Annotated in this window: 54 protein-coding genes and 1 pseudogene (1 of these 55 cut by a window edge); 14 read left to right on the forward strand and 41 right to left on the reverse strand. The window is 65.7% G+C overall.

Going from position 1 to position 56,023, the window contains the following annotated elements; all coding sequences use genetic code 11:
- Positions 1-649 (forward strand): annotated as a pseudogene (locus Q4E25_RS07530) (hypothetical protein); the annotation flags it as partial.
- 59 nt (positions 650-708) lie between these two features.
- On the opposite strand, the gene Q4E25_RS07535 reads toward Q4E25_RS07530, so the two are convergent.
- Entirely contained in the window at positions 709-2,478 is a 1,770-nt protein-coding gene (locus Q4E25_RS07535; RefSeq protein WP_303155997.1) for a proline--tRNA ligase, read from the reverse strand.
- 32 nt (positions 2,479-2,510) lie between these two features.
- Between Q4E25_RS07535 and yaaA the strand changes: the two genes are divergently transcribed.
- Positions 2,511-3,242 (forward strand): peroxide stress protein YaaA, encoded by a 732-nt coding sequence (gene yaaA / locus Q4E25_RS07540; RefSeq protein WP_303156000.1) that lies wholly within the window; start codon positions 2,511-2,513, stop codon positions 3,240-3,242.
- 11 nt (positions 3,243-3,253) lie between these two features.
- On the opposite strand, the gene Q4E25_RS07545 is transcribed toward yaaA, so the two are convergent.
- Complete coding sequence (locus tag Q4E25_RS07545; RefSeq protein WP_303156003.1) at positions 3,254-4,564, reverse strand: DUF4921 family protein; 1,311 nt, start codon at positions 4,562-4,564, stop codon at positions 3,254-3,256.
- A gap of 52 nt (positions 4,565-4,616) precedes the next feature.
- Here Q4E25_RS07545 and Q4E25_RS07550 point away from each other — a divergent pair, with 52 nt between their 5' ends.
- Together Q4E25_RS07550 and Q4E25_RS07555 are read left to right on the forward strand one after the other, a co-directional pair.
- Positions 4,617-5,453 (forward strand): PhzF family phenazine biosynthesis protein, encoded by an 837-nt coding sequence (locus Q4E25_RS07550; protein ID WP_303156006.1) that lies wholly within the window; start codon positions 4,617-4,619, stop codon positions 5,451-5,453.
- Between the two features lie 2 nt (positions 5,454-5,455).
- The gene (locus tag Q4E25_RS07555; protein ID WP_303156008.1) at positions 5,456-6,808 is read left to right on the forward strand and encodes a protein adenylyltransferase SelO family protein; all 1,353 of its coding nucleotides are present in this window, start codon (positions 5,456-5,458) and stop codon (positions 6,806-6,808) included.
- Positions 6,809-6,931: 123 nt separating this feature from the next.
- Here Q4E25_RS07555 and mqo read toward each other — a convergent pair whose 3' ends face one another.
- Entirely contained in the window at positions 6,932-8,434 is a 1,503-nt protein-coding gene (gene mqo, locus Q4E25_RS07560) for a malate dehydrogenase (quinone) (RefSeq protein WP_303156011.1), read from the reverse strand.
- 307 nt (positions 8,435-8,741) lie between these two features.
- Between mqo and Q4E25_RS07565 the strand changes: the two genes are divergently transcribed.
- The 6 genes from Q4E25_RS07565 to Q4E25_RS07590 all read left to right on the forward strand — a co-directional run bounded on the left by Q4E25_RS07565 (position 8,742) and on the right by Q4E25_RS07590 (position 13,520).
- Positions 8,742-9,743: an alpha/beta hydrolase gene (locus Q4E25_RS07565; protein WP_303156014.1), complete on the forward strand. Its 1,002-nt coding sequence runs from the start codon at positions 8,742-8,744 to the stop codon at positions 9,741-9,743.
- A gap of 108 nt (positions 9,744-9,851) precedes the next feature.
- Positions 9,852-11,264: a mycothione reductase gene (mtr, locus tag Q4E25_RS07570; protein ID WP_303156017.1), complete on the forward strand. Its 1,413-nt coding sequence runs from the start codon at positions 9,852-9,854 to the stop codon at positions 11,262-11,264.
- Between the two features lie 321 nt (positions 11,265-11,585).
- Positions 11,586-11,945: a hypothetical protein gene (locus Q4E25_RS07575; protein ID WP_303156019.1), complete on the forward strand. Its 360-nt coding sequence runs from the start codon at positions 11,586-11,588 to the stop codon at positions 11,943-11,945.
- Between the two features lie 41 nt (positions 11,946-11,986).
- Positions 11,987-12,382, forward strand: a complete 396-nt coding sequence (locus Q4E25_RS07580; RefSeq protein WP_303156022.1) for a hypothetical protein — start codon at positions 11,987-11,989, stop codon at positions 12,380-12,382.
- A gap of 293 nt (positions 12,383-12,675) precedes the next feature.
- On the forward strand, positions 12,676-13,038 hold the full coding sequence (locus tag Q4E25_RS07585) for a hypothetical protein (protein WP_303156024.1): 363 nt from the start codon (positions 12,676-12,678) through the stop codon (positions 13,036-13,038).
- A 47-nt stretch (positions 13,039-13,085) separates the two neighbouring features.
- The gene (locus Q4E25_RS07590; RefSeq protein WP_303156027.1) at positions 13,086-13,520 is read left to right on the forward strand and encodes a hypothetical protein; all 435 of its coding nucleotides are present in this window, start codon (positions 13,086-13,088) and stop codon (positions 13,518-13,520) included.
- 90 nt (positions 13,521-13,610) lie between these two features.
- On the opposite strand, the gene map is transcribed toward Q4E25_RS07590, so the two are convergent.
- From map to dxr, 5 genes are all read right to left on the reverse strand, one after another.
- The gene (gene map, locus Q4E25_RS07595; protein ID WP_303156028.1) at positions 13,611-14,480 is read right to left on the reverse strand and encodes a type I methionyl aminopeptidase; all 870 of its coding nucleotides are present in this window, start codon (positions 14,478-14,480) and stop codon (positions 13,611-13,613) included.
- Positions 14,481-14,597: 117 nt separating this feature from the next.
- The gene (locus Q4E25_RS07600; RefSeq protein ID WP_303156030.1) at positions 14,598-16,451 is read right to left on the reverse strand and encodes a penicillin-binding transpeptidase domain-containing protein; all 1,854 of its coding nucleotides are present in this window, start codon (positions 16,449-16,451) and stop codon (positions 14,598-14,600) included.
- Positions 16,452-16,584: 133 nt separating this feature from the next.
- Positions 16,585-17,748 carry a flavodoxin-dependent (E)-4-hydroxy-3-methylbut-2-enyl-diphosphate synthase gene (gene ispG, locus Q4E25_RS07605; RefSeq protein WP_303156034.1) on the reverse strand — a complete coding sequence of 388 codons (1,164 nt, stop codon included), beginning with the start codon at positions 17,746-17,748 and terminating at the stop codon, positions 16,585-16,587.
- A 70-nt stretch (positions 17,749-17,818) separates the two neighbouring features.
- A complete protein-coding gene (locus Q4E25_RS07610) occupies positions 17,819-19,027 on the reverse strand; it encodes an RIP metalloprotease (protein ID WP_303156037.1) in 1,209 nt (402 codons plus the stop codon).
- A 14-nt stretch (positions 19,028-19,041) separates the two neighbouring features.
- Positions 19,042-20,217 carry a 1-deoxy-D-xylulose-5-phosphate reductoisomerase gene (gene dxr, locus Q4E25_RS07615; RefSeq protein WP_303156039.1) on the reverse strand — a complete coding sequence of 392 codons (1,176 nt, stop codon included), beginning with the start codon at positions 20,215-20,217 and terminating at the stop codon, positions 19,042-19,044.
- A gap of 165 nt (positions 20,218-20,382) precedes the next feature.
- Here dxr and Q4E25_RS07620 point away from each other — a divergent pair, with 165 nt between their 5' ends.
- Positions 20,383-20,814: a DUF2631 domain-containing protein gene (locus tag Q4E25_RS07620; RefSeq protein ID WP_303156042.1), complete on the forward strand. Its 432-nt coding sequence runs from the start codon at positions 20,383-20,385 to the stop codon at positions 20,812-20,814.
- 67 nt (positions 20,815-20,881) lie between these two features.
- On the opposite strand, the gene Q4E25_RS07625 is transcribed toward Q4E25_RS07620, so the two are convergent.
- The 3 genes from Q4E25_RS07625 to rlmN form a co-directional block, all read right to left on the reverse strand.
- Positions 20,882-22,480: an ABC transporter permease gene (locus tag Q4E25_RS07625; protein WP_303156045.1), complete on the reverse strand. Its 1,599-nt coding sequence runs from the start codon at positions 22,478-22,480 to the stop codon at positions 20,882-20,884.
- A complete protein-coding gene (locus Q4E25_RS07630) occupies positions 22,477-23,295 on the reverse strand; it encodes an ABC transporter ATP-binding protein (protein ID WP_303156048.1) in 819 nt (272 codons plus the stop codon). The genes Q4E25_RS07625 and Q4E25_RS07630 overlap by 4 nt, the downstream gene beginning before the upstream one ends.
- Before the next feature lie 94 nt (positions 23,296-23,389).
- Entirely contained in the window at positions 23,390-24,496 is a 1,107-nt protein-coding gene (gene rlmN, locus Q4E25_RS07635) for a 23S rRNA (adenine(2503)-C(2))-methyltransferase RlmN (protein WP_303156050.1), read from the reverse strand.
- 160 nt (positions 24,497-24,656) lie between these two features.
- Here rlmN and Q4E25_RS07640 point away from each other — a divergent pair, with 160 nt between their 5' ends.
- A complete protein-coding gene (locus Q4E25_RS07640) occupies positions 24,657-25,136 on the forward strand; it encodes a lipopolysaccharide assembly LapA domain-containing protein (protein ID WP_303156053.1) in 480 nt (159 codons plus the stop codon).
- Between the two features lie 54 nt (positions 25,137-25,190).
- Here Q4E25_RS07640 and Q4E25_RS07645 read toward each other — a convergent pair whose 3' ends face one another.
- From Q4E25_RS07645 to rpsB, 5 genes are all read right to left on the reverse strand, one after another.
- Positions 25,191-26,045: a phosphatidate cytidylyltransferase gene (locus Q4E25_RS07645; protein WP_303156149.1), complete on the reverse strand. Its 855-nt coding sequence runs from the start codon at positions 26,043-26,045 to the stop codon at positions 25,191-25,193.
- A gap of 119 nt (positions 26,046-26,164) precedes the next feature.
- Positions 26,165-26,722 (reverse strand): ribosome recycling factor, encoded by a 558-nt coding sequence (gene frr / locus Q4E25_RS07650; RefSeq protein ID WP_303156056.1) that lies wholly within the window; start codon positions 26,720-26,722, stop codon positions 26,165-26,167.
- Between the two features lie 96 nt (positions 26,723-26,818).
- Positions 26,819-27,505: a UMP kinase gene (gene pyrH, locus Q4E25_RS07655; RefSeq protein WP_303156150.1), complete on the reverse strand. Its 687-nt coding sequence runs from the start codon at positions 27,503-27,505 to the stop codon at positions 26,819-26,821.
- Positions 27,506-27,849: 344 nt separating this feature from the next.
- A complete protein-coding gene (gene tsf, locus Q4E25_RS07660) occupies positions 27,850-28,662 on the reverse strand; it encodes a translation elongation factor Ts (RefSeq protein WP_303156059.1) in 813 nt (270 codons plus the stop codon).
- Positions 28,663-28,835: 173 nt separating this feature from the next.
- Positions 28,836-29,660 (reverse strand): 30S ribosomal protein S2, encoded by an 825-nt coding sequence (rpsB, locus tag Q4E25_RS07665; protein WP_303156063.1) that lies wholly within the window; start codon positions 29,658-29,660, stop codon positions 28,836-28,838.
- 507 nt (positions 29,661-30,167) lie between these two features.
- Between rpsB and Q4E25_RS07670 the strand changes: the two genes are divergently transcribed.
- Complete coding sequence (locus tag Q4E25_RS07670) at positions 30,168-30,734, forward strand: M23 family metallopeptidase (protein WP_303156065.1); 567 nt, start codon at positions 30,168-30,170, stop codon at positions 30,732-30,734.
- Here the strand turns inward: Q4E25_RS07670 and Q4E25_RS07675 are convergent.
- The 25 genes from Q4E25_RS07675 to rpsP all read right to left on the reverse strand — a co-directional run bounded on the left by Q4E25_RS07675 (position 30,697) and on the right by rpsP (position 55,196).
- Positions 30,697-31,623 (reverse strand): tyrosine recombinase XerC, encoded by a 927-nt coding sequence (locus Q4E25_RS07675; protein ID WP_303156067.1) that lies wholly within the window; start codon positions 31,621-31,623, stop codon positions 30,697-30,699. The genes Q4E25_RS07670 and Q4E25_RS07675 overlap by 38 nt on opposite strands.
- 15 nt (positions 31,624-31,638) lie before the next feature.
- The gene (gene dprA / locus Q4E25_RS07680; RefSeq protein ID WP_303156069.1) at positions 31,639-32,817 is read right to left on the reverse strand and encodes a DNA-processing protein DprA; all 1,179 of its coding nucleotides are present in this window, start codon (positions 32,815-32,817) and stop codon (positions 31,639-31,641) included.
- The gene (locus tag Q4E25_RS07685; RefSeq protein ID WP_303156070.1) at positions 32,814-34,427 is read right to left on the reverse strand and encodes a YifB family Mg chelatase-like AAA ATPase; all 1,614 of its coding nucleotides are present in this window, start codon (positions 34,425-34,427) and stop codon (positions 32,814-32,816) included. The genes dprA and Q4E25_RS07685 overlap by 4 nt, the downstream gene beginning before the upstream one ends.
- Positions 34,414-34,857 carry a YraN family protein gene (locus tag Q4E25_RS07690; protein WP_303156071.1) on the reverse strand — a complete coding sequence of 148 codons (444 nt, stop codon included), beginning with the start codon at positions 34,855-34,857 and terminating at the stop codon, positions 34,414-34,416. Before Q4E25_RS07690 ends, Q4E25_RS07685 begins: the two co-directional genes overlap by 14 nt.
- 209 nt (positions 34,858-35,066) lie before the next feature.
- Positions 35,067-35,372 carry a DUF2469 domain-containing protein gene (locus Q4E25_RS07695; protein ID WP_061923219.1) on the reverse strand — a complete coding sequence of 102 codons (306 nt, stop codon included), beginning with the start codon at positions 35,370-35,372 and terminating at the stop codon, positions 35,067-35,069.
- A 72-nt stretch (positions 35,373-35,444) separates the two neighbouring features.
- Positions 35,445-36,086, reverse strand: coding sequence for a ribonuclease HII (locus Q4E25_RS07700; protein WP_303156082.1), 642 nt, complete (start codon positions 36,084-36,086; stop codon positions 35,445-35,447).
- On the reverse strand, positions 36,073-36,816 hold the full coding sequence (lepB, locus tag Q4E25_RS07705) for a signal peptidase I (RefSeq protein WP_303156085.1): 744 nt from the start codon (positions 36,814-36,816) through the stop codon (positions 36,073-36,075). Before lepB (Q4E25_RS07705) ends, Q4E25_RS07700 begins: the two co-directional genes overlap by 14 nt.
- Positions 36,794-37,489 (reverse strand): signal peptidase I, encoded by a 696-nt coding sequence (lepB, locus tag Q4E25_RS07710; protein WP_303156151.1) that lies wholly within the window; start codon positions 37,487-37,489, stop codon positions 36,794-36,796. The genes lepB (Q4E25_RS07705) and lepB (Q4E25_RS07710) overlap by 23 nt, the downstream gene beginning before the upstream one ends.
- 455 nt (positions 37,490-37,944) lie before the next feature.
- A complete protein-coding gene (gene rplS / locus Q4E25_RS07715) occupies positions 37,945-38,289 on the reverse strand; it encodes a 50S ribosomal protein L19 (protein WP_303156087.1) in 345 nt (114 codons plus the stop codon).
- Positions 38,290-38,442: 153 nt separating this feature from the next.
- Positions 38,443-40,755, reverse strand: coding sequence for a Tex family protein (locus Q4E25_RS07720; RefSeq protein ID WP_303156088.1), 2,313 nt, complete (start codon positions 40,753-40,755; stop codon positions 38,443-38,445).
- Between the two features lie 105 nt (positions 40,756-40,860).
- Positions 40,861-41,232: a hypothetical protein gene (locus Q4E25_RS07725; protein WP_303156091.1), complete on the reverse strand. Its 372-nt coding sequence runs from the start codon at positions 41,230-41,232 to the stop codon at positions 40,861-40,863.
- Positions 41,233-41,235: 3 nt separating this feature from the next.
- Positions 41,236-42,108, reverse strand: coding sequence for a tRNA (guanosine(37)-N1)-methyltransferase TrmD (gene trmD, locus Q4E25_RS07730; RefSeq protein ID WP_303156093.1), 873 nt, complete (start codon positions 42,106-42,108; stop codon positions 41,236-41,238).
- Complete coding sequence (gene rimM, locus Q4E25_RS07735; RefSeq protein ID WP_303156094.1) at positions 42,105-42,605, reverse strand: ribosome maturation factor RimM; 501 nt, start codon at positions 42,603-42,605, stop codon at positions 42,105-42,107. The genes trmD (Q4E25_RS07730) and rimM overlap by 4 nt, the downstream gene beginning before the upstream one ends.
- A 440-nt stretch (positions 42,606-43,045) precedes the next feature.
- Positions 43,046-43,318, reverse strand: a complete 273-nt coding sequence (locus Q4E25_RS07740; RefSeq protein WP_303156097.1) for a translation initiation factor IF-2 N-terminal domain-containing protein — start codon at positions 43,316-43,318, stop codon at positions 43,046-43,048.
- A gap of 69 nt (positions 43,319-43,387) precedes the next feature.
- The gene (nusA, locus tag Q4E25_RS07745; RefSeq protein ID WP_303156099.1) at positions 43,388-44,665 is read right to left on the reverse strand and encodes a transcription termination factor NusA; all 1,278 of its coding nucleotides are present in this window, start codon (positions 44,663-44,665) and stop codon (positions 43,388-43,390) included.
- A 3-nt stretch (positions 44,666-44,668) separates the two neighbouring features.
- Complete coding sequence (gene rimP / locus Q4E25_RS07750; protein WP_303156102.1) at positions 44,669-45,163, reverse strand: ribosome maturation factor RimP; 495 nt, start codon at positions 45,161-45,163, stop codon at positions 44,669-44,671.
- Positions 45,164-45,580: 417 nt separating this feature from the next.
- The gene (gene ppdK / locus Q4E25_RS07755; protein ID WP_303156105.1) at positions 45,581-48,325 is read right to left on the reverse strand and encodes a pyruvate, phosphate dikinase; all 2,745 of its coding nucleotides are present in this window, start codon (positions 48,323-48,325) and stop codon (positions 45,581-45,583) included.
- A 211-nt stretch (positions 48,326-48,536) separates the two neighbouring features.
- Entirely contained in the window at positions 48,537-49,436 is a 900-nt protein-coding gene (locus tag Q4E25_RS07760; RefSeq protein WP_303156107.1) for a pyruvate, water dikinase regulatory protein, read from the reverse strand.
- 154 nt (positions 49,437-49,590) lie between these two features.
- Positions 49,591-51,681, reverse strand: coding sequence for a glycine--tRNA ligase subunit beta (glyS, locus tag Q4E25_RS07765; RefSeq protein WP_303156110.1), 2,091 nt, complete (start codon positions 51,679-51,681; stop codon positions 49,591-49,593).
- Positions 51,682-52,572, reverse strand: coding sequence for a glycine--tRNA ligase subunit alpha (locus Q4E25_RS07770; RefSeq protein WP_303156113.1), 891 nt, complete (start codon positions 52,570-52,572; stop codon positions 51,682-51,684).
- Positions 52,573-52,608: 36 nt separating this feature from the next.
- The gene (gene lepB, locus Q4E25_RS07775; protein WP_303156115.1) at positions 52,609-53,178 is read right to left on the reverse strand and encodes a signal peptidase I; all 570 of its coding nucleotides are present in this window, start codon (positions 53,176-53,178) and stop codon (positions 52,609-52,611) included.
- Positions 53,178-53,957, reverse strand: a complete 780-nt coding sequence (gene trmD, locus Q4E25_RS07780) for a tRNA (guanosine(37)-N1)-methyltransferase TrmD (protein ID WP_303156118.1) — start codon at positions 53,955-53,957, stop codon at positions 53,178-53,180. Before trmD (Q4E25_RS07780) ends, lepB (Q4E25_RS07775) begins: the two co-directional genes overlap by 1 nt.
- 44 nt (positions 53,958-54,001) lie before the next feature.
- Positions 54,002-54,493: a ribosome maturation factor RimM gene (locus Q4E25_RS07785; protein WP_303156120.1), complete on the reverse strand. Its 492-nt coding sequence runs from the start codon at positions 54,491-54,493 to the stop codon at positions 54,002-54,004.
- A 34-nt stretch (positions 54,494-54,527) separates the two neighbouring features.
- The gene (locus Q4E25_RS07790) at positions 54,528-54,773 is read right to left on the reverse strand and encodes a KH domain-containing protein (protein ID WP_303156152.1); all 246 of its coding nucleotides are present in this window, start codon (positions 54,771-54,773) and stop codon (positions 54,528-54,530) included.
- Positions 54,774-54,839: 66 nt separating this feature from the next.
- Entirely contained in the window at positions 54,840-55,196 is a 357-nt protein-coding gene (rpsP, locus tag Q4E25_RS07795) for a 30S ribosomal protein S16 (RefSeq protein WP_303156123.1), read from the reverse strand.
- A gap of 195 nt (positions 55,197-55,391) precedes the next feature.
- On the opposite strand from rpsP, the gene dinB reads away from it, so the two are divergent.
- On the forward strand, positions 55,392-56,023 hold the start of the coding sequence (gene dinB, locus Q4E25_RS07800) for a DNA polymerase IV (protein WP_303156125.1). It continues 724 nt past the right edge of the window; the window shows 632 of its 1,356 coding nt (coding positions 1-632); its start codon is at positions 55,392-55,394; its stop codon lies off the right edge, out of view.

Raw genomic sequence — 56,023 nt, forward strand, 5'->3', positions numbered from 1 at the left:
AGCGCAGGAGGAGGCAGCGACGGAAGAGGATGCGCAGGACTGGGCCAAGCAGGCCCTGCGCCTGCTGGAGCAGGCCGCCGGCGACGGCAGCGTGCCCGAGGAGTCCCGCCCCCTGGTGATCTCGCAGGCCGTCGACGTCGCAGCCCTGGCGGCCGCCCAGGATGCCGGCGCCCAGGCGGAGAGCGTGAGTATTCCGCCGCAGCAGCGCGCCGCCGCCGAGGAGCTCCTGGAGTGGGAGTACACCCAGCTCTTCGGCCTCGACTTCGCGCGCTCCTATGCTTCCCCGGAGATGGAAAAGGACATCGACCAGCGCCTCGAGATGCACGAGCGCAGGGTCTTGGTTCTGCAGGCCGCCCTGGAGCAGCTGGCAAAATCCGCGGACTCCGCCAAAGAAAATGTCACCGTGCCGCAGCCGCGCCCGGCTTACACTGCCCCGGCAGGCGAGAAGCTGCCCGTCGACGCCGCCACCGCGCAGAGCTTCGTGGACGCGCTGGGCTGGAACGACACTCTAAAGTGGAAGCAGGCCGCCACCGCGGCCGCGCAAGAGGGCCAAGAGGGCATTGATAACGGCACTGGGAAAGAAAAAGCCAACCCAACCGGCTGGTTGGATTGGCTGATTCGCACCGCGGGGCAGTCCGCGGCGCTCTAAGCGCTCCGCCGGACAGGCGGGGCTGCTCAATGCGGCCTGAGCCCCCTAAGACAACCGGACTAGCCGTGGACCAGCTCCACAAGCTTGTCCACAATCTCACCGGCGGGCACCTCGAGGGTCTCGCCGCCGCGGATGCGCAGCTCGATGATGCCCTCGGCAAAGGAGCGGCCGAGGATGGCGATGTACGGCATGCCCAGAAGCTCGGCGTCCTTGAACTTCACGCCCGGGGAGACCTTGGGGCGGTCGTCGAAGAGCACTTCCAGCCCGGCCCGATCGAGGTCCTCGACCAGCTTCTGGCCGGCCTCGAGCGCGGCGGCGTCCTTGTTAGCCACCGCCACGTGCACCTGGTACGGGGCTACGGCCACCGGCCAGTTGAGGCCTTTGTCATCGTGGCGCTGCTCCGCCAGCACGGCGAGCATGCGGGTGATGCCGATGCCGTAGGAGCCCATGGTGGGCACGGCGCGCTTGCCGTTCTCATCCAGGATCTGCACGTTGAAGGCCTCGGTGTATTTGCGGCCCAGCTGGAAAATGTGGCCCAGCTCAATGCCGCGCTCCAGGGTCAGCGTGCCCTGGCCCTCCGGGGCTGGGTCGCCTTCCTTGACCTCGGCGGCCTCAATGAACTCGTCGACGGTGAAGTCGCGGCCGGCCACGCAGCCCAGCACGTGGTAATCGGCCTTGTCCGCACCGGTGATCCAGGCCGAGCCGGCAACCACGCGGGGATCGGCGTAAACCTTGACCTCGTGAGCGTTGAGTGCACGCGGACCCACAAAGCCCTTGACCAGGAAGTCGTGGGCCTTGAAGTCCTCCTCACTGGCCAGCTCGAACTCGAGCGGGGCCAGGGAGGCCTCGAGGCGCTTCTCATCGACGGCGCGGTCACCGGGCACCAGCACGCCGGCCAGCTCCCACTCGCGATCCTCCGGGTTCTCGCAGGGCTGGCTGACCTTGATCATGAGGCACTTGAGCGTGTCGGCGCCGGTGGCCGGGTGGCCGGCCACCTCGATGTTTGCGCCTTGGGCCCAGGCCACGAGGGCTTCGATGGTGGTGGCCCCCGGGGTGTGCTCCTCGCGGGCCTCCGGCTGGCCCTCGAGGGGGATGTCCTCTGGCACCGGGGTGACCACGGCCTCGACGTTGGCGGCGTAATCGCCCTCGGTGGCACGCACGAAGGTGTCCTCACCCACCGGAGAGACAGCGAGGAACTCCTCCGAGGCAGAACCGCCCATGGCACCCGAGGTGGCCTTGCAGATGGCGTAGTCGATCTCCAGGCGGTCAAAGATGGCCTGGTAGGCCTTGCGGTGGCGAGCATAGGACTCGTCCAGGCCGGCGTCGGTCATGTCGAAGGAGTAGGAATCCTTCATGGTGAACTCGCGGCCGCGCAGCACGCCAGCGCGGGGGCGTTCCTCGTCGCGGTACTTGGTCTGAATCTGGTACAAGGTCACCGGGAAGTCCTTGTAGGAGGAGTACATGTCCTTGACAGCGGTGGTAAACATCTCCTCGTGGGTGGGGCCGAGCAGCATGTCCGCACCCTTGCGGTCCTTGAGGCGGAAGAGGTTATCGCCGTACTCGCTCCAGCGGTTGGAGGCCTCGTAGGGCTCGCGAGGCAGCAACGCCGGGAAGAGCATCTCCTGGGCGCCGATCTTGTTCATCTCCTGGCGGATCACGTCTTCGATCTTGCGCAGCGCGCGTAGACCGAGCGGCAGCCACGTGTACACGCCCGGCGCGACACGACGCACATATCCGGCACGGACAAGCAGCTTGTGGCTGGGAACTTCAGCATCGGCGGGGTCCTCGCGCAGCGTGCGGAGGAACAACTCAGAAAGACGTGTGATCATGGTTGAACAGTTTACATCGCTAGCATGAGTGCATGTTCATCATCCTCCCTCCTTCTGAGACCAAAGCACACGGTGGTTCCGGGCCCGCCCTGAACTGGGAGAAGCTCTCCTTCCCCGGACTCAATTCCATCCGCCAAGAGATAGCCGCGGAGCTGGAAAACCTCGACGTCGATACCGCGCTTAAGGTGCTCGGCATCTCCGAAAAGCTGCGCGCCGAGGCCGAGTCCAACACCCGGTTGAGTTCCTCGCCCACCATGCCGGCCATCGAGCGCTTCACCGGAGTGCTGTACGACGCCCTCTCCCCCTCCACCCTGCCGCCAGCAGCCCGGGAGTGCCTGGCTATTGGCGACGCCCTCTTTGGCATCCTCCGCGCCGAGGACCCCATCCCGCACTACCGGCTCTCCGGCGGCAGCAAGTTGGGCGGGCGCACGCTGAAGTCGCGCTGGGGCAGGGCCATCAGCGCCGAGCTGGAGGCCTTAAGGCAGGGTGGCGAGTTGATACTCGACATGCGCTCCGGGGCCTACCAACAGCTGGGCAAGCTCAAGGGGGCCATCACGGTGCGGGTGGAATCGGTGCGCGAGGACGGCAGCCGGAAGGTGGTCTCGCACTTCAACAAGCACTACAAGGGCGAACTGGCCCGGGTGCTAGCACTGGCGCACGCGCGCGGCGAGGAGCTCAGCGGCATCGAGGAGCTCGCCGCCGTGGCCGAAGCCGCGGGCATGCGCACAGAGATTCGCGGCAGTGAGCTGGTCCTCGTCGTGTAAATGGCCGGAGCTTAGCGCGCCGCGTAGCGCAGGCTGTTGCGCTCCACCCGGCACTCGGTGGCGATGGAGATGCCCGAGGCAACAAGCCCGCGCTCGCGCAGCCTAAACATATTGTCCACCACCTTATCGCGCAGCTGCCAGGGCGAGATGGTGTTGATGTAAACCTTGGTGCCGCCCTCGAAGCCGGCCAGGGTGGACACGCGCAGTTTGATCATCACGCGCCAGGGCTGCGGCAGGTCGAAGTTCGGCGGACGGTGGTGCCACTCCTCGTTGCAGGGGGCATCGGGGCCCACCGCGGCGTGGGCGGCGTGCATGAGATCGGACATGCCACGGATTTCGCCCGGGGTCTGCTCCCAGGGCTCGCAGCGCGCGGACTTGGAGAAGATCTCCAGGGTGGGATAGCGGTGGCCGAAGCCCGCGAAGAGCACAGCGTAGTCATTTTCCGCAATGACCAGGTTGTGCTTGGCGGCATAATCCACAGCCCACTCGTTGTACATGTTGGGGTGATCGCGCAGGATGTCATTCTCCCTGGCGGCGGCCATGCCCATATCGTCGATGGCCACCAGCTGCTTGTGCAGGTGATCAAAGGAAGCGCCCGCCGGGGCCAGCCAGTTCTGGAAGGCCACCACGTAATCGGCGTAGCGGTTGCGCGAGTAGAGATCCCGCATGGAGTCCGCGGTAAAGGAGGTCAGCAGGAAGTGCTCGTCCGGGTCGAGGGTTCCGGAGGAGGCCAGCTGGCTGTTGTCGGTGGCGCCGTCGACGAAGTGGCGCTGGCCGATGATGACGTCGTGTCCCCCGCCGAAGAAGCTGCCGGCGTGGGCGAGCAGAGTGGCGTCGTCAAGCGAGGCGTCCTTGCCCGCTGCCTTGAGCTTGGTGCGCACGATGCCCAGCACGTGCTCGCGCCCGGCGGCATCGGACAGGTAGCGCTCCATGCGGGCTGCGGAGTCCTCGTCCATCTGGTAGCCGTAGTTGGCGCTCCAGTAGTCGTAGGAGACGATTTCAAAGAGGTTGGGCACGCAGCGAAATGCTGGTTCGCTGTCCTCGAGCTGATTCGGCAGCAGCCCGCGCAAGATCTCGCCAGAGTGCAGAATGCGGGCCTTTTCCGGCGGGGTGTCGAGCATGCGCCCGGCACAAAAAGCACAGGTATTCAGGTTGGCGTTGGGGCCAATCGGCTCGGGGCTGGCCACCGGCCGCGAGAGCGGGCGGTCGCCGCGGCCGGGTACCGTCCAGACCTCCGTGCCGGAGAAGGGATTGACTTGCTTGACGGTGCCATCGGCCATCATTTGAATCGGCTCGACGCGGCTGAACAGTGCTTCGCTCATGGCCACCACAGTAGTCGCATCACGGTGAGACGAGCCGTTACACTAGGCGGCCATGCAGCATAGATTCTTCGAAGTGGACGTCTTTTCCACCGGGGCATTCAGCGGAAACCCGCTGGCCGTGGTGGCCGATGCCGAGCACCTGAGCGAAGCGCAGATGCAGCGCATCGCCCGCTGGACCAACTTTTCGGAGACCACCTTCTTAAGCGCCCCGGGCGCTGCGGGCGCCGACTATCAGGTGCGCATCTTCAGCCCCGCCGGCGAGCTACCCTTTGCCGGGCATCCCACGCTGGGCAGCGCCCGGGTCTTTGCCGAGCTCAGCGGCGGAAATCTCAGCGCGCGTAGCCGCCTGGTGCAGCACTGCCCCGGCGGGCTGATCACCGTGCGCGCGCAGGAAGGGATCTTCTCCTTTGCCAACCCACCGCTGCACCGCAGTGCTGCGCTGCGCCCCGCCGAGTTCGAGCAGGCCTGCGACTTCCTCGGCCTTGAGCCCGGGCAGGCCCTGGACCACGCCTGGGTGGACAACGGCCCCGGCTGGCGCCTGCTGCACGTCCCCGACGCCGAGGTGCTGCGCGGGCTGCGCCCCCGCTTCGGCTCCGCGGCCGCGTGCAAGGTGGGCGTGGTGGCCCTGACGGACCCGCCGGCTGAAGACGCCTACGAGGTGCGCGCCTTTACCCCCGCCTTCGAGGATCCCGTCACCGGCTCGCTGCAGGGCGGCATCGCGCAGTTTCTGCGCTCGCGCGGGCTCGTACCCGAGCGCTACACCGCTGTGCAGGGGCTGAGCCTGGGCCGGCGCGGCCGCGTGCACATCGAGGACGACAGCACCGACATCTGGGTGGGCGGCCGAGCCACCATCCGGGTGCGCGGGTGCCTGGACAGCGGGGAGGTCTAAGCATGACAATGATTCACCACGACTTCGCCTCCGCCTTACCCCGCATGGCCGTGGCCGCCCGCGGCGAGGAGCAGCCCGCCCCGCGCCTGGTGCAGCTCAACGAGGAGCTCGCCTGCCAGCTGGGGCTTGACCCGCAGTGGCTGAGATCGGAGGAGGGCCTGGATTTCCTGCTGGGCCGTGGCAGCGAGCCCGCCCACGCGCTTGCCTACGCGGGCTTTCAATTTGGCCAGTTCAATCCCTCCATGGGCGATGGCCGCGCTCTGCTGCTCGGGGAAGTCACCGGCCCCACCACCGCCTACAACCCAGCCGGACTGTGGGATCTCCATGCCAAGGGCACCGGGCCCACGCCCTTCAGCCGCTGGGGCGCGGACGGGCGCGGCACCCTGCGCTCCATGCTGCGCGAGTACCTCAACGCCGAGGCCATGCATGCCCTGGGCATTCCCACCACGCGCTCCCTGGCGGTTATCGCCACCGGCCGCAAAATTCAACGCCAGGTGGTCGAGGAGGCCGGGGTGCACGTGCGGGTGGCCGCCAGCCACCTGCGGGTGGGCTCCTTCCACTACGCCGCACTGCATCCGGAGCTGCTTGAGCCCTTGGCCTCCTACGCCATCGCCCGCCATACGCCCGGGAGCACCGCCCGCGAGCTGTTCACCGGGGTCATGCACGCCCAAGTGCGCACGGTGGCGGCCTGGCAGCACGTCGGGTTCATCCACGGGGTGATGAACACCGATAACACCACCATCTCCGGTGAGACCATCGACTACGGGCCCTGCGCCTTCCTGGGCACCTACGACCCCAATGCCTGCTTCAGCTCCATCGATACCCAAGGGCGCTACCGCTTCGGCGCTCAACCGGAGATTCTGGGCTGGAACCTCGCGCGGCTGGCAGAGTCCCTCCTGCCGCTTCTGGGCGATACCCCCGACGAGGCATTGGCCTGGGCGCAGGAGGAGATCAACACCTTCGGGGAGCGCTTTGCCGCCGCCGAGCGCCGCGAGCTCGCCGCCCGCCTGGGTATTCCTGAGGATGAGCCGCAGCTGGCCGCCGACTACCTGGCGCTGCTGCGCAGGTATCGGCCCGATCTCACGCTGGCCAACGCCGCGCTTGCCAGCGCCTCCCCCACCGCACCCACCTACTGGCACGACGAGGACTTCCTCGCGCGCTACGCACGCCAGGCCACGCAGGCCCACGTGCCCCGCGTCATTCCCCGCCCGCACCTGGTGGAGCAGGCGCTGGTGGACAGGGATGCCTTCGCGGAGTTGCTGACAGCGGTGACCCATCCCTTTGACACACCCGCGAACCCAGCGCTCATGGAGCCGCGCAGCCTGGAGGGCTACCTCACCTACTGCGGCACCTAAGCCGCGCCCACAGCACCCTGCCCCCTGTGCCAGCCTCGCGGAAACCCCACCAAAGCCAAACAACAAAGCACACAGAAACACCCCGGGACCACGCGGGTTCCGGGGTGCGCTGCTCTGGCTGACTTACTTGGTGTCCAGCTTGAGGGTCTTCTGGGTGTACTCCCACATCTCCTCGTAGAGCTTCTTGTCCTTGGCCAGCTTGATGCCGTAAGACGGGATCATCTCCTGGAGCTTGTCGCCCCACTGGATCATGCGCTCACCGAAGCAGCGCTCCAGAAGCTCGACCATGACGGCCGGGGTGATGGAGGCACCCGGGGATGCGCCGAGCAGGCCGGCAATGTTGCCCTCTGGATTGTTGATCAGGGTGGTGCCGAATTCCAGGGAGCCGAAGCGCGGGGCGCCGGCAGGCTTGATCACCTGGACGCGCTGGCCGGCGATGACGGTCTCCCAGTCATTCGGATCGGCGTTGGGGACATACTCCTTGAGGGACTCGACGCGCTTATCAAAGTCCTTGAGTACCTCGGAGACAAGGTACTTGGTCAGGCCGAACTCCTGGACAGCCACACCGAGGTAAGAGGTGATGTTGTCCGGGCGGATGGACTTGAAGAGGTCGAGGTAGGAACCCTTCTTAAGGAACTTCGGCGACCAACCACCGTAGGGGCCAAAGAGCAGGCCTTCCTTGCCATCGATAACACGGGTGTCCAGGTGCGGCACGGACATCGGCGGGGCGCCCACAGCGGCCTTGCCGTAGACCTTGGCGTGGTGGCGCTTGATGAGCTCCGGGTTCTTGGCGCGCAGCCACAGACCAGAGACCGGGAAGCCGGCAAAGCCGTTGACCTCGCGCACGCCCGCCTTGCGCAGCAGGTCGAGTGCGTAGCCGCCGGCGCCGACGAAGACGAACTTCGCGCGCACGACGCTGTAGTCACCGGTGTGGACGTTCTTGGTGTAGACCTTCCAGGTGGAGCCGTCGCGCTTGATGTCGACGACCTCGTGGCCGTAGCGCACCTCGGTGCCGGAAGCCTTGGCGGCGGTGAGGAACTGCTTGGTCAGCGCGCCGAAGTTGACGTCGGTACCGGCCTCGGTCCAGGAGATGGCGACCTTCTGGGAGTTGAAGTCGCGGCCTTCGGACATGAGCGGCAGCTTCTCCTGGAAGGTGGCGTCATCGTCGCTGAACTGCATGTTCGGGAACATGTGGTTATCCTTCAGCGCGTCGAAGCGGCGGCGAAGGTAATCCACCTGAATGGCGCCCTGCGCGAAGGAGACGTGCGGGATGGGGTTGATGAAGTCCTTCGGATCGGTGAGGATGCCGTTGTCGAGCTGGTGGGACCAGAACTGGCGGGAGACCTGGAACTTCTCGTTGATGTTCAGGGCCTTGGAGATATCGATGCGGCCGTTCTTCTCCGGGGTGTAGTTGAGCTCACACAGAGCGGAGTGGCCGGTACCCGCGTTGTTCCATGGGGACGAGGACTCCAGCGCTGGGCCGTCGAGACGCTCAAACACCATCTGCGTCCAGCTCGGCTCGAGCTCACGCAACATGGCACCGAGCGTGGCGCTCATGATGCCAGCACCGATGAGTGCAACATCTACTTCGTCTACTACTTGTGCTGTCTTCTTGTCGGAGGACACCTTGATTTACCTCTTTGAATACGAATTGTGCGTTACACCGTACGCTGACACGTACCTTGTAATTCTTCGCCCAACGCCGCCCGCCAGCCTCGCGACGGGAGCGGACACGTCAAGCATTGTCCATTTAGCTTACGCCTTTAAATCTCAAATAGGCATTTGTACCCCGCAGCCATGCCCGTTTTGCTTCCCCCTCCCCCCGATTGAGCTGCGGGTCACGCCGTGCGTCGAGATGGTTCTTCAGCCTGGGGAGCCGGCGCGATCACGCACGTCCCGACGCGTGAAACCCGGCGGACCTACTATTGAACGCATGACTGCACCCTCGTTACAGTGGACCACCGATATCCTCGGCCCAGATTTCCAGTCCGCGCCCTTGCCCTTGGGCCCAGATCCCGATGGTGAGGGCGATATTTACGCCACCCTCGTGCACTACGCGCCCGACGCTCAAGACACCTCCCAGCGCCCGGCCCTGGTGTGGGTGCACGGCATGACGGACTACTTCTTCCAGGCACACGTGGCCGAGTTTTTCCACCAGCACGGCTACGATTTCTACGCCGTCGATCTGCGCAAGTGCGGGCGTTCCCACCGCAGCGGCCAGTCCTGGCACTACATCAGCAACCTGCACCACTATGGCACGGACCTCAACGCGGCTCTCGACGCCCTCCCCAACCCCCAAGTCGGCTTCATCGGCCACTCCACCGCCGGGCCCATCCTGGCGCTGTGGGTGGATTCCCTGCGCCGCACGGATCCGGCCCGCTACCAGCGCATCAGCTGCGTCATCTTCAACAGCCCTTGGCTGGGCATGATGGGCATGTCGCATGGGTTCTACAGCGTGGCCAAACACGCCATCTTCGCCCTCGGCGGCCTGTTTCCCAACGCCCCGCTGCCGGGTGGCAACCTCACCGCCTACGGCGAGTCCATCCATGCCGACCACCACGGCGAGTGGGACTTCGATCTCGCTCTCAAGCCGCTGGGCGGGCACCCGAAGAAAATGGGCTGGATTCGCGCGGTCTTCAAGGCCTTCGACGAAATCCACTCCGGAGCTGTCACCATGGGCGTACCGCTGCTGACCCTGACCTCGGACCACTCCGAGCTGGGCAAGCCCTACAGCGAGGCCACCAACACCGCCGACGCCATCGTGGACACCGCGCACAGCCAGCGCTGGGCCAAGGAACTGAGCGCGCACTACACGCTGCACGTGATACCCCAGGCCCGCCACGACGTCTTCCTCTCCCTCACCGCACCCCGCGAGGAGGCTTGTGGCGCCTGCCTGGACTGGCTGGATAAGGTCATGCCCGCCGCTACCACATAGGCGCGCGTGGCAGCCGCCAGAACCAGCACGAGACCCAGCACTGAAGACATCCACAGCTGAAGAAAACCTACAACTGTCAGAAACACATCTAATTAATAAGGAGAAGACGTGAACAACGCACAGAACCTCAACGCCCAGCACTTCGACCTCGTCATTATCGGCACCGGCTCGGGCAACTCCATTCCCTCGCCCGAGTTCGATGACAAGTCCATCGCCATCATTGAGAAGGGCACCTTCGGCGGCACCTGCCTCAACGTGGGGTGCATCCCCACCAAGATGTACGTCTACTCCGCGGACACTGCGCTCTCCGCCCGCGAGGGCGAGAAGCTCGGCGTGCACGCCCACGTGGACAGTATTGACTGGGACACCATCGTAGAGCGCGTGTTTGCTAAGCGTGTGGATCCCATCGCCCAGGGCGGCGAGGCCTACCGCCGCGGCGAGGAGACCCCCAACATCACCGTCTTCGATCAGCATGCCCGCTTCATCGGGCCGAAGACCCTGCAGTGCGGCGAGGATGTCATCACCGGCGATCAGATTGTCCTCGCCGCGGGTGCTCGCCCGAACGTCCCGGCGGTCTTTGCGGATTCCGACGTGAAGATTTACACCAACGAGGACATCATGCGCATGCCGAAGCAGCCGGAGAGCCTCATCGTGGTCGGCGGCGGCTTCATCGCCATGGAGTTCGCCCACGTCTTTGACGGCCTGGGCACCAAGGTCACGGTGGTCAACCGCTCGGAGACCCTCCTGCGCTTCTTGGACGAGGATCTCAGCTCCCGCTTCAACGAGATCGCCCGCCAGCGCTACGAGGTTCGCATCGGCGGGGTTAAGAAGGTCGAGCGCCGCACAGCCGAGGCCACCGATGCCGCCCAGGCCGGCGTGCGCCTCACGCTTGACGACGACTCCGTGGTCGAAGCCGACGCCATCCTCGTGGCCACCGGGCGCATCCCCAACGGCGACCTCATGAATCTGGAGGCCAGCGGCATCGAGATGCACGAAGACGGCCGCGTGAAGGTCGACGAGTTTGGCCGCACCACCTGTGAGGGTGTGTGGGCGTTGGGCGATGTTTCCTCGCCCTACATGCTCAAGCACGTGGCCAACGCTGAGCAGCGCGCTGTTGCCCATAACCTGCTCCATCCGGAGAACCTACAGCCGATGCCGCACGAGCACGTGCCCAGCGCCATCTTTACCCACCCGCAGATCGCCACCGTGGGCCTGACTGAGGCCCAGGCGCGTGAGCAGGGCTACGACATCACCGTGAAGGTGCAGAACTTCGGTGACGTGGCCTACGGCTGGGCCATGGAGGACACCACGGGCATCTGCAAGCTGGTCGCGGACCGCGCAACTGGCAAGCTGCTGGGAGCCCACCTCATGGGACCGCAGTCCTCCACTCTCATCCAGCAACTCATTACCGCCATGGCGTATGACCTGGATATGCGCACCTTTGCCCGCACGCAGTACTGGATTCACCCGGCTCTGCCTGAGGTCGTAGAGAACGCCGTTCTTGGTCTAGACTGGCAATAAACTGTGTTACGTGATGAAACTCACATCTCCTTAGGCAGCATTTTCGCAGAAAAAGCATTTTCCCACCGCAACCCCACAAATGAGGACATCCCCGCATATCCAATTTCGGCCACTTTCGGGGGAGAACCCCCTCTCCCCTGCACCAAAAACCAAGAAAGGCGTGCATTTGGCCTACGCATTAGATAGCTTTATTCAGGACATCGGCCCGAGCCGAGTATTTCACCGGCGACCGCGTGTTTCTGGGAATTCCCTCAATTCCCAATAACACTTAGGTTTTCCCACCGGGAAGCCTTGCAAGTACGACATTTAAGGATTTTTGATATGCGTATCCGCAATGCAGCCCTCGCCGGCGCAACCGCAATCGCTGTAGCTTTCGGCGGCACCACCGTTGCCACCGCCCAGTCCTCCGAGCCCTCCACCCCGGCAGAGGCCCCCACCGAGCAGTCCTCCAAGATCGACTGGCAGGAGAATGAGAAGGCTGACGGTCAGGCCATCTTCGGCTCCTCCAAGTCTGAGCACTGCGACGCTGACGAGACCGACAAGGAGTGCACCCACTTCAAGGATCAGCCGGCTTGGGCCAAGGCTTTCTACGGCCTGGGAATCGCTAGCGCCATTGCAGCCGTCATGGGCTTCATCGGCCAGGTCGCTAACTTCATCCAGTACGGCCCGTTCTCCAAGTAATAGCTCCACGGCTCAATCAAATTTCCGAAAGGTAAATACCAATGCGTAAGTTCCGCACCGCAGCCGTTGCAGCTGCCACCGCTCTGACCGTTTCCGTCGCTGGCATCTCCGTTGCCTCCGCTGCAGATGACACCCCGAAGGAAGAGACCACCAAGTCCGAGCTCTCCTCCGCCTTCGACCAGGTCAAGGAGAACGACAGCGATCAGTCTCTGTCCTCCAAGTGGGGCGAGGCCACTGGCGCTGACACCGAGGTTGGCAAGGACGAGATCGTCAACAAGCCGAACGAGGATACCCCGCTGTACGGCAAGGTCTGGCACGGCACCACCTACGCCGCTGTCGCCGCTGCTATCTTCGGCATCCTGACCGCTGCTTACAACGCTGCTGTCTACAACGGCATCCTGCCGAACCACATCCTGGACCCGATCTTCAAGAAGTAAGATCGCCACAGCGATAGCTGGTTGCAGTTAAGCACCTACCCCTTGTGGGTGGGTGCTTTTCTTCGTTTTCGATACTCGTGGATTCTGGCCGCACTTCTACTTCTACGCGCTATCTTTAGGTTGGGCTAAGACTCCCATTACTAGCGCCAGAGGGGGTTCTTTGGGGGTAGAAAATGGCCGTAAAATCTTGGAGTTTCCCACGAACTGGATAACAATTGCGCTACACTCTTCCTCGTGACTTGGGGCACTCTCTAGTTACCACAGTTTCTACGATGACGACAAGGACTCTCACTATGCGCATTCGCAAGGCCGCCATTGCTGGCGTCACCGCTCTCGCTGTCGCATTCGGCGGCACCGCCGTTGCCTCCGCTGCCGAGGGCAGCAGCAACGCTTCCACCACCGCTACCGCCACTCCGACCCCCAGCCCGGATAAGGACACCAACAAGAAGCCGGGTGGCTCCTCCGCTCTGGGCCAGGCCCTGGAGGCTGACAAGGAAGCTAACGCGCAGAATATCTTCGGCCAGCACTCCTCCATCTCCAAGGAGCCGAAGTGGGCACAGGCACTGGCCGGTATCGGCATCGCCTCCACCATCATCACCATCCTCGGTGGTCTGGTGGGCCCGGCGCTGAACTTCTTCAAGTACGGCCTGAAGTAAACCCTTCCTCTCTCCTACCCCACTCAAATCGAAAGGCTTCACCCAAGATGCGTAAATTCCGCACCGCCGCCGTTGCAGCTGCAACTGCTGTCTCCATCGCTTTCGCTGGCACCACCGTTGCTTCCGCCGCTGGCCCCGTTGAGGGCTCTGACCTGACCGACGAGCAGGTTCAGGACGCCCTCAAGGAGGACGCCGACCTCTCCGATATGTCCTCCGCGCTGTCCTCCAAGGGCGACGCCTCCCTCTCCTCCAAGCTGGGAGCTGTGACCGACGGCCAGATCACCGGCAACGGCGCCGACGCTTTCGGCTCCACCAAGAACGAGTCCCAGGTTCCGCAGTGGCTGCAGATCTGGCGCGATGGCACCTTCGTCATGGTTGCTGCCGCAGCTGTCTCCACCGCTGTTGCTGCCTACAACTTCGCCGTTCACCAGGGCGTTATCCCGGACTACGTGGCACAGACTCTGAAGAACATCGTCTCCTAAGACGCTCGCTTCTCCACAGCACAAAGCCCTCCACTCACGCCGTGACGCGCACGGTAAGTGGAGGGCTTTCTCTGTAGAGTGTGTAGAGCGCTAAGCCTCATCCGGCAGGGTGAGGATCTCGTTGCCGTCGTTGGTGATGACGATGGTGTGCTCGAACTGAGCGGTGAACTTACCGTCCACGTTCTGCACGGTCCAGTCGTTATCCCAGATCTCGTAATCCAGGGAGCCCAAGTTGATCATCGGCTCGATGGTCAGCGTCATGCCCGGCTCCAGGATGTCGCGGTAAGCCATCGAATCGTAGTGCAGCACCACCAGGCCGTTGTGGAAGGTCCGGCCCACGCCGTGACCGGTGAAGTCGGTGACCACGTTGTAGCCAAAGCGGTGCGCGTAGGACTCGATGACGCGGCCGATCACGTTGATCTCACGGCCCGGCTTAGCAGCCTTGATACCGCGCATCATGGCCTCATGGGTGCGCTCCACGAGCAGCTTGTGCTCCTCAGAAACGTTGCCAGCCAGGAAGGTGGCGTTGGTATCGCCGTGCACGCCATTCTTGAACGCGGTGACGTCAATGTTGACGATGTCGCCGTCCTCAATCACCGTGCTATCCGGGATGCCGTGGCACACAATCTCGTTGAGAGACACACAGCAGGACTTGGGGAAGTGCAGGTAGCCCAGCGTGGACGGGTAGGCGCCGTGATCACACATGTACTCGTGGGCCACGCGGTCGATCTCATCGGTGGTCACGCCCGGGGCCACGGCCTTGCCGGCCTCCTGCAGCGCGTTGGCGGCGATCTTGGAGGCCTCGCGCATGGCCTCAATGACCTCAGGAGTCTGGACGAAGGGCTCGCCCTGCGCCTCCTGGACGGTGTCCTTCCACACGTACTCCGGGCGCTCGATGGACTTCGGGACCGTGCGGATAGGGGTGGGCTTTTCTGGCTTTAGTTTTGCGCGAGTACTCATGGTTGTCCATGGTAGCCCTCCACCCTATTTCCGGCCAAAGAGCAGGCAGCACGTCAGCCCGGCGCCGCATCGCGTCGCACTCTGCTCCGGGCTCTGCCGCCGCGCACCGGGCGCGGTCTAGCCCTCCGCGGCAGGAGCCGGGCCGGCCTCGCGGCCCTCCGCCCGGTAGGCGTCGAGCTTCTGCAGGAAGTTATCGGTGATGTTGACCGAAACATCAGAGCCGCCGCCCAGCACCACGAGCGTGGCAAAGGCAATGTCATCATCGCGGAAGCCGGTAAACCAAGCGTGGGATCCGCCGTTGATTTCCGCCTCACCGGTCTTGCCGTAGATCGTGCCGCCGGCCCGCATGCCGGCTGCGGTACCGCCGACGACCACCTGGCGCATCATGTCGCGCACGTTGTCCAAGACCGCCGGGGAGGGCGGAGCGACCTTCTCCGACGCCTTCGTCTCGTGCGTGCTCACCAAGGTGGGCAGCGGGGTCTTGCCCGCCGCCACCGTGGAGGAAACCAGCGCCATACCAAACGGGCTAGCCAGGTCCTCGCCCTGGCCGTAGCCGGATTCGGTGCGCGCCAGCGGCGTATCGCCCTCCGGGATGGACCCGGTAATGGTGGTCAACCCCGGAATGTCGTAGTCGACGCCAAAGCCGAACTGCTTGCCAATCTTCTTCAGATCCCCCTGCGGCAGCTGGGTGGAAATATCCGCAAAGGTGGTGTTGCAGGATTGCGCGAAGGCCTGGCGCAGCGGAACCGAACCCAGCGAGAAGCCGTTGTAATTGGTCACCGTACGGCCGTAGATGTTCATGGTACCCGGACAGGGCACGATGCTGTCCGCACTCAGCCCCTGGTCCTGCACGCCGGCCGCCGCCGTGATGATCTTAAACACCGAGCCCGGCGGGAACTGGCCCTGCAAAGCGATGTCACCCTTCTTGTCCGCGGCCTCCGTCTGCGCAACAGCGAGGATCTCGCCCGTGGAGGGGCGCATGGCCACGAGCATGGCCTCCGACTCCGCGCGCAGGTTCACCGCCTCCTGGGCGGCTCGCTGCACGTTGTAATCCAACGAGACCTTCACCGAGGGGGCGGCCTGCGGCTCGTGCAGTTCGACGTCGGACAGCGCGGCGCCGTGCTCGTTGACCACGGAGACGGACCAGCCGTTGTTGCCGTCGATCTCCTCCGAGACCATCGAGCGCACGCGCGCCAGGATATCCGGCGCCATGCCGCGCTCCCGGGTCACCAGCGCAGGTTCCTCGTTGAGACGCAGCCCCGACACCGCCTCGAGGTGCGGGCGAGCGGCGCGAATTTGGGCGTCGCTTAGCACGGCCACGGAGTAGGCCCCGTCGACGCCCTCCAGATCCTTGGCCAGCCCCGCGGGGTCCACCTCCGGGATGGAATCGTCCTCCGCGTGCGCCTGGGCCAGCGCGCTGGAGACCTTGGAGGCCAGGGGGCGCACGTCATCGACCTGCGAGGTATCCACCACCACGCGGTACTGCAGGCCGGGCGACATCAGCTCCACGCCGTCGGAGGAGACCACGCTGGCGCGCTGGGCCTCGATAGCGCGCAGCTCCAGGTGCTGGTGCGCCCCCAGGTCCGGGTGGATGATGCTGGGCTGCCAGCGCACCGTCCAGTCCTTATCCTGCTTGGTCAGGGTCATCGCGGTGTCGTATTCCAAGGTGCGCTCCTTGGGCAGATCCCAGGTGACCTTGTAGCGCGCGGTGGCCTGCGACTCCCGCTGGTCCACGCCCAGCAGCTCCACGTCTACGCCCTCGGCCTGCAGGCCGCCATAGGTGGCGTCATAGGTGCTCACGGTCTCCTCTGGTTTGTCCACCAGCTGTGCGAGTTCCTCGGTGTTGCGGGTCTCCATGCCCTCGATGAAGCGCTCGGCCACCGGCTCCGCCGACACCGGCTTCGGCGTGCACGCCACCAGGGAGGTCGACGCCACACACGCCGCCGAGAGCAAGGCCACCAGTTTCTTCATGTTTGGGCATCCTAGCAGCACAGGCATGCGAAAAGGCCGCCCCACACCGTGGTGGGACGGCCTGATTCTCAGTTGCTTTTCTGCCGGTCTATTCTGCCGGTTTCTTTACCGGTTCGCGCCGGCAGCGGCGGCCTTAGCGGGTGACGCGCACCTCGGCCTTGGCGCCCTCGACGGCCTCTAGGCCCTGTTCATCGGCAAGACGCATGGCCTCCTCGATGAGGGTCTCCACGATCTTGGACTCGGGCACGGTCTTGATGACTTCACCCTTGACAAAGATCTGGCCCTTGCCGTTGCCGGAGGCCACGCCGAGATCGGCGTCGCGGGCCTCGCCCGGGCCGTTGACCACGCAGCCCATGACGGCCACGCGCAGCGGGAACTCCATGCCCTCCAGGCCGGCAGTAACTTCCTCCGCCAGCTTGTACACGTCCACCTGAGCGCGGCCGCAGGACGGGCAAGAGACGATCTCCAGCTTGCGCGGGCGCAAGTTGAGCGACTGCAGAATCTGGTCACCCACCTTGATCTCCTCAACGGGATCCGCAGACAGAGACACGCGGATGGTGTCACCGATGCCCTCAGCCAGCAGGGCGCCGAAGGCCACGGAGGACTTGATGGTGCCCTGGAAGGCCGGGCCGGCCTCGGTCACACCAAGGTGCAGCGGGTAATCGCACTGCGCGGCGAGCTGGCGGTAGGCCTCCACCATGACCACCGGGTCATTATGCTTGACGGAAATGGCGATATCGCCGTAGCCGTGTTCCTCAAAGAGCCCGGCCTCCCACAGCGCGGATTCCACGAGGGCCTCCGGAGTGGCCTTGCCGTACTTTTCCATAATGCGCTTATCTAGCGAGCCGGCGTTAACGCCGATGCGGATCGGGATGCCCGCGTCGCCGGCGGCCTTGGCCACCTCCTTGACGCGGCCGTCGAACTCCCTGATGTTGCCCGGGTTCACGCGCACGGCGGCGCAGCCGGCGTCGATGGCGGCGAAGATGTACTTGGGCTGGAAGTGAATATCCGCGATGACCGGAATCGGCGACTTCTTCGCAATCGCCGGCAGGGCCTCGGCGTCAACGGTCTTCGGGCAGGCCACGCGCACGATGTCACAGCCGGAGGCGGTGAGCTGCGCGATCTGCTGGAGGGTGGCGTTAACGTCGTGGGTCTTCGTGGTGGTCATCGACTGCACGGAGATGGGGTGATCAGAGCCCACGCCGACGGGGCCGACGAAGAGCTGTCGCGTCTTGCGGCGCGGCGCCAAGGTAGGGGGTGGGCCATCCGGGATACCGAGACCGATTGGGGTCGACATGCACGCTCCTTGATAACTGGGGTTTAACGCCCCCACTTTAGCACCGCTTGCCCGCTACCCCGCCGCCTGCTCAACCAAAGAGGCGGATCGGGTTGACCACGTCCGCCACGATGATGAGAAGGCCTACCACCAGCAGCGCCGCGGCCATGACGTAGGTCACCGGCATAAGGCGGGTGTAGTCCGCCGGGCCGAGCGGCTCCTTGCCCTGCATGCGGCGCAGACCGTCGCGGATCTTCTCGTAGAGGATCACGGCGATGTGGCCGCCGTCGAAAGGCGGCAGCGGGATGAGGTTGAACAGCGCCAGGAAGAAGTTGAGGGAGGCCAGCATCATGAAGAATGTGGACCACAGGCTACGCTCCACCAGCTCGCCGCCCACCCGGGACGCGCCCACCACGGACATCGGCCCGTTGACGTCGCGTTCTTGGCCAAAGACGGAGGCCACCACGCCCGGGATCTTGGCCGGGAACTGGGCAATGCCCTGCACGGTGGCCTTGAGCACCAGTCCGGTGTACTCCGCGGTGGCCGGGAAAGCCTCCGTGAAGGAGTAGGTGCGCATCGGATCGATGATCTGGTTGCTCAGGCCGATGGAGCCGGCCTCGAAGGGTTTGCCGTTCTGATCCAGGCGGGTCACGGTGTCGAGCGTGACCTGGAAGTCCAGCGGCTGGCCCTCCCTTTCCACGCTCAGCGTCACGCTCTGGCCGGGAAGCGCCATGACTTCATCGCGCAGCTGGGAAAAGCTCTCCAGCTTCTCGCCGTTGAGCGCTAGAACGACGTCGCCAGGCTCCACGCCCGCCTCCCCGGCCGGGCCCAGGCCCTGGCAGGGCTCCAGGGTGCCGTCGGGCGCCTGGTCGGCGGAGCAGGTCACCTCACCCACGCGCGGGCGCACGTCGGCGTTGGGATCCGGCAGCCCGGAGGTCATGGCGATGAGCAGGAGAATGATAAAGCCCAAAAGGAGGTTGACGCCGATGCCGCCGAACATGACAATGACACGCTGCCACGCGGGCTTCTTGTACATCGCGTGCGGGGCTTCTTCCTCGGTGAGGAACTCATCCTGTGCGGTCATGCCCGCGATGTCGCAGAAGCCACCCAGCGGCAGGGCCGCCAGGCCGTACTCGGTATGCCCGCGTGTAAAGGAGGCCACCTTTGGGCCGAAGCCGATGAAGTAGCGGCGCACGCGCATCCCGAAGGCCCGCGCGGTGAGCATGTGGCCGGCCTCGTGCAGCGCGACGGTGATGCCGATTCCCAGGGCGAAGAGCACAATGCCCAGGAGGTTTGCCATAGTGTGGGTGCTTTCTAGTCAGCCAAAGTATCCACCAGCGCGGTCGCGCGCCGGCGTGCCTCGCCTTCCACTGCGAGGACATCGTCGACGGTTGAGGGTACACCAGCGAACTGGTCTGCTTGGCCGAGAACCTGGCTAACAACATCAACGATTTCTGGGAATCGGATGCGGCCTGCCAAAAAGGCCGCGGCGGCCTCCTCATTGGCCGCGTTGTAGACCGCCGGGTGGGTCCCGCCTGCTGCCACCGCGGAGCGGGCGAGGGAGACGGCGGGGAAGGAGGCATCATCAAGCGGCTCAAAGCGCCACTCGTGCGCGGTGCTGAAGTCCAGCGAGGGCTGAGCACCAGGCACGCGCTGCGGCCAGTTCAGCGCCAGCGAGATGGGCAGCTTCATCGAGGGCGGCGAGCACTGCGCGATGGTGCAACCGTCGGTGAAGGTGGCCATTGAGTGCACGATGGACTGTGGGTGGACGGTCACCTCGATGCGCTCGGGTTCGATATCGAAGAGCAGCGTGGCCTCGATGAGCTCCAGGCCCTTATTGATAAGCGTGGCGGAGTTGAGCGTATTCATCTGCCCCATCGACCACGTGGGGTGCTGCGCGGCCTGCTGTGGGGTGACGTCCCACATCTTCTCGCGAGTCCAGCCGCGGAAGGGCCCGCCGGAGGCCGTGAGCACGAGCCGATCCAGCTCGCCCTCCCGGCCCGCTCGCAGGCACTGGGCCATGGCGGAGTGCTCGGAGTCCACCGGGATGATCTGGCCCGGGGCGGCCAGTTGAGTGACGATGTGCCCGCCGGCCACCAGGGATTCCTTGTTAGCCAGGGCCAGGTACTCCCCTTTTTCCAGGGCGGCCGCGGTCGAGGCTAGACCCATCGAGCCCACCAGGGCGTTGAGCACCTTATCGACGTCCACATCGCGCACCAGCTGCGCCGCGGAGTCCGGCCCCTGGCGCACCGGGCCGCCTAGGGCCTCAGAGACTTCCTGGGCCGCGGCAGGATTGGCCACCGCCACGTGGTCAAACGAAAGGTTGAGTGCGCGTGCTTGGTCGATGACCAGCTGCGGATTCGACCCACCGGCGGCGATACCTGCGACGGTGAATTTATCTGGGTTATCGGCGATAACTTCCAGTGCCTGCGTACCAATTGAACCAGTGGATCCGAGGATCAGAATGCTTTGCTTGCTCACCTGTACCACCCTAGTCGGAAGGAGTGGCCAACACGGCGGGGGTATTTGATCGCTATTGCAGGCGGCATGTCTTAAACTATTACGCAGAATATTTGGCATTTTATGTGAGCTGACGTTACTTACCTCAGTTACTCATCTCATGTGATCTGTATGTACACGCACAAAGGAGAGCAAGTGTCTTCCCACAAGCCGGCACCGCAGGTATTCGACGGCGTTTCCACCGAGGACGTCCCGTCCGCAGGTTTTGGTTGGTCCCGCATTAGCCGTTCTGGTGTTCAGATTGCAGGCTGGATTTCCGTCCTGTTCCTTCTGGGCTTCAACTTTGGTAACCACAAGGGCCACGTCGAGACCATCTGGCTGTTCGCTCTTGCGATTGTCATCGCCCTGGGCCTGGTTATCTACGCCCTGCAGCCCAAGCTCTCCCAGGTGCGCACCCTGACCGCCCGCAACCAGCCGGTCGGCCACGAGGAGCCGGATTGGGTGTACAACCAGAAGACCGTCTCCCACGTGTACGCCAACCTCAGCGATGATGAGCTGCGCGCTCTCAACATCGAGCCTTCCCGCGTTGCTCACCTGCGCAACGCCTCCGCTAAGCCGCTGGCTTAAGCGCTGCAGAACACATCCCCTCCTCGCCACCACCGCTGTGGATGGCCAGGAGGGGATTTTTTGCGCGCTAGTTCACGTAGTGGCCGGCCTTGGCGTAAATCTCCGGCATGTGCTCGTCCACCCGCTTGCCGGCTACGCGGAGCGCAACCGCGTAGAGCACGCCTGGAATGAGCAGTGCCAGCACCACGCCTATGCCCCACAGCAGCGTGGAATCCAACACCGACGGTGAGGCCACGACGAGCAGGATGATGGCGGGAAGCGCGGGCACCCAGCTGAGAAAGAAGGAGACCATCGCGGAGACGAAGGCCGTGGCGGAGTAGCCCGACTTATCGTTCCAGGCATTCGTGCCGGGCCGCGAGAGCGGATAGGGGTTGAAGGCGGTAAGCAGCACGCTGACCCCGGCGGTGGAGGCAAAAATGCCCCACGCCACGCAGATCCAGCCCAGCGCGCTGCCGTGATCCGGCGAGCCAACAAGCAGCACTACGGACATAAGCACCAAGCCCAGGAAGGGATAGAACAGCTGGCCCCAGTGCCGCGCGCGCAGGAAGGTGCTGGAGGCCACGGGTGCTACGAACTTCACCCAGTAGGAAGGCCCGTCGTAGCCGTAGTCATTGGAGGCGATGATTCCAGAGACCACTCCAAAGAGCACCAGGTAGAACTGCGCGAGCCCGTACTCCCCCTTGCTCATCTGCCACAGGATCAGCCCCACGAAGACCGGCAGCATAATAAGGGCGCTTATCAGGCGCTGGTCCCGGGTGATGTAGCGCAGCGTGCGACTAAACTCCATCGCCGCCGGGCTGGAGTAGGACCAGCGGCCCAGCTCCAGCTTGGACACACCGCGGGTCTCCACCTGCGTGGTGGCCTCCTCCCCCGCCCGCGCGGGCTCGCTGAGCAGGTAGCGCACCCGCGCGCTCCACAGGAAGGCCAACACCGCCACGGTAAGCAGCGCGATGAGCAACTGGGCTGCAGCTGCCAGCAGTGCGCCCTCATGAAGCGAGAACGCCCAACCGACGGCCGCGGCCAGCGGGGTCCACGAGAGCACCTGCCCAATCGGGCCCAGCGGAAGTTCGGTGGACAACAGCGAATTGAGCTGCAGCACGCCCAGGACGAGGACAAAGATGCCCAGGGAACCCACAACGCTCTTGGTAGTTCTCTTGGATTCCATGACCACCCCAGAGACCTGGGTGAGCAGCTCCGCGAAGAGCACGGCGGTGGCCCAGGAGAGCACAACCCCGAGCTCGAAGGCAATGATCCCTACACCCCAGCCGGTGGCACCCAGCACGATGCCGCCGGCCACGCCGTAGACCAGCGAGCAGAAGATGGCCACCCACGTGCGCATGGTCCACAGTGCGGACAGCGCCAGGCCGGGCAGAATCTGCGGGGGCGTGAGCGGGAAGACGCCAAGGGTGCGCGGCGAGAGTTGGGCCTCGCCCGCCGGCATGATCACCGCCAGTAGGCCGAAAACCACCACGCCGAGCGCCGAACCGATGCTGAGCAGGTGATAGGTCTGCCCCTCCCCAATCTGCGTGTAGAAGGCAAACATGAGCGAGGCGATGCCAATCAGTCCATACAGCGCCAGCAGCAGCGGCATCATCACCTGGCCGGCATTGCTGGACACGCTGCGCTTCCACAGGGTGCGGTGCAGCGAAAACAAGGTCGCGGTCATCGCGCGCCTCCCTCGTCGTGCCCAGAGCGCAGCCACTGCATGGAGCCGGCCTCCAAGTCGGCGCCGCCGATGAGCTCGATGAAGACATCCGTGAGGCTTCTGCCCTGGCGCACCTCATCGACGTGCCCGGAGGCGAGCACCTGGCCCTCGCCGATCACCGCCACGTGATCACACAAGCCCTCCACCAGCTGCATGACATGGGAAGAGAGCACCACCGTGCCGCCGCGGGCGGCAAAGGCCTTGAGTATCTGCTGGATGTGGCGCCCGGAGAGCGGATCGACGGCCTCCAAGGGCTCGTCGAGCACCAGCACCTCGGGATCGTGCAGCAGGGCTCCGGCCACAAGGATCTTCTTGGTCATGCCGGCGGAGTAATCGGTGATGCGCTTGGAGGCGGCGTCGTCAAGCGCCAGCACGTGCAACAGCTCCTGGGCGCGGCGCAGGGACTCCGCGCGCTCGAGCCCGTGCAGCGCGCCCAGGTAGTGGAGGTACTCCGCGCCGGTGAGACGGTCGAAGACTGGGGCGCCATCCATGAGCAGGCCCATCGCCTTCTTCGCGGCGATGGGCTCCTCCCACACGCTATGCCCGGCGATGAAACTGGCCCCGGCGTCCGGGCGCAGCAGCCCACAAGCCATGGTGAGCATCGTGGTCTTGCCCGCGCCGTTGGGGCCCACCACGCCATAGATGCTCCCCCGCGGCACATCGAGGCTGATGCCGCGCACCGCCGGGGTGCTCCCGAAGCTCTTGCTGAGATCCCGCACGGCCAAGGCCTGGCTGCGCGGATCCGGTTTGATGTGTGTTATATGCGCAGATGTCATGCCCTCCACACTAAAGGCGGGCGGGCATTGCGCGGAGGGTACTTTCGTTTACCGCCGCGGTTACTTTCCGGGGCTGCCGAGTGCCTTCCGGAGCTTAGGCAGTCTCGCGCTCCTCAGCCGCCAGCTGGCCGCAGGCCGCGGCGATCTCATCGCCCTTGGTGTCGCGCACCGTACACGGCACGCCTTTGGCGATGACCCTGCGCACAAACTCGTCCTGGCGGGCCTTGGGCGCTGCGTCCCACTCGGAGCCCGGCGTGGGGTTGAGCGGGATGACGTTGACGTGCACCTTGGAGCCGAGCGCGGCGTGCAGCTTGGAGCCCAGCATGTCCGCGCGGAAGCCTTGATCGTTCTTGTCGCGGATGAGCGCGTACTCGATGGACACGCGGCGGCCGGACTTATCGGCGTAGTAGCGTGCGGCGTCGAGCACCTCAGCCACCGGCCAGCGGTTGTTGACCGGCACCAGGGTATCCCGCAGCTCGTCGTCCGGCGTGTGCAGCGAGACGGCCAGCGTGCAGGAGAGGTCCTCGTCGGCCAAGCGGCGGATCGCCGGGGCAAGGCCCACCGTGGAGATGGTGACGTTGCGCTGGGACAGGCCGAACCCCTCCACACCCTGGCCGGTGATTTGACGCACGGCGTGGACCACACGCTTGTAGTTGGCCAGCGGCTCGCCCATGCCCATGAAGACGACGTTGCTCAAGCGCCCGCCTTCTTCTTCCATCATCTTGGCTGCGTGGCGGAACTGCTCCACGATCTCCGCGGTGGAGAGGTTGCGGTCCAGCCCGCCCTGGCCGGTGGCGCAGAAGGGGCAGGCCATGCCGCAGCCGGCCTGGGAGGAAATACACAGCGTGGCGCGGCCCGGGTAGCGCATGAGCACCGACTCCAGCAGGGTGCCATCATGTAGGCGCCACAGGGACTTGGTGGTCTCCCCGTCATCCGTGGAGGTCTGGCGGATGGGCTGCATCAGCGTGGGGAAAAGACGCTCCTGCACCGCGGCGCGCTTGTCCGCGGGGATGTCCGTCATCTCCTCGACGTTATCGGTGTGGTGGACGTAGTAGTGCTTAGCCAGCTGCTTGGCGCGGAACTTGGGCAGGCCAAGTTCGGCGAGCGCCTCGACGCGCTCGTCCTCAGTCAGATCCGCAAAGTGCTTCGGCGGCAGGCCGCGACGCGGAGCGGAGAAATTAAGTTTCAATGCTTCAGCCATGATGCCGCCCATTTTTCCATGCTTCCGGCCCTTTTATCCAATTGGAGCCTGCTGCCGGCTCACTAAATCCTCAGCTGAATCACGATGGAGGAACGGCGGAACCACGATGGAACGCAGCCTCGAGTGGCGCAACCTAGGCGCTGCCCTATTTAATGTGTGTATGACTAATCCGAACAATTCCGCCCCGCACCCCGACGCCGAGTTCCCCGCCACCCCGGGAGAGTCCGAGGTCACCGGCGCCACCGCCCCGGAGCACTCCTCCTCGCTGCCGGCCGAGCAGTCCGGCTCCCCCTTCGAGCCGGCCCCAAGCTCCGGCGCCGCAGTGGAGGAAACCAAGGCTGAGCGCAAGGCCCGCGAGCGTGCGCAGCGCGACGCCGGAAAAGTCAAGGGCTCCTTTGCCGCCAGCACGTGGATTGCCCTCATCGTGGGCTTCTTGCTGCTCATCGTGCTCATCATCTTCATTCTGCAGAATCAGCAGAAGGTGCCGATGAACTTCCTCAACTGGTCCGCGGAGTTCCCGGCAGGAATCGCCTACCTCATCAGCGCTATCGCCGGCGCGCTCATCATGGCGCTGGTGGGCATGTGGCGCATGTTTGAGCTGCGCCGCCAGGTGCGCAAGCAGGCCCGCGCCAACAACTAAGGCCGATGGCCCAGACGCACTGGCCCGGGCTGGGCTGAGGGGCTAAGTCTGGGTCTAGGGGGTAAGCGTGCTGAGGAAGTTCATGGCTACCCAGGTGACCATGGCCGAGGGCAGCATGCCGTCGAGGCGGTCCATGAGGCCGCCGTGGCCGGGGAGGATGGTGGACATGTCCTTGATTCCCAGCTCGCGCTTGAACTGAGACTCCACCAGGTCACCCAGGGTGGCGCAGAAGACCAAGCCCAAGCCCATGAGCGCGCCCACCCACAGGTGGTGGTGCAGCAGCAGGCTAAAGCCGAGCGCACCCGTCACGGTGCCAAAGAGCACCGAACCGGCAAAACCCTCCCAGGACTTCTTGGGGCTCACCGCCGGGGCCATGGGGTGGGAACCAAACATCACGCCGGCGATGTAGCCGCCGGTATCGGAGGCCACCACACACAGCATGAAGACCACGATGGAACGCGCGCCCGAGGCAAAGGGGGTTTCCACGTGGGAGAGCATGGCCGCAAAGGTGCCAAAGAGCGGAATCCAGGTGAGCACGAAGATGCCCACGGACATATCCCGCAAGTAGTTAATGGGTGGACGGTGGCGCCCATTGTGGAAGAGGCGGCCGAACATGAGGCTGAGGACGGCCACCACGTACACTGAGACCAGGCCGGGGGCGTTGAAGAACCACGAGGCCCACACCATGGCCTGCCCCAGGATGATGAGCAGTGTGCGCGGCATGTAGTAGGAGTGCTCGCGCAGGCGGGTGAGCACCTCCCACATGGCCACGCCGACGGCCAGCGCCACAACGCAGTACCATGCCAGGGGCCCGGCCCACACGGCGAAGACCACGAGTGCACCCAGCCCCACGCCCACGGCGATCGCCGCCGGCAGGTTACGTCCCGCCGAGTTTTTGGGCTTCGGCATCCGGCGCTGATGCTCAGTGTTCACGCCCACGCTCCTTCATGGTGACCTCTGGTGGCAACCACGGCCGCGCGCGGGCGGGACGGGGTTGATGAAAATCAGGTGGAAAGTCGAGGAGGACCCTAGACCTCCATCAGCTCTTCTTCCTTGGCGGCAACGAGCTTGTCAATCTGCTCGATGTAGCCCGCGGTGATCTTCTCCATCTCCTTCTCGGCTGCGACGACCTCGTCCTCGCCGGCGTCGCCGTCCTTCTGCAGCTTCTTCAGCTGCTCCATGGCGCGGCGGCGGATGTTGCGCACTGCGATCTTGCCGTCCTCACCCTTGGACTTGGCCACCTTAACCATCTCGCGGCGGCGCTCCTCGGTGAGCTGCGGAACAGTCACACGCAGCACCTGGCCGTCGTTGGTGGGGTTAACACCAAGGTCAGAGTTGCGGATGGAGTTTTCGATCTCGTGGATCATGGACTGCTCGTAGGGCTTGATGAGCAGCATGCGCGGCTCCGGCACCGAAATGGTGGCCATCTGGGTAATCGGAGTGGGAACACCGTAGTACTCCGCCACCAGTCCGTTGAACATCGACGGGTTCGCGCGGCCGGTACGGATGGTCACGAGCTGTTCGCGAGTGTGCTCGACGGAGGCGGTCATGCGCTCTTCGGCTTCGAGCTGAATCTCATCGATCATGAGGGTAAAACTCCCTAAAAGTCATTAAACGTATCGGAAAAGAATGTAGCAGGTTGGCCCCGGGTGCGCGGCCAACTGTGCCTGCGGCGTGGCCGCCTAGGACTGCACCAGGGTGCCGATCTGCTCTCCGTTGACGGCGCGCTTGATGTTACCGTCCGTGAGCAGGTTGAACACCAGGATCGGCATGTTGTTGTCCATGCACAGGCTGAACGCGGTGGCATCGGCGACCTTCAGGCCCTTCTCGATGACCTCGCGCGGGGTGATCTCGGTGTAGAGGGTGGCGTCCGGGTTGGTGCGTGGGTCGTCGGAGTAGACGCCGTCGACAGCCTTGGCCAGGAAGAGCACCTCGGCGCCGATCTCCAGCGCGCGCTGGGCGGCGGTAGTGTCGGTGGAAAAGTACGGCATGCCCATGCCGGCGCCGAAGATAACCACGCGGCCCTTCTCCAGGTGGCGGTCTGCGCGCAGCGGCAGGTAGGGTTCAGCAATTTGGGCCATGTTGATGGAGGTTTGCACGCGACAGTCGATGCCCTGCTGCGAGAGGAAGTCCTGCAGAGCCAGCGAGTTCATCACGGTGCCGAGCATGCCCATGTAATCGGAGCGCGCTCGGTCCATGCCACGCTGGGAGAGCTCGGCGCCGCGGAAGAAGTTGCCGCCGCCGATGACCACGGCGATCTCGGTGCCCTGCTTGGCCACCTCCGCGATCTGGCGGGCGACGTTTTCCACCACATCCGGGTCGATGCCGACCTTGCCTCCGCCGAACATTTCACCGCCCAGCTTGAGCATGACGCGCTTGTATCCGGTTCGCTTTTGTTCAGAAGTGTTCCCAGAGGTAGTCGCAGGGGTAGTCACGGCCTTGATCGTCTCCTTCACGCATGGCGGGGCTCGTACAATTCTGTTCCATCTTACCCACACATGCCCGAAGGCCAATATTCTGCTACAGCCCCACGCGTTCTCCCCCGCCTCGACAGCGCGTGGCGCGGTGCCGCCGCAGGGCAGCTTGGCGACGCCCCGAATCCGCCCCTGCCTACCCCACAAAGAAACCCCGCCCCAGGGTTGTTCAGCGTCCTGGTGACGGGGTAGTTTACGCAGCCTCAGCGCTGCGGCGGCAGGAATGCCTGCGATATGGCTTAGGCGCCAACCTCGTAGCGAACGAAGCCCTTGATGGTGGTGCCGGCCTCGTCAGCAACCTGCTTGACGGTCTTCTTGGAGTCAGACAGGGAAGCCTGCTCCAGCAGGACAACGCCCTTGAAGAAGCCGTTGAGACGGCCCTCGACGATCTTCGGCAGAGCAGCCTCCGGCTTGCCCTCCTCGCGGGTGGTGGCCTCGGCGATCTCGCGCTCCTTCTCGACGATCTCCGCCGGGACGTCCTCGCGGGTGAGGTACTCAGCGTTCATAGCGGCGATCTGCAGGGCCACGGCGTGTGCACCCTCGGCGTCACCCTCGTAGGAGACCAGAACGCCCACTGCCGGCGGCAGGTCAGCGGAGCGCTGGTGCAGGTAGACAGCCACGTTGTCACCCTCGATGGTGACGGCGCGGCGGGCCTGCAGCTTCTCGCCGGTCTTAGCGGACTCTTCATTGACGATGTCGGAGACCTTCTTGCCGTCGATCTCCAGCTCGTTGAGCTCCTCGCCGGAGTTGACCTTGGCAGCGCCAGCGGCCTCGGCAATCTTCTCAGCGAAGGCCTTGAAGGCCTCGTTCTTGGCCACGAAGTCGGTCTCGCAGTTGATCTCGACCATGGTGTTGCCGGAGACGGCAATGAGGCCCTCGGTGGCCTCGCGCTCAGCGCGCTTGGAGACGTTCTTTGCGCCCTTGATGCGCAGGATCTCCACGGCCTTCTCGTAGTCGCCGTTGGACTCTTCCAGAGCCTTCTTGCAATCGAGCATGCCGGAGCCGGTGGCCTCGCGCAGTGCCTTGACGTCTGCTGCAGTGTAGTTCGCCATTGTTGGAGCGACCCTCCTTGTTTTAAACAGTATTCGATGAGACAGCGTAGCCGAATAGGTCCATTCACGTCGCGTTGAGGGGGTAGTTTTCTCCCCTCCTGCGCCATGCGCTGTGTGTAGAGGAAGAAACCCCCGTCGCCGGGTAACCGGTGCGGGGGCTTATGCGCAGGAAATTACTCTGCGGAGTTCTCGGCGTTCTCAGCGCCTGCGGAAGCCGGATCGGAAGCAGCGGCGGCCTCAGCGGCGTCGCGTGCGTCCTTCTCAGCGGAATCGCCGGCAGCTTCCTTAGCGGCAGCGAGCTGGCGCTCCTCGCGGGCCTTCTTGCCCTCTTCCACTGCGGTGGCGATGATGCCGGAGAGCAGCTTGGTGGCGCGGATAGCGTCGTCGTTGCCCGGGATCGGGAAGTCGACCTCGTCCGGATCGCAGTTGGTGTCGAGGATAGCCACAACCGGGATGTTGAGCTTGTGAGCTTCCTTGACGGCGATGTGCTCCTTGTTGGTGTCAACGATCCACAGAGCGGACGGAGCCTTGGTCATGTCAGCAATGCCGCCCAGGACGCGCTCCAGCTTGGTGCGCTCGCGGGTGAGCATGAGGACTTCCTTCTTGGTGCGGCCCTTGTAGCCGTCCTCAGCAGCATCCATAGCCTGAAGCTCCTTCATGCGCTTCAGACGCTTGGACACGGTCTGGAAGTTGGTGAGCATGCCGCCCAGCCAGCGGTGGTTGACGTAGGGCATACCAACGCGCTCTGCCTCTTCAGCAACAGCTTCCTGAGCCTGCTTCTTGGTACCAACGAAGAGGATGGTGCCGCCGTGTGCGACGGTCTCCTTGACAAACTCGAAGGCCTCATCGATGTAGGTCAGCGTCTGCTGCAGGTCGATGATGTAGATGCCGTTACGGTCGGTGAAGATGAAGCGCTTCATCTTCGGGTTCCAGCGACGGGTCTGGTGGCCGAAGTGGACACCGGCGTCGAGGAGCTCGCGCATGGTTACGACTGCCATGTTTCGCTCGCTTTCTGTTTGAGATTTCGGTTTTGTACAAAGATTTGTGCGGCCTTTTATTCCGCACCCTAGCAACGAATTCCCTGGGCAACACCCCTGCTGCCCGCCACTGGCAGGCCCGGACAAGGGACCGCGTCACCCACGGACTACCGCTTCTCTGTCCCACTTCTTGGCCCCACGTTGAGGGGCAAGACGTGCGGTGAGGAAGCAGCGCTTTCGCCGCGCGTAGTCAGCCGTACTTGCGTGCACGCTTTCACGAAAGCCCACAAGGCACAGACTGCTGTGGGTAAGTTTAGCGCTGAGCAGCACAGTTTTCCAAACAGCTGCGTGGAGAACGCGCAGGAGCCCGTGGCTTTTCACCGTTATCTTCACCGTTATCCACAGAAGGTGGCTGATATGTCACACTCTGCCGCCCCGCCAGTCACTTGAGCCCCTCCGGTTACCGATTTTCCACAGGCCGCAGCCTGGTCCTTTTCCGGCCCGGGTGTCCACGTTCATGCTGGGCACATGACTTCAACTACTCATTGTCGAGCTACCCGCACACGGCCGCCGCGGCGTCGCACCGCTAGCTCCCGCGCCCTCGGCGCGCTGCTCGGCGGCGCACTGTTCTTCTGTTCACCGCTAGCACCTCCCCGCGCCGCTGCCTACGTCGATCCCAGCACCGGGCAGCCCACCGCGCAGGCCGTGCTCCGCGGTTTTGATAAGCCAGAGAAGAACTGGTTGCCCGGCCACCGCGGCGTCGATCTAGCCCTACCCATCGGCGCCGAGGTACGCGCGGCCGGCTCCGGGACAGTGCACTTTGCCGGCAGCGTGGCTGGGAAACCCGTGGTCTCCATCCTCCACTCTGATGGCTTGCGCACCACCTACGAGCCGGTCTTCGCCCGGGTGCGCAAGGGGGACGGGATCACCGAGGGCGATGTCATCGGCACACTCGCCCCGCCCGTGGATGGTTCCGAGGGCCTGCACTGGGGCGCGCTGGTGGGACCCGATGACTACATCGATCCCCTAAGCCTGCTTGACGCCCCCGTCATCCGCCTCAAGCCCGTGGATGAGCCTGGGCGTAGACCTCTTTAAGGCGCTGGGTGGACACGTGGGTATAGATCTGCGTGGTTTGCAACGAGGAGTGCCCGAGCAGCTCCTGGACCACGCGCAGATCCGCCCCGCCCTCCAGAAGGTGCGTGGCCGCGCTGTGGCGCAGGCCATGAGGGCTCAGACCGCTGGAGCCCGTGGCTTGGGCGGCTCGCTCGACAACGCGGCGTACCTGGCGCTGATCGATGCGCTTTCCTTTGCGGCCCACAAAGACAGCCTGGGTATCCCCCGCGAGCTGCGGGCGGGCAGTATCCAACCAGGCCTGCAGCGCCTCGGCTGCGGCCTGACCAAAGGGCACCACGCGCTGCTTATTGCCCTTACCGGTGACCAGCGCGGTGCGCCGCGACATCGTGAGATCCTTGATATCGAGGCCGACAAGCTCCGCCACGCGCATGCCCGTGGCGTAGAGCAACTCCAGCATGGCGCGGTCCCTCATCACCTCCGGGTTCTCGCTGCCGGCGCTCGTGTTAACGGCACAGTCAGCCGTGTTCGCCGGGGCCTCCATGAGCCGCTCGGCCTCCGAGGGGGCTAAGACCTTGGGAAGGCGGCGGCCCACCTTGGGCGTGACCAGGCGCGCGGCGACATCACTGTCAATGTGCCCCTCGCGCGTGGCCCAGGTGGAAAAGGCTCGGGCCGCCGCGGTGCGCCGCGCCAGCGTGGCACGCGACTTGCCTTCCGCAACGGCCTGGCCCAGCCAGGCACGCAGGGCGTTGAGGGTGAAGTCATCAAAGCTCTCAACCGTCCCGGCGAGGCTGCGCAGATCTGAGCGATAGCCCTTGACGGTGGCCTCGGAGCGGCCACGCACGAAGAGCTGATACTCGGCGAAATCCTCAATCGCCTCCGCCAGCTGAGCGCTCAGTTCTGCTTCACTCATGCCTCATGAGTGTACTCAGGTGCGCTGCCATAACGCACCGGAGCGCGCCACCACCCCCATCTTCTCCATGGCCACCAGCAGGTGAATGGTCAACGCCACCCGCATTCCAGCGGCTGTGGCAATGTCTTCTGCCGACGCGCCCTCCTCCGCGCTTTCCGGCGGGGTGGAATCATAAACCCGCAACTCGTTGCGCGAGAGCTGCTGTACCTTGCTCGGGGCAAAGTTCAGCTCGTACTGCCCTTGGGCATCGGCGCTGCCCACCGCCCCCACCAGTTCCCGCACCTCATCCGCGGAGGCCACCAGCTGGGCCCGCCCCGCCTGAATACGCTGGTGGCAGCCCAGGGAGCCGGAAGTGGTAATCGGGCCCGGCACCGCCATGGTCACCTTGCCCAAGGCCTCCGCCCAGTTGAGCGTGTTGAGCGCACCGGAGCGAAAACCCGCCTCCACCACCACAGTCCCGGCGCTCAGCGCGGCAACCAAGCGGTTGCGCGTCAAAAAGCGGTGCCGCTGCGGCGGCGTACCCGGCGCGAACTCAGAGACCACGCAGCCAGAGGCCGTCATGCGTTCAAAAAGCCGCGCGTTGCGCGCCGGGTAGGAGTGATCGATCCCGCAAGCTGCTAGCGCCACGGTCACCCCGCCGGCCTCCAGCGCTGCCTCGTGGGCGGCGGTATCCACGCCCAGCGCGCCGCCGGAGACGATGCTCCACTGATGGTTGACCAGGCCGGTGGCGAGAAGACGCGTCGCCTCCCAGCCGTAACGGCTCAGCGCGCGCGTGCCTACCAAGGCCACCGACTGCGAGACCGCCTGGCGCAGGCTCTTTCCCCGCACCCACAGGCTGTGCGGTGGAATCGCTTGATCGTCGAAGGTCGCCGGGGCGCTGCTCATGCCGTTCTGGTAGAAGCCGAAGGCCTGGTTGAACTCCTCACCGGGCCACTCGGGATCCTCCGCGGTAATCAGCCTGGCCCCCACGGACTGCGCCGCCGCAATATCCTCCTCCTGACGCAACCAGCCCCGGCGCGACGAGGTCGCAGCCCCCAGTGGGCCCAGCCAGTCCGCGCCGTGATAGATGCCGTGGGCGATCTCCTCGGCGGGAAACTGCGTGAGCAGCCCCTGCAAGGTCGCCGAGGGCCCTTCCACCACCCGGTTGAGATAGGCCCAAGTGTGTAGGGGTGTGGATAAGTTAAGTTCACTCATGCCGCCAGCCTTTCGATGGTTCCGGCCCCGCGCAGGTCGAGTGCACGCGAGACGTGCTCGATGCCGGGTTGCTCGCTGCCATCCAGATCCGCCAGGGTCCACGCCAGCTTGAGCACCCTGTCCACGCCGCGTTGGCTCAAGTCGCCCTCCGCCAAATAGGCACCGAGCATGATCATCGCGGACTCTTCCGCGGGCCGATGCCTGCGCAGATAGGTGGCCGGAACCGCACCGTTGACGTAGACATCGAGCCCCTCGGCAGCCCAGCGCCTGGCCATGCGCTCACGGGCCTGCGCTACGCGCTGCGCAATCTGCGCCGAGCTCTCCTCCCCTTCCGCGTTAATCACCGCCGCCTGCGCGGAGAGGGAGACTACGATATCCAGGCGGTCGCGCAACGGCCCCGAGACGTTGGAGAGGTAGTTCTTCCGCTCAGCAACGCGGCACGTGCACTTGCTGGGATCCTCGGTGCCGCAGCGGCAGGGGTTGGCCGCCATGACCAGCTGGAAGCGCGCCGGGTAGGTGATCTCGCGGCGCGCCCGGGCCAGGCGCACCTGCCCCTCTTCCAGGGGCGCGCGCAGGCCGTCGAGCACCCGCGCCGGGATCTCGCTGACCTCATCGAGGAAGAGCACCCCGTGGTGGGCCAGGCTCACCGCGCCGGGGCGCGGGTTGCCGGAGCCGCCGCCCAACAGTGCCGCCTTGCTCAGCGAGGGATGCGGCGCAATGAACGGTGCGCGGGCCACCACGGGGCCCAGTGTTCCCGCCAACGAATGAATCGCGGTGGCCTCCACTGACTGATCCGTTCCCAGCTCCGGCAGGATGCTGGGGATGCGCGCGGCGATCATTGACTTACCGGAGCCCGGCGGGCCGATCATCATGACGTGGTGCCCGCCGGCGGCGGCGACCTCCGCGGCCCACTTGGCTTCGCGCTGCCCGGCGATGTCGCAAAAGTCCATCGTGGCCTCCACCGGCGCGGGGTGCTCGCGCGCCACCGCCTGCGCGGGCGGCAGAGCCCTGTTCCCGCAGGCCCAGGCGAAGGCCTCCGTCAGCGTGGGTGCAACCAGCACCTCCATGTCCGGCACCAGCGCGGCCTCGGCGGCGTTGCCCGGCGGGATGACCAGCCTGCGGTAGCCCTGGGACCGCGCCGCCAAAATAGACGGGATGATGCCGCTGACTGGGCGCACGCTGCCGTCGAGGCCTAGCTCCCCTAGCACCAGCGTGTGCGCCAGGCGCTGCCGCGGGCTCACGCACTCCTGCCCGTTGGCCGCCGGGTACTCGACGGGATCCTCCGGCGGGTAGGGTCCGGGATCGGGGTGGGCCCGGGGGTCCTCGTCAAGCCCTGCGCTCAGGATGGCCAGCGCCATGGGGAGATCGAAGTGGGCACCGGACTTAGGCAAGGCGGCCGGCGACATCGAGACCACCACCTTGGTCTTTGCCCACGGCAGGTGAGAGTTCATCACCGCGGTGCGGATGCGGTCCCGGGACTCAGACACGGCGGCATCGCCCAACCCCACCACGTGCACGCCGGGCAGGCCCGGGCCCACGTTGGCCTCCACGGTCACCACGTGGGCCAGCACTCCTTCCATCGCTGTGGTCTGACATCTACCAAGCGCCATGGTCGACTCCTTGGTAGTACTCCATGTCGAACTCGCTGCCGGGGTTGGTGCTGGGCTGCACCTGGCCCTTCCCGCGGGCCACCAGCGCGAGGACATCAAAGCGCACGGTGGACAGCGGCTTTCCCTCCAGCCACTGCACCGCGGCCTTGCGCATGCGGGCGAGCTTGCGCGGGGTTACTGCCTCGGCCACCCCGTACTGGGCGCTGGCGCGAGTCTTGACCTCCACGAAGACGATGGTGCCCTCGGGCTCGCGGACGATGAGGTCAATCTCGCCTACCTGGTAGCGCACATTCGCCGCGATGACCTGGGCGCCCCGGGCGCGATAAAACTCGGCGGCGAAGGCCTCTCCCCTCTTGCCCAACGCGTCCTTGTGCCGGACGCGGTGGCCCAAAGCCCCGGAAATCTGTGACTGTTCCTGTGACGTTCTCATTACTGGGTTCTCCATTCGTGTGCGTTCTGTGTGCCTTGCTGTGCGCCGCGTGGCAGCGCTTGCCTTCAGCACACTGCACGCGGGGAGAAGGCCACAAGGGTCGCGTGATCACGAAGGCCCGATCTGTGGATAAGTTCGCGCCGCGGCGCAGTTATCCACAGATCGGGCGTGGAGAAGAGGCGGTCACTGCCCCGCCAGGCCCGGCGAGCCTATTCGGGCAGCAGGAAGTCCGGCTTATCCAGCTCCTCGATGTTGACGTCCTTGTAGGTGATCACACGCACATAGCGCACAAAACGAGCGGAGCGGTACATGTCCCACACCCAGGCATCGGACATGCGCACCTCGTAGTAGACATCCGGGCCCGAGGTATGCGGGATGAGCTCGACGGCATTGGCCAGGTAGAAGCGGCGCTCAGTCTCCACGACATAGGAAAACTGGCTGACGACGTCGCGGTACTCACGGTAGAGGGACAGCTCAACCTCGGCCTCGTAGTTGTCGAGTTCCTCAGCGCTCACTGGTGTCTCCTTCAGGCTGTTAAGCGGCAGTGCAATGAGCACAACTTTAGCCCGGCAAGCCCGCGCACCCGGTCAGGCGCGCGCGAGAAAAAGTTCATGAGCCTGGGCCACGTTGCGGTAAGTCATGCGGTGCTGTGGAGTGGCCCCGTGCTGCTCGATGGCCGCGGTATGCGCCTTGGTGCCGTAGCCCTTGTGCGCGCCCAAGCCGTAGCCGGGGTAGGCCTCCTCCAACTGCGCCATGATGTGATCCCGGGAGACCTTCGCCAGCACGCTGGCCGCGGCGATGCACCGGGCTGCCCCGTCGCCGCCCACGATGGGCAGCTGCGGGGCAGTGAGGCCGGGGACCCGGAGGGCGTCGCTAAGCACGTAGCGCGGGCGCACCTCCAGGCGGGCCACTGCGCGCCGCATACCGGAGACGTTGGCGTGCTGAATGCCGAGGTGATCGATCTCCTGCGCGCTGATGTGCACCACGGACCAGGCCACAGCCTTGTCTTTGATGAGGGGAAAGAGCCTTTCGCGTGCCACGGGGCTGAGCTTCTTGGAGTCAGTGAGGGTGGCCAGCTCCGGGATGATGCGCTCAGGCAGCACGCAGGCGGCGATGGTAATAGGCCCGCAGCACGCCCCGCGCCCGGCCTCGTCCACACCTGCCACCGGCCCGAGGCCGGCCTTGCTCAACGCGACCTCGTAGGTGCGCTGCTGCTTAAGACGCCGCATGCTGAATGTCCGGGTGCTCGACGGAATGGATGCGGTTCAGCGGCAGAATCACCGCGGCGACCTTGCCGCGCACGTTGTCCACCGGGATGGTTCCCTGCAGGTGATCCCCCAGGTGAGCGCGGGAATCCAGGGAGTTGGTACGGTTATCTCCCAACACCCACAGGCTATCTTCCGGCACGGTCACCGGCCCGAAGTAGGCCCCGCCGCAGGCTTCGGAACCCACGGCCGGGTCCACGGGGATCTCCGGTGGGCTGAGCACGTAGCTCTGATCGATGGGTTCGCCGTTGACCATCACCGCGCTGTCCCCCGCCTCGCAGGACACCGTCTGCCCCTCGGTAGCGATGACGCGCTTGACCAGGATGTTCTCCCCGTTGGGCACAAAGCCCACGGCCGCACCGAGATTCTGTAGGCCGCGCACAAAAACATTCGAGGAGCGCTCCACCTCAAAGGCGGTATTCCAAGAATCCGGGCCGGCGAAGACCACCACGTCCCCCGGGCGCGGGTCATCGACGTAGTAGCTGAGCTTTTGCACCCAGATGCGGTCATTGCTGCAGCCGCTGCAGCCGTGCAGCGTCGGCTCCATGGAGGCCGAAGGGATGAAGTACATCCTGCCCACGAAGGCCTGGATGAGCACCAGGAACACAAAGGCCAAGGCGAAGGTGGGCAGGAAGTCCCGGGCACGGGGCCGCTGCGCCTTCTGCGGCTGCTTAGGACTGGATGTCTGGGTCATCGACCCCACCGATACGGCTGAACGGGTAGAAGACAAACATCACCTTGCCGCGCACGTTCTCCACCGGGATGGTGCCCTGGTACTGGTCCTGCATGTGGTAGCGCGAGTCTGCCGACGCCGTGCGGTTATCACCCATGACCCAAATGTTGCCCTCCGGCACGGTGATGGGGCCAAAGTAGGAGCCGCCGCAGGCGTAGGAGCCAGTGGACTCATCCACCTGGTAGGTAGGCGGATCCATGACGTAGCTTTGGTCGATGGGCTTGCCGTCCACCATCACGGCCGGGTCACCTTCCCGGCAGGACACCGTCTGCCCACCGGTGGCGATGACGCGCTTGACCAGAGTGTTTTCATCTGGCGGGGTCAGAGAAACATAGCTCAGCGCGTCCTGGATCTTGTGCAGCACCGGGTTATCCGAGCGTGGCGACTGGTACATCGTGTTCCAGTCCTCGGTGCCCTTGAACACCACCACATCACCCGGCTCCGGGGACTTATCCCCGTAGTAGGAGACCTTCTCGGTGAAGATGCGGTCATTGGTGCAGCCATCGCAGCCGTGCAGCGTCGGCTCCATGGAGCCGGAGGGAATCACGTACTGGCGCCCCACGAAGTTCTGGAAGAGCCCCACCACGGCCAGAACGCAGGCGACAACGAGGAACGTCTCCAGCAGCCACGGCAGCTGCTTCTTCTCCGCGGCATCCTCCCCCGTGGGGAAGGTACGCTCCCTCTCCCCACGTGGTTGCTCCTCCGCGTTGTGTGCGGTGTGCGCTGGCTGCGATGGGCTCTCGCCTTGAGCCGCGCCGGCGCCTTCTGCGATGTTCTCCTCATTATTCACGCGCTAAATCCTAGCAACCCCGCCGCGTTTTCTGGGTCAGCACACCTAGCCCAGCCAGATCCGGGGTTCCCGTCCCGCTTCATCCCCACTTCTTTGCAGCCCTCCGGCACTGCAGTTCGCGCGCGCCCGCGCGCCGACGGTACGTTTTGACGGGAAAGGCTGCAAAACCCACCGTTTTCCGGGCCTTCCCCGCGAAAACGGCCCCAGGCTCCGCACCACAGCAAACCAGGCTCCGCACCACAGCAAACCAGGCAAAAAGAAAAGGCCCTTCGCCGAAGCGAAGAGCCTTGGTGCCGAGATTAGCGGCGCTCCTTGATGCGAGCCTTCTTACCGTGCAGGTCGCGCAGGTAGTACAGCTTCGCGCGGCGGACGCGGCCACGGCGAGCAACCTTGATGGACTCGATGTTCGGGGAGTGAACCGGGAAGGTACGCTCCACGCCGATACCGAAGGAGACCTTGCGGACGGTGAAGGTCTCGCGGATGCCAGCGCCCTGACGGCGGATGCACACGCCCTTGAAGAGCTGGACACGCTCGTTGGAACCCTCAATAACCTTGACGTTTACCTCGAGGGTATCGCCCGGGCGGAAGGAGGGAATGTCATCGCGCAGCTGAGCTGCGTCGATCTTGTCAATGAGGTTTGCCATTGCAAAAATCCTTTTCAGTTTAAGACAGAGGACCCTAGCGCACCCCGGGACACCCAGGGCACTAACCGGTTCGTGCCTGTTACACAGAACAAATGAATTCTTCCATATGCCCCGCTCCCGCAGCAAATCGCCCGCTGCCGAGCCGCGCAGGCGCTAGCGGCCGAAGCCTGCCTTCTTGAGGGCATCAGCCATGGAGCCACCCGTGGGCGCCCCTCCGCGCTCGCCGCGCGAGGAGTTCCCACGGCCGCCGCGACCTCGACCCTTGCCGCCACCACGGGGGCTCTCGGAGCGCTCGCGACGCCGCTTGGGCGCGGGCTGACCGGGTTCGTCGTCAAGCCTAAGGCTCAGTCCGATGCGCTGACGCTCCACGTCGACCTCCATCACCTTGACCTTGACCACCTGGCCGGAGCGCACCACCTCGTGGGGATCGGAGATGAAGTTGGTGCTCATCGCGGAGACGTGCACCAGCCCGTCCTGGTGCACTCCCACGTCCACGAAGGCGCCGAAGGCCGCCACGTTAGTCACCGTACCCTCCAGGATCATGCCCGGGCGCAGGTCGGAGACCTTGTTCACGCCTTCCTTGAAGGTGGCGGTCTTGAACTCCGGGCGCGGGTCGCGGCCCGGCTTGTCCAGCTCCGCGATGATGTCGGTGACCGTGGGCACGCCGAAGGTGTCATCGGCAAAGTCCGCCGGGTTGAGCGCCCGCAGCACGCGCGTATTGCCAATGAGCTCCGCCACCTGCAGGCCCGTGGACTCCGCGATGCGGCCGACCACCGGGTAGGCCTCCGGGTGCACGGCCGAGGCGTCGAGCGGGTCCGTGCCGCCGGTGATGCGCAGGAAGCCAGCGGACTGCTCGAAGGCCTTCGGCCCCAGCCGCGGAACCTTCTTCAGCTCCTTGCGGGAGGAGAAGGTGCCGTTCTCGTCGCGGTAGGCCACAATGTTGTTCGCAATGGTGGAGTTCACGCCGGCCACGCGCTCCAGCAGCGGCACCGAAGCGGTGTTGAGGTCCACGCCCACGCCGTTGACGGCATCCTCCACCACGCCGTCCAGCGTGCGAGCCAGGGCGGTCTGGTTGACGTCGTGCTGATACTGGCCCACGCCAATGGCCTTGGGGTCGATCTTGACCAGCTCGGCCAGCGGATCCTGCAGGCGGCGCGCAATGGAGACCGCGCCGCGCAGGGAGACGTCCATGTCCGGGAATTCCTCGGCGGCCAGCTCCGAGGCAGAGTAGACGGAGGCACCGGATTCCGAGACCACCACCGGGGTGGGGCGCTGCCCGCCGGCCTGCGCAATGAGGTCCGCGATCTCGTGGGCGAGCTTCTCCGTCTCGCGGGAGGCGGTGCCGTTGCCGATGGCCATGAGATCCACCGAGTGCTTTGCGCACAGCGCCGCAAGGGCCTGTATGGCCTGGGTCCACTGGTTCTGCGGCTGGTGCGGGTAGACAATCGCGGTGTCGAGCACCTTACCGGTGGCATCCACCACCGCGCACTTCACGCCGTTGCGGTAGCCCGGATCCAGGCCAATCGTGGCACGCTGCCCGGCGGGCGCTGCCAGTAGGACGTCGCGCAGGTTGGTGGCAAAGACCTTGAGCGCGCCTTCCTCGGCGGCCTCTTTGAGGCGCATGCGCACGTCCAAGCCCGAGGAGATGTAGAGCTTGGTGCGCCAGCCCCAGCGGACGGCGTCGGCAAGCCAGCGCGACGTATCGACGTCCAGCTCGAAGCGCCGCGCAATCATCCCCTCGTAGGTGGAATCCTCGCCGGCATCGAGGGTGAGCTGCAGCACGCCCTCCTTCTCGCCACGCAGCAGCGCCAGAATGCGGTGCGAGGGCAGGGTGTGAAAGGGCTCGGAGAACTCAAAGTAGTCCTTGAACTTGGCGCCCTCTTGCTCCTTGCCGGGGACCACGCCGGCGCTCATGGTGCCCTCATCGAACATCTTCTCGCGCACCTCGCCCACCAGATCGGCGTCGAGGGCGAAGCGGTCGATGAGGATGGAGCGCGCGCCTTCGAGGGCCTTCTTGGTGTCCTCGAAGCCCTCGGTGGTGAAGGACTCGGCCAGCGTCTCCGGGGCGGCGGCGGGATCCTCGATGAGCTGATCCACCAGCGGCTCCAAGCCTGCCTCGCGGGCGATGTCCGCCTTGGTCTTGCGGCGCTTCTTGTAGGGCAGGTAGAGATCCTCCAGGCGAGCCTTGGTCTCGCAGGCCTGGATGCGGGCGCGAAGTTCGTCCGTGAGCTTGCCCTGCTCCTCGATGGCCTCCAGGATGGTCTCCTTGCGCTCCTCCAGCTCGCGCAGGTAGGTGGCGCGCTCCTCGATGACGCGCAGCTGCGAATCATCCAGACCGCCGGTTGCCTCCTTGCGGTAACGCGCGATGAAGGGGACGGTGTTCCCCTCCGCCAGCAGCTGCAGCGCTGTGGTGATCTGCGATTCCTTGACGCCCAGCTCGGCGGCAATGGTGGCAGCAATGTTCACGTCTTGAGTCCCTCGTGTTCCTGTCGTGGTTTTCTGGACTCAACCAACCTACCGCAGCCCACCCGGCGCTCTGACCGTGGGCTAGCCCTGTGCTCCCGCCGCCGGCTAGTCCTGGGCCCGCCAGGCGGTGGTGCTGCCCAGGCCGAGCTCCGTGTGGCCAATCTCCGTGCTGCCCAGCCAGAGCACGTGCGGCGGGAAGCACTCCGCAACCGCCATGGTGACCTTGTGCAGGGGAAGCTCCGAGGCGGCGTTGACGATGACCCGCCGCACCTTCTCCCCCGCCGGGGCCGTTCCGTGCTTGGCCACGTACTCATCCACCAGGACGCTGCCTGGCTGGCAGCCGCCCACCACCAACTCGGCGTTGATGTCCACGGGCTCCACCCCTCCTGCGCGCAGGCGGGCGGGCAGCTCGGGCAGGGCCTCTTCCCACTCCTGGTCCGTCATAAGCATGGACAGGTCGGTGCTCACGTCCAACACGGTCTACTCCTTCCCTTGCGCTAGCGAGTCGAGGAACTGCCGGTCCTTCTTATCCAGCTCGGCATGCTCCAAGAGCTCCGGGCGGCGCTGCCAGGTGCGCAGCAGGGACTGCTCTCGGCGCCACCTATCCACCAGCGCGTGGTTGCCGGAGGTGAGCACCTCGGGCACCTCGAGGCCGCGCCACTGACGCGGCTTGGTGTAGCTGGGGCCCTCCAGCAGTCCATCGGAAAAGGAATCCTCCTCGTGGGAGCGCTTGTTGCCCAGCACGCCGGGGATAAGCCGCACAATGGCTTCGGCGATCACCAGCACCGCTACTTCCCCACCGATGAGCACGTAGTCACCGATGGAAACCTCGCGCACGCGGTAGCGCTGCGCAGCGTCTTCCACCACGCGCTGGTCGATGCCCTCGTATCGCCCGCACGCAAACACAATGTGTTCCTCCGTGGACCAGGCGCGTGCGTCGGCCTGTGTGAAAGGTCGCCCGGCTGGGGTGGGCACGATCAGCAGCGGCAGGCTCGGGTCCTCCTGCGCCTTGCCGCGGCCCTCCTCCTCATCCATGTACCGGGTCGCGCTCACCCCCTCCACGTCGTCGTGGCGCGGCTTGTTGAGGTGCGGCAGGGAGGATTCCAGTCGCACGCCTGCGGATTCGCCAGCCGCGACGGCGTCTAGGGCCGGGCCCCACACCTCTGGCTTCATCACCATGCCCGGGCCGCCTCCGAAGGGGGAATCGTCGACAGACTTGTGCACATCGGTGGCCCAGGCGCGCAGGTCGTGCACGCCGACCTCCAGAATTCCCTGCTCGATGGCCTTGCCCAGCAGCGCGTGGCGCAGCGGGTCGAGGTACTCGGGGAAAATACTGACGACGTCAAGCCTCATAGCTCCAACAACCCCTCCGGCGGGGTGATGGTCAGCGCGCCCTCGTCCAAGTCCACCTCGGGGACGATGGCCTCCACGAACGGGATAAGCGCCTCCTTGCCGCTGTCCAAGCGAACCTCCAGCAGTGATTGGCTGGGACCGTGGGTGACCCCGGTGACCTCGCCGATCTCCGCGCCCTCGTGGATCACGCGCAGCCCCTCGAGCTCGTGATCGTAGAAGCCGTCGTCCTCGGGATCCTCCAGCGGCGGGGCAAAGAACTGCGTGCCGCGCAGGGAGTCCGCGGCGGTGCGGTCAGAGATCTCCTCAAAAGTAATAAGAAGGCGGCCCTTGTGTGCGCGCACCGCGGCGATGGTCAGCTCGTGCTGCTTGGAGCCCTGCTTGCCCTTGAGTGTTTCTCCTGGCGCGAAACGGATCTCTGGCTCATCGGTGGTGGCCTCAACCGAGACCTCGCCCTTGATGCCGTGGGACTTGATGACACGGCCAATCATTAATTCCATGCCGCATAGCATACTGGCCCGCCGCGCCGCCGCCCAAGACAGCGCAGTGTCGACGCCCATCTGCCTTTCCGGGACCCCGTGTGCCCTAGGAATGCGCCTCGGGAAGTCTCCTCTGGGAAGAGCCCGGTACGTTTTGACGAGAAGTGAATTTTGGGAACGTTTGCACAAAGCGATATTTGCAAAAACGTACCGCGAGCGCAGTGGGAAGACCCAGGGGCGGGAGGAAGCGCCAATTGAACACCTAGTGAAAACGGGAAAGTTCGATTTAGGCCGAAAAGATGTATATGTCTTCGCCACCAGGGCACCGAAAGCCGAGGCCGGTTGCCGCAAGCCCAGAAGAATCCAGAACCCGAATCCCGCAAGGCAGCCAAAGCATAGAAAAATGCCCCGCTCCCAGAACGGGACGCGGGGCATCAAGCGCTTTAAAAAACGCAGCTGAATTACTCAGCGGACTCCTCGGAAGCCTCGTCAGTGGACTCCTCAGCAGCGGCCTCGGCGGCGGCGGCCTCCTCGGCCTTCTTGGCGGCCTCGACCTCGGCGGCGCGCGCGGCGATCACGGGGGCCAGCTGCTTTTTGACCATGGACACGTAGGCGTCCTCAAGCGTGGACGACGCGGACTTCGCCGGGATCTTCATGTCCTCCAGGTGGCTCATGAGCTCCTTGGACGTCATACCGAAATCCTTGGCCAGGGTGGAAATACGAACTTTCGCCATATCCTTCACCTACCTCTCACGCACGACGTGCGTCTCTTCAATCAAACGGATGCGAACGTGCGGTGCGGACTAGATGAGGTCCTCGGCGTTCTCAATGGCATCGGACATGCCCGCGTCCAGGCCGGCCGGATCGTGCACGCCGCAGAAGCGGGAGCCCGGGCGGGCCTGGTTGCGGCAGGGCACGCCGTCGGCGTCCACGTAGGCGCAGCGATCGGACTCGAAGTCCTCCTCGGCGTCGAGCAGGTCCTCGACCGGCTCGGGCGCGAGCGGGACGTTCTTCAGGATGTCGGCCGCGAGCGTCTCGCTCTTGATGTCGATGTGCCAGCCGGTGAGGCGGGCGGCCAGGCGGGCGTTCTGGCCCTCCTTGCCGATGGCGAGCGAGAGCTGGTCGTCGGGCACGATGACGCCGGCGTAGTTCTTCTCCTCGTCGATGAGCACGCGCGTCACCTTGGCCGGGGACAGCGCGTTGGCCACGTAGCGAGACGGGTCCTCGTCCCACAGGATGACGTCCACGCGCTCACCGCGCAGCTCGCCCACGACGGCGCGCACGCGGCTACCCTTGGGGCCCACGCAGGCGCCCACCGGATCCAGGCGGTCGTCCAGGGAGCGGACGGCGACCTTGGAGCGCTGGCCGGGCTCGCGGGCGATGGACTTGACCTCGACGTTGCCCTCGTAGATCTCCGGCACCTCCTGCTCGAACAGGCGCTTGAGCAGGGCGGGGTGCGTACGGGAGATGACGATGGGCGGGCGGGAGTGCTCGCCGCGCACGGGGGGCAGCGTGGAGTTGGGGTCGCGCACATCGATGATCACGGCCTTGAGGCGCTGGTTGTGCAGGTAGCGCTCGCCGGTCGGGCGCTCGTTGCGCTCGTTATCGTAGCGGCGCTGGTCGAAGTGGGGCAGCTCGGCCTCGACGCCCTCGCGGATCTTCACGATGGTGAAGTCGGGCGTGGACTGCAGGACGGTGCCGTTGATGAGGTCGCCCACGCGGCCGGAGAACTCCTCGTAGATCTGCTCGCGGGCGGCGTTGCGCACGATGGCGTTGATCTCGGCCTTGGCGTGCTGCGCGGCGATGCGGCTCGTGTTCTTAGGGGTGACGTCGATCTCCTCGAACTCGGTGAAGTTGCCCTCCTCGTCCATGGAGTCATCGATGGGGATGAGCTTGTACACGTAGATCTTGCCGGAGGCGCGATCGATCGTGACCTTGGCGCCCCAGTCGAGCTTCAGCAGCTCGGCGTAGCTTTTGGCCAGCGACTGCTCGAGGCGGTCGATGAGGTAGAGCTGGTCGATGTGCTTCTCCTGGCACAGGGCCATGAGCGCTTCCATCATGGTCATATCGGCGTCTGCCATGAGTTACTTCCCTTCCTGAGCCGTGCGCTTGAAGTTGTACACCGGGCGCAGCGTGCATTTCTTAACGTCGTCAAAGGAGATGGTGCAGGGCTCCTCGCCCTCGCAGGCGATGGTCACGGCCGTATCCGTGGCCTCGGCGATCGTGCCCTTGAAGGAGCGGCGGCCCTCCACCGCGCAGGTGGTGAGCTCGACCTCGCTACCGCAGAAGCGCGCGAAGTCCGACGGGCGGCGCAGCGGGCGCTTCATGCCGGGGCTCGAGACCTCCAGCGTGTAGGGGCCGGCGATGGGATCGAGCGCCTCCACGCAATCGGACACCCAGCGCGTTTGGCCGGCGACCTCGTCGAGCGTGATGGCGTCGCCCTCGAGCTTGTCCAGGCGCACCCGCACGCACGGGGCCTTCGTGGCGCCCACGACCTCGACGTCCACGACGTCGATCCCGGGCGCGGCGCTGGCCTCGAGCGCATCGATGATGCTCTGCTCGAGCTGGCTCTTGACCATGCAACACCTCCTCATACAAGAAAGGAAGCGCGGGCAAACCCGCACTCCCTTTACATTACAGCTTCAATTGCGCATGCACTATACCACAATGCCTGCATACGGGGCAATTTTGCACGCGCCGGCATGCGGCGTGCAGGGGAAATCCATCACAATATCCGCACAAGTGGTGCTTCCCGTAAGGGGGCGCTCGTATCGTCCGGCGCTCGGGCAGTCCTGCTCGCACGAAGGCGCCACAGGCGCCTTCGGCTCGTGCGGAACTCGCGGCGGACGATACGGGCGCCCTCCGAGGCCGCAGCCTACTTGAGGGTGCGGGGCCGCAGGGTTTGAGTTGCAACGGCACCTTCGGCTCGTGCGGGAGGCCGAGGTACCGAAGGCAGCCGGGGCCCTGGGGGGGTGAGGGCCCCGGCTCGGGATGGGTCAGCGCGTTGCGGCGGCGAGCTTGGCCTGGGCGGCGGCCAGGCGGGCCAGCGGCACGCGGTACGGCGAGCAGGACACGTAGTCCACGCCGGCCACATTGAAGAACTGCACGATGGACGCCGGGTCGCCGCCGTGCTCGCCGCAGACGCCGAAGTGCATCTCGGGCCTCACGGCGCGACCCTTATCGACCGCCATCTTCACCAGCTCGAGCACGGCGGTGTCCACCGTCTCGAACGGGTTGTGCGGCAGGATGTGCCGATGCAGGTACAGCGGGATGAACTTGGCCTCGGCGTCGTCGCGCGAGAAGCCGAAGGTGGTCTGCGTGAGGTCGTTGGTGCCGAAGCAAAAGAAGTCCGCATGGCGCGCGATCTCGTCGGCCACCAGGCACGCGCGCGGCAGCTCGACCATCGTGCCGACCGGGATGTCGAGCGAAACGCCGTGCGCGGCCGCGACCTCGGCGATGACCTGCTCGATGACCTTGCGCGTCTCCACGTGCTCGGCGGTCACCGACACAAGCGGCACCATGATCTCCGGGCGCGGGTCGAGCCCCTCGCCCACCAGACGCGCGGCCGCCTCGGCGATGGCACGCACCTGCATGAGCGGCAGGTCGCCGTAGACGATGGACAGGCGCACGCCGCGCAGGCCGAGCATCGGGTTGCTCTCGGCCATGCCCTCGACGCGGCGCAGGCGCTCGCGCAGCTCAGCCAGACACTCGGCCGGCTCGCCGACGGCCTCGCGGCGCGCCAGCTCGACGGCCAGCTCGCGCGGGTCGTCCAAAAACTCGTGCAGCGGCGGGTCGATCAGGCGGATCACCATCGCGCGGCCATCCATCGTGCGCATCATCTGCACGAAGTCCTCGGTTTGGACGCGCAGCAGGTCGTCCAGGGCACGCGCGCGCTCGGCGGCGTTCTCGGACAGGATGAACGTCTGGATAATGTCCTTGCGCTCGCCCAAGAACATGTGCTCGGTGCGGGTCAGGCCGATGGCCTCGGCGCCGAAATCGAGCGCCAGGGCGGCGTCCGGCGGGTTGTCGGCGTTGACGCGCACGTGGTAGGCGCGGCCGCGCGCCTCGTCCAGGCGGATGTCGTCGGCCCAGGACAGAATCGTCTCCAAATCGCCGGTGAGCTCGGCGCGCACGAGCGGGACCGCGCCGGCCACCACGATGCCCTGCGAGCCGTCGATGGAGATGACGTCGCCCTCGTGCAGCACGACGTCGCTGCCGGCCACGCGCACCTCCTTGGCGGCGGCGTCGATGGAGAACGCCTCGATGCCGCAGACGCAGGGCGTGCCCATGCCGCGCGCGATCACGGCCGCATGGCTCGTCTTGCCGCCGTGGCTCGTGAGGATGCCCTGCGCGGCCACCATGCCCTTAAGGTCATCGGGGTTCGTCTCCCAGCGCACGAGGATGACGAGGTGCCCGGCCTCGGCGCGCGCCACGGCGTCGTCGGAGGAGAACACGACCTCGCCCACCGCGGCGCCGGGACTCGCGTTCAGGCCGCGCGCCAGCACCTCGACCGGGTGCGCGGCGTCGAACTGCGGGTGCAGCAGCTGATCGAGCTGGGCCGGGTCAATGCGCCGCACGGCCTCGTCGCGGTCGATGAGCCCCTCCTCGACCATCTCGATGGCGATCCGCAGCGCGGCGGCGGCGGTGCGCTTGCCCACGCGCGTCTGCAGCATCCACAGGCGACCCTGCTCGATGGTGAACTCGATGTCGCACATGTCGCGGAAGCGGTTCTCGAGGATGCCGAAGATGCGCTCGAGCTCGGACGCCGCCTCGCCCAGCCCCGGCACCTGCGCCATCTCGCAGATGGGACGCGTGTTGCGGATGCCCGCCACCACGTCCTCGCCCTGCGCATTCACCAAGAAGTCGCCATAGCGCACGTTGGCGCCGCAGGCGGGGTCGCGCGTGAAGGCGACGCCGGTGGCCGACGTCTCGCCCTTGTTGCCGAACACCATGGCCTGGACGTTCACGGCGGTGCCGAGGTCCTCGGAGATGCCGTGGCGCGCGCGGTAGATGCAGGCGCGCTCGTTCATCCAGCTACCGAACACCGCCTGGATGGCCAGGCGCAGCTGCAGGCGCGCATCGGACGGGAACACGATGCGTCCGTCGACCATGAGCTCGGGGTGCTCATCGGCCGGCACCTCGCGGGCGAAGATCTCCTTGAACTCGCCGACCAGCTCTTCCAGGGCGGCCGCGGACAACTCGGCATCGGTGCGCACGCCGGCGATCAGGCGCTTGGACGTCAGGGCGTTCTCGAACAGGTCGGCATCCACGCCCATGACCACGTTGGAGAACATCTGGATGAAGCGGCGGTAGGAGTCCCAGGCGAAGCGCGCGTCGCCGGTCTGGGCGATGAGCCCCTGGACGGAGGCGTCGTTGAGACCGAGGTTCAACACGGTGTCCATCATGCCGGGCATGGAGAACGGCGCGCCGGAGCGCACCGACACGAGCAGCGGATCGGCCGCATCGCCCAGGCGCCGCCCCAGGCGCTCCTCAAGGTCGCAGGTGGCGCGCTCGATCTGGTCCAACACACCCGCAGGCCAGGTGTCGCCCGCGGCCGTGTAGGCGCAGCAGGTCTGGCAGGTGATGGTGTAGCCGGGCGGCACGGGCAGCCCAAGGCGGCTCATCTCGGCAAGGTTGGCGCCCTTGCCGCCCAGGATGTACTTCATCGAGGCGTCGCCCTCGGTCACGTCCACACCCGCGGCGTCGACGCCGAACCGGTACACGCTCATCTCGTCGCTCACGATACAAACCCCCTCGCTTGTGCCCGCACACGGCGGGCGTTTGCCATGGCCGGGAGCACGGCGCCCCGGTTGCCGACAACTCTACGGCCTCGCACTGGTATCCGGATGTAGATACCAAGAAGGGGCGCGAGCGGTTGTTTTTTGTCGATGAACGGCGCGAGTTGTGGTTATCTCTTAAAGATATCACCGCAGGTACCATATGGTAAAACGCTTAACTATCCAGAGCGTTTTGCAGCGCGGCGCGAGCGCGCGCAACCTCCTCGAGCCGGGCCGTGATCTCAGCGGCGGACTCCTCGATGGCCTTGCCGTCGGTGCGGACCGTGAAGCAGCCGAGGCGGCGCATCAGCGCGCGGGCCTCCCCCATCTCGCGGTCGATGCACGACGGGTCGGCGTAGCTGCCCGCGTGCGCGCGGGACAGCTCATCGCCCAGGCGCTGATCGCGGATGGCGGCGATGACATCGGTGGTGGAGATCAGGCCGAACACGCGCGCCGGATCGACGTCGGCCAGCGACGCCGGGGGCTCCATGCCGTGGGCAAGGGGGATGTTGGCCACGCGGTAGCCCTGGTAAGCCAAATACATCGACAGCGGCGTCTTGCCCGTGCGCGACACCCCGATGAGCACGATCTCGGCGCCGGACAGATCGTCGGCACCGCGGCCATCGTCGTGCTCGACAAAGTACTCCATCGCCTCGATACGGCGGAAATAGCGCTCGTCGGTGCGATGGATCGTGCCCGGGATGCCGTGGGGCGCCTCGCCGGTGATGGCGGCGATGGCGTCGAGGGTGGGCCCCAGTAAATCGACCGCCGGCACGCCTTTTCGCGCAAGCAGGTCGCGCACCCGCGCGCGCAACTCCGGGGAGGCGATCGTGAAGAGCACCGCCATGCGCTCCCCCGCCGCCATGCGCGGCTCTAGATGGCGCTCGACCTGCGCGACGTCGCTGACCTTGGGCAGACGGACCACCTCGACCGCACCTTCGCAGAACTGGCCCGCCGCGGCCTGCGCGACCTCGCATGCCGTCGTGCCGAGCGAATCGGAGATGACGTGCACGCACGCCCGGGTCGCCTGGGGCCGTTGGTCCTCGCGTGCAGCCGTCGCCTGATCGTGTCGCATGATGCACCTCGTTTCCGCGCGCCGCGCGGGCGCGCATCCGCCCATGCCACCATTGTACGGCACGCCGCAAAAAAGGGCGCCCGCGTACACGGGCGCCCCATATGGCGATCTCCCGGCGCCCGGCGACACCGCGCGCATCGAAGAGGGATATGCGCTACTTGCGCGACAGCTTGCTGATGTCGGCCACGTTGGCGAAGCAGGCGGCAAAGCGGTTGAGCAGGCGCAGGCGGTTGGCGCGCAGCCGCTCGTCCTCGTCCATGACCATGACCTCATCAAAGAAGCGGTCGATCGGCGCTCGCAGGCCCGCCAGCGCGGCGATCACGGCCCGATACTCCTTGGCCTCCATGGCCTGGCCGATCGTCGCCTCGGCGGCGTCGGTGGCGGCCAGAAGCTCGCGCTCGGCCTCGCCCAGAAGCACGGGCTCGACCTCGCAACCCAGGTCGGCGTCGGCCAGATGGGCGGCGCGGGCATAGGCGGTGCCCAGGTTCTCCATGGCGTCGGCATCGTTGGCGCAGACCTCGGCGAGCGCCGCGCACAGGGCCGCGAAATCGGCCGGGGCCGTCACGGAGCCGGCGGCCACCGCGGCCACGACCTCGGCCGGCGTGCCGGCATCGCGCTGAAGCTGCTCCATGCGCCCCTTGATGAACGCGCACACGGATGCGGCGACCTCGGCCCTGTCGAACTCGAGCCCCTGCTCGGCATACGCATCGAGCGCGGCGGCGACCACGGGCTCGAAGGCGCAGCCCAAACGGTCGCGCAGGATGTTCACCACGCCGATGGCGGCACGGCGCAGCGCGAAGGGGTCCTTGGAGCCGGTCGGCGGCTCGCCGATGGCGAACATGCCGGCGATGGTGTCGATCTTGTCGGCAGCGGCCACGATGCAGCCGGCCGTGCCCTCGGGCAGCGCGTCGCCCGCGAAGCGCGGACGGTAGTGGTCGCGGATGGCGGCGGCGACCTCGGGGGCCTCGCCGGCCGCGGCGGCATAGTAGCCGCCCATCACGCCCTGCTGGCTCGTGAACTCCACGACGGCGGAGGACACGAGGTCGGCCTTGGCGAGGTGCGCGGCGCGCTGGGCGTCGCTCGCGGCCTCGGCGCCGATGCGGGCCTCGCGCGCGATGGCGAGCGCCACGTCCTCCATGCGCTCGGACTTCTGCAGCACCGATCCGAGCTTCTTCTGGAAGCCCACGCGCGCCAGGCGGGAGCGGAACTCCTCGAGCGGGACCTTCAAGTCCTCATCGTAGAAGAACTTGGCGTCGTACAGGCGGGCGCGCACCACGCGCTCGTTGCCGTCGACGACCGTCTCGCTCACGGCCGGATCGGCGTTGGACACCACCACGAAGGCGCGCGTGAGCTTGCCGTCCGCGTCGTAGATCGGGAAATAGCGCTGGTTGGAGAGCATCGACTCGCAGATGATCTCGGAGGGCACGGCGAGGAACTCCTCGTCGAAGTGGCCCACGAGCACCGTCGGCCACTCGCAGAGGTTCACGACCTCGTCGAACACCTTGGCGGGCGTGTCCACGCGCACGCCGAGCTCGGACTCGATGCGCGCGATGCCCTCGCGGATGACCTGCTCGCGGCGCTCGGCGGAGCGCACGTGCGCGCGCTCGAGCACCTGCTCGTAGGCAGCGGCGCTCGCGACCTCGTGCTCGCCGGGGGCAAGCACGCGATGGCCGCGGGTGGTACAGCCGCTCGCGACGTCGGCATAGCGGACCTCGACGACCTCATCGCCGAACAGGCAGCAGATCCAGCGGATGGGACGGACGAACGTCGCGCGCTCGGCGCCCCAGCGCTGGCTGCGGTAGTTGGGCCACTCGATCTGCCCGATGATGCCCTCGGCCATGCGGGAGAGCATGGGCACGGCGGACTCGGACGGGATGTTGCGCTCGGCGAACACGTACTCGGTGCCGTCGGCGTCCTCGCGGCGGATGAGCTCGGAGGCGGCAAGGCCGTTTTTGCGGGCGAAGCCCTCGGCGGCCTTGGTGGGGTTGCCTTCGGCGTCGAAGGCGATCTTGGCGGAAGGACCGCGCAGGACGGAGTGGATCTCCTCGGTGGCCTCGGCCACGTCGCTCACGAGCGCGGCCAGGCGGCGCGGCGAGGAGATGATGCGGACGTCCCCATGGGACAGCCCGGCCTCGTCAAGCCCCGTGGCGACCAGGGACGCGAGCTGCTTGACGGCATTGTTGAGCGGCGCGGAGGGCATCTCCTCGACGCCGATCTCGAACAGGAAATCACGCGTGGACGCCATTTACGCCACCTCCCCCTTCTGGGCAACTTCGGCCAGGTACGACTCGCAGCACGCCTTCGCGACCGTGCGCACGCGCAGGATGTAGGCCGCGCGCTCCGTGGCCGACAGCGCGCCGCGGGCGTCCAGCACGTTGAACGCATGGCTGCACTTCATGACGCAATCATAGGCGGGCAGCGGAAGCCTCGCCTCCAGGCAGGCGTGGCACTCGCGCTCGTAGTCGTCGAACTTCTCGCGCATGAGGTCCACGTTGGCGACCTCGAAGTTGTAGGTCGAGAACTCGCGCTCGTTTTCCAGGAACACCTCGCCATAGGTCATGGGGGTGCCGTCCGGGCCGTAGCTCCACACCAGGTCGTACACGGAGTCCACGCCCTGCACGTACATGGCCAGGCGCTCCAGGCCGTAGGTGATCTCCACGGGCACCGGGTTCACCTCGATACCGCCCACCTGCTGGAAGTAGGTGAACTGCGTGACCTCCATGCCGTTAAGCCAGACCTCCCAGCCCAGGCCCCAGGCGCCGAGCGTCGGGCTCTCCCAGTCGTCCTCCACGAAGCGCACGTCGTGCTCGGCCGGGTCGAGGCCGATAGCCTTCAGCGAATCAAGGTAGAGCTCCTGCGAGTTGACGGGGCTCGGCTTGATGAGGACCTGGAACTGGTAGTAGTGCTGCAGGCGGTTGGGGTTCTCGCCGTAGCGGCCGTCGGCGGGACGGCGGCACGGCTGCGCGTAGCAGGCCGCCCAGCTCTTGGGGCCGAGCGAGCGCAGCGTGGTGGCCGTGTGGAACGTGCCGGCGCCCACCTCGGAGTCGTAGGGCTGCATGATGGTGCACCCCTTGGAACCCCAGTACTGCTGGAGCTTCAAGATGATGTCTTGGAAGGTAAGCGCTTGGGCGTCCATGCCTCTCCATCCTTCGCGAAACGAATGTACGGTTGACTATGATAACAGGCCGATGCGGCTCAGGGGCCAATAGCGCGCGATGGCGATGCCGATGAGGTTGTCGCACGGCACGGCGCCGAAGTAGCGGGAGTCGGCGGAGTTCTCGCGGTTGTCCCCCATCACCCATACGTGCCCCTCCGGGACGGTGTAGGGGAAGCTCACCGCCGCGCCGGGCGCCTGCATGTCCAGCGGATAGCTGCGGCCCGCCGTGTAGGGCTCGTCCAGGCGCACGTCGTCCACGTACACGGCGCCGCCGCGCAGATCGACGGTCTGCCCCGCGGTGGCGATCACGCGCTTGACCAGGATGTCGTGACCGGAGCTGCCGTCGGGGTTGTCGAACACCACGATGTCGCCCGCCTCGGCCTCGCCGCCGAACCGCAGCGTCAGCTTCTCGGCGAACAGGTTGTCGCCGATCTGGATGGTCGGCTCCATGGAGCCGGTGGGCACCGTGTAGGGCGTCACCACGAACGCACGGATGAACAGGAAGAACGCGAGCGCGATGACGAATACGAGCACCCACTCCACGAGATTGCGCACGGCGGCGCTGGCAGTCTTGCCCACGGACATCACCCGATCCCTTCCGTGTCGGCGCGCGGGGTCCCATGGAAGCGCGCGATGAGCTCCTCGGCGTGAGCGCGCTCGGCCTCGGTCAGCCGGGCGCTCGCGATAAGGTCGGGCCGCCAGCGGCACGTGCGCTCGACGGCGTTCGCGCGGCGCCACGCGTCCACGCGGGCGTGATCTCCGGAGAGCAGGACCTCCGGCACGCCTCGGCCCTCGAACTCGGCCGGACGCGTGTACTGCGCATATTCGAGCAGGCCGCCGTCATCGGCGGTGGAGAAGCTCTCGTCCACGCTGCCCATCTCGTTGCCGAGCGCCCCGGGCAGCAGGCGCACCACGGCGTCCGCGACCACGAGCGCGGGCAGCTCGCCACCGGTGAGCACGTAGTCGCCGATGGAGAGGCGCTCGTCGGCCAGGTCGTAGGCGCGCTCGTCCATGCCCTCGTAGCGGCCGCACACGAACAGGATGCGCTCGCAGGCGGCAAGGCGCTGAGCCACGTGCTGCGTGAACGGCTCGCCGCACGGCGTGAAGAACACCACGCGCGGGCGCACCTCGCCGCGAGAGGCGATGTCGCAGATCGCCTCATGCAGAGGCTCGACCTTCATGAGCATGCCGGCGCCGCCGCCAAAAGGGGCATCGTCAACCGTGCGATGGCGGTCGTGCGTCCAGTCGCGCAGGTCATGGCAGCGAACATCGAAGATGCCCTTCGCGCGGGCGCGGCCCATGATGGACGTGGACATATAGGGTTCGAACAACTCGGGGAACACCGAGAGCGTTTCAAGCAGCACGCGGGCCTCCTTGGCAGCTACATGGGCACCGGGCGCGCGGTGCGCTACAGGTCGAGCAAACCGTCCATGAGCCGGACGGCAATGGGGCCCTCGTCGGGAATGGACTCGACCACCTGGTCAATCACGGGAATGAGCACCTCGCCGTGCGCACCGCCGTCGACCACCCACACGTCGTTGGCGGGCGTCTCGAGCACCTCCTGGATGCAGCCCACCTCACCGATACGCGCATCGACCACGGAACGGCCGAGCAGGTCGCATACGGCGGCCTCGAGCGGGCCCAGATCCAGGTCGTCCCGACGGGCCAGCACGTAACAGCCGACCAGCCCCTCGGCATCCTCAAGCGTGGAGGCGCAACTGAAGCGCACGCGCGCGGTGCCCGAAGTGGGGCCGTCCGCCAAGGTGAGGACCGTGGAGACGCGCTCTCGCGCGAGTGCCGGGGGCGTGAGATGCACCTGCATCCCCGCATGCAAAAGGAGGGGAAGCCCCCGCAGCGGCGCTACGACGACTTCCCCCTTGGCGCCGTGTGTACGCAACACACGGGCGATATTCTTATATGCGGCGCGCAAGGCTCTAGCCCAGGACCTCGACCTCGACGCTCGTGTTCAGGCGAGCGGCAAGGGCGCGGGCGACGGTGCGGATGGCCTTGATGGTACGACCGCGGCGGCCGATGACCTTGGCGACGTCATCGGCGGCGACGCTCACCTCGATGGTGGACGACGAAGCGCCGTCGATCACCTCGAGGCTCACGGCGTCGGCGTCATCGACAATGGAAACGACGAGGTACTCGACAAGGTCGGCAATGCGGTCGGAAACCAGTTCCTCGCCCGCGGCCTCGGCCGTGGCCTCAGCGTCGAGCTCTACGTTCAATTCCTCGGACACCGTTTACTCCTCGGTAGCCTCGGCAGCAGCAGCGGCCTCTTCCTCAGCCTTGCGAGCGGCCTCCTCGGCCTCCTTCGCAAGCTGCTTCTTGGACTTCTTGGGGGCGGCAGCGGCCTTCTCGCCCTCGTTGGCGGCCTTGATGAGCGCGGCGACGGCGTCGGTGGGCTGGGCGCCCTTGGCCTGCCAGTCGGCGATCTTCTCGAGGTCGAGGTTGATGACCTTCGGGGTGGTCATCGGGTTGTAACGGCCGACCTCCTCGATGAGGCGACCATCACGAGGGGAACGGGAATCAGCCACGACGACGCGGTAGTACGGACGCTTCTTCGAGCCGTGACGGGCAAGGCGAATCTTGACTGCCAATGCAAACTCCTTCGATTGCGCAGCGAATCTGCTGCTTTCCAAAACCAGGACATGGTGCGCCGACGACTTGACGGGAAGCATGTGAGACCGGCTTCAGACTGAAAGTCGCAAGCAAATCCATATCTTATCCGAGATTGCACGATTTGCAAGCACATTCACGCAGCACACATCCCATTTTTTCGTTATACTCATCATATGGATAGAATCGAACATACATACGGTTTTTCTGAACGGGGAATCGAGGGTGCAGCGGGGCTCCCGCCCGCGCAAGACGCCGCGGCGATTGCGCGCGGCCTGCTCGGCGCGTGGGATGGGCCGGCCATCGGACTGCTCGACCTCGATGCCTTCTTTGCCAGCGTTGAGATGCTCGATCATCCGGAATGGCGCGGCAAGCCGCTCATCGTGGGCGGCTCGCCCGACGCCCGCGGCGTGGTGTCCACCGCCTCCTACGAGGCGCGCGCCTTCGGCGTTCGCTCGGCGATGCCATCGGCGCAGGCCAAGCGCCTGTGCCCGCAAGCCATCTGGACCTGCGGGCACTTCGACCGCTACCGCGAGATGAGCGCGCAGGTCATGGCCATCCTGGCAGACGAGACGCCCTTTGTCGATCAGGTTTCCATCGACGAGGCGTTCTTCGACATCACGCCCGGGCGCTTTGCCGCCGAAAGCCCGCTCGCGATCGCGCGGCGCATCTCGAGGCGCGTGGCCGAGCTGGGCATCACCTGCTCCATCGGCCTGGGCTGCAACAAGACGGTGGCCAAGATCGCCAGCGAGCGCGACAAGCCCCACGGCCTGACCGCCGTGCTGCCCGGCACCGAGGCCGCCTTTCT

The sequence above is a fragment of the Corynebacterium sp. genome, assembly GCF_030532325.1.
Lineage (GTDB): Bacteria > Actinomycetota > Actinomycetes > Mycobacteriales > Mycobacteriaceae > Corynebacterium.

What these genes read in the sequence shown, in the direction of transcription:
- yaaA (WP_303156000.1), top strand. Translation starts at nt 2,511, where the DNA reads ATGTTCATCATCCTCCCTCCTTCTGAGACCAAAGCACACGGTGGTTCC.
- Q4E25_RS07690 (WP_303156071.1), bottom strand. Translation starts at nt 34,857, where the DNA reads ATGAGAACGTCACAGGAACAGTCACAGATTTCCGGGGCTTTGGGCCAC.
- Q4E25_RS07575 (WP_303156019.1), top strand. Translation starts at nt 11,586, where the DNA reads ATGCGTATCCGCAATGCAGCCCTCGCCGGCGCAACCGCAATCGCTGTA.
- Q4E25_RS07555 (WP_303156008.1), top strand. Translation starts at nt 5,456, where the DNA reads ATGACAATGATTCACCACGACTTCGCCTCCGCCTTACCCCGCATGGCC.
- Q4E25_RS07600 (WP_303156030.1), bottom strand. Translation starts at nt 16,451, where the DNA reads ATGAAGAAACTGGTGGCCTTGCTCTCGGCGGCGTGTGTGGCGTCGACC.
- Q4E25_RS07565 (WP_303156014.1), top strand. Translation starts at nt 8,742, where the DNA reads ATGACTGCACCCTCGTTACAGTGGACCACCGATATCCTCGGCCCAGAT.
- Q4E25_RS07535 (WP_303155997.1), bottom strand. Translation starts at nt 2,478, where the DNA reads ATGATCACACGTCTTTCTGAGTTGTTCCTCCGCACGCTGCGCGAGGAC.
- Q4E25_RS07770 (WP_303156113.1), bottom strand. Translation starts at nt 52,572, where the DNA reads ATGGACGCCCAAGCGCTTACCTTCCAAGACATCATCTTGAAGCTCCAG.
- ispG (WP_303156034.1), bottom strand. Translation starts at nt 17,748, where the DNA reads ATGTCGACCCCAATCGGTCTCGGTATCCCGGATGGCCCACCCCCTACC.
- map (WP_303156028.1), bottom strand. Translation starts at nt 14,480, where the DNA reads ATGAGTACTCGCGCAAAACTAAAGCCAGAAAAGCCCACCCCTATCCGC.
- Q4E25_RS07760 (WP_303156107.1), bottom strand. Translation starts at nt 49,436, where the DNA reads ATGCGACACGATCAGGCGACGGCTGCACGCGAGGACCAACGGCCCCAG.
- Q4E25_RS07630 (WP_303156048.1), bottom strand. Translation starts at nt 23,295, where the DNA reads ATGACATCTGCGCATATAACACACATCAAACCGGATCCGCGCAGCCAG.
- Q4E25_RS07580 (WP_303156022.1), top strand. Translation starts at nt 11,987, where the DNA reads ATGCGTAAGTTCCGCACCGCAGCCGTTGCAGCTGCCACCGCTCTGACC.
- Q4E25_RS07610 (WP_303156037.1), bottom strand. Translation starts at nt 19,027, where the DNA reads ATGGCAAACCTCCTGGGCATTGTGCTCTTCGCCCTGGGAATCGGCATC.
- Q4E25_RS07670 (WP_303156065.1), top strand. Translation starts at nt 30,168, where the DNA reads ATGACTTCAACTACTCATTGTCGAGCTACCCGCACACGGCCGCCGCGG.
- Q4E25_RS07645 (WP_303156149.1), bottom strand. Translation starts at nt 26,045, where the DNA reads ATGCCGAAGCCCAAAAACTCGGCGGGACGTAACCTGCCGGCGGCGATC.
- Q4E25_RS07685 (WP_303156070.1), bottom strand. Translation starts at nt 34,427, where the DNA reads ATGGCGCTTGGTAGATGTCAGACCACAGCGATGGAAGGAGTGCTGGCC.
- Q4E25_RS07640 (WP_303156053.1), top strand. Translation starts at nt 24,657, where the DNA reads ATGACTAATCCGAACAATTCCGCCCCGCACCCCGACGCCGAGTTCCCC.
- trmD (WP_303156093.1), bottom strand. Translation starts at nt 42,108, where the DNA reads ATGAGGCTTGACGTCGTCAGTATTTTCCCCGAGTACCTCGACCCGCTG.
- rpsB (WP_303156063.1), bottom strand. Translation starts at nt 29,660, where the DNA reads ATGGCAGTCGTAACCATGCGCGAGCTCCTCGACGCCGGTGTCCACTTC.
- Q4E25_RS07740 (WP_303156097.1), bottom strand. Translation starts at nt 43,318, where the DNA reads ATGGCGAAAGTTCGTATTTCCACCCTGGCCAAGGATTTCGGTATGACG.
- rimP (WP_303156102.1), bottom strand. Translation starts at nt 45,163, where the DNA reads ATGGTCAAGAGCCAGCTCGAGCAGAGCATCATCGATGCGCTCGAGGCC.
- nusA (WP_303156099.1), bottom strand. Translation starts at nt 44,665, where the DNA reads ATGGCAGACGCCGATATGACCATGATGGAAGCGCTCATGGCCCTGTGC.
- Q4E25_RS07550 (WP_303156006.1), top strand. Translation starts at nt 4,617, where the DNA reads ATGCAGCATAGATTCTTCGAAGTGGACGTCTTTTCCACCGGGGCATTC.
- Q4E25_RS07700 (WP_303156082.1), bottom strand. Translation starts at nt 36,086, where the DNA reads ATGCGGCGTCTTAAGCAGCAGCGCACCTACGAGGTCGCGTTGAGCAAG.
- pyrH (WP_303156150.1), bottom strand. Translation starts at nt 27,505, where the DNA reads ATGCTCAAGCTGGGCGGTGAAATGTTCGGCGGAGGCAAGGTCGGCATC.
- rlmN (WP_303156050.1), bottom strand. Translation starts at nt 24,496, where the DNA reads ATGGCTGAAGCATTGAAACTTAATTTCTCCGCTCCGCGTCGCGGCCTG.
- Q4E25_RS07675 (WP_303156067.1), bottom strand. Translation starts at nt 31,623, where the DNA reads ATGAGTGAAGCAGAACTGAGCGCTCAGCTGGCGGAGGCGATTGAGGAT.
- frr (WP_303156056.1), bottom strand. Translation starts at nt 26,722, where the DNA reads ATGATCGATGAGATTCAGCTCGAAGCCGAAGAGCGCATGACCGCCTCC.
- lepB (WP_303156115.1), bottom strand. Translation starts at nt 53,178, where the DNA reads ATGTCCGTGGGCAAGACTGCCAGCGCCGCCGTGCGCAATCTCGTGGAG.
- rimM (WP_303156094.1), bottom strand. Translation starts at nt 42,605, where the DNA reads ATGGAATTAATGATTGGCCGTGTCATCAAGTCCCACGGCATCAAGGGC.
- tsf (WP_303156059.1), bottom strand. Translation starts at nt 28,662, where the DNA reads ATGGCGAACTACACTGCAGCAGACGTCAAGGCACTGCGCGAGGCCACC.
- Q4E25_RS07545 (WP_303156003.1), bottom strand. Translation starts at nt 4,564, where the DNA reads ATGAGCGAAGCACTGTTCAGCCGCGTCGAGCCGATTCAAATGATGGCC.
- Q4E25_RS07625 (WP_303156045.1), bottom strand. Translation starts at nt 22,480, where the DNA reads ATGACCGCGACCTTGTTTTCGCTGCACCGCACCCTGTGGAAGCGCAGC.
- dprA (WP_303156069.1), bottom strand. Translation starts at nt 32,817, where the DNA reads ATGAGTGAACTTAACTTATCCACACCCCTACACACTTGGGCCTATCTC.
- rplS (WP_303156087.1), bottom strand. Translation starts at nt 38,289, where the DNA reads ATGGCAAACCTCATTGACAAGATCGACGCAGCTCAGCTGCGCGATGAC.
- Q4E25_RS07590 (WP_303156027.1), top strand. Translation starts at nt 13,086, where the DNA reads ATGCGTAAATTCCGCACCGCCGCCGTTGCAGCTGCAACTGCTGTCTCC.
- glyS (WP_303156110.1), bottom strand. Translation starts at nt 51,681, where the DNA reads ATGGCGTCCACGCGTGATTTCCTGTTCGAGATCGGCGTCGAGGAGATG.
- Q4E25_RS07585 (WP_303156024.1), top strand. Translation starts at nt 12,676, where the DNA reads ATGCGCATTCGCAAGGCCGCCATTGCTGGCGTCACCGCTCTCGCTGTC.
- lepB (WP_303156085.1), bottom strand. Translation starts at nt 36,816, where the DNA reads ATGACCCAGACATCCAGTCCTAAGCAGCCGCAGAAGGCGCAGCGGCCC.